At 73.0% G+C, this 56,553-nt stretch carries 52 protein-coding genes (2 of these 52 cut by a window edge); 27 read left to right on the top strand and 25 right to left on the bottom strand.

Annotation, left to right across the window (positions count from 1 at the left end; translation table 11 throughout):
* Positions 1-87: the 3' portion of a ScbR family autoregulator-binding transcription factor gene (locus AAME72_RS03015; RefSeq protein WP_348788758.1), read on the top strand. The gene continues 492 nt to the left of window position 1, outside the view; 87 of the gene's 579 nt are visible here — the last part of the coding sequence; the start codon falls outside the window, past its left edge; the stop codon is at positions 85-87.
* Between the two features lie 7 nt (positions 88-94).
* Here AAME72_RS03015 and AAME72_RS03010 read toward each other — a convergent pair whose 3' ends face one another.
* Together AAME72_RS03010 and AAME72_RS03005 are read right to left on the bottom strand one after the other, a co-directional pair.
* Positions 95-313 (bottom strand): hypothetical protein, encoded by a 219-nt coding sequence (locus tag AAME72_RS03010; protein ID WP_348788757.1) that lies wholly within the window; start codon positions 311-313, stop codon positions 95-97.
* Positions 314-673: 360 nt separating this feature from the next.
* The gene (locus AAME72_RS03005; protein WP_348788756.1) at positions 674-1,546 is read right to left on the bottom strand and encodes a LysR substrate-binding domain-containing protein; all 873 of its coding nucleotides are present in this window, start codon (positions 1,544-1,546) and stop codon (positions 674-676) included.
* Between the two features lie 209 nt (positions 1,547-1,755).
* Between AAME72_RS03005 and AAME72_RS03000 the strand changes: the two genes are divergently transcribed.
* Entirely contained in the window at positions 1,756-6,546 is a 4,791-nt protein-coding gene (locus AAME72_RS03000; RefSeq protein ID WP_348788755.1) for an ExeM/NucH family extracellular endonuclease, read from the top strand.
* A gap of 81 nt (positions 6,547-6,627) precedes the next feature.
* Here the strand turns inward: AAME72_RS03000 and AAME72_RS02995 are convergent, their stop codons facing one another.
* Complete coding sequence (locus AAME72_RS02995; protein WP_348788754.1) at positions 6,628-7,494, bottom strand: helix-turn-helix transcriptional regulator; 867 nt, start codon at positions 7,492-7,494, stop codon at positions 6,628-6,630.
* Positions 7,495-7,650: 156 nt separating this feature from the next.
* Between AAME72_RS02995 and AAME72_RS02990 the strand changes: the two genes are divergently transcribed.
* The 3 genes from AAME72_RS02990 to AAME72_RS02980 are packed head-to-tail and all read left to right on the top strand — an operon-like array spanning position 7,651 to position 9,528.
* Entirely contained in the window at positions 7,651-8,487 is an 837-nt protein-coding gene (locus tag AAME72_RS02990; protein WP_348788753.1) for an SDR family oxidoreductase, read from the top strand.
* Positions 8,484-9,251 (top strand): SDR family NAD(P)-dependent oxidoreductase, encoded by a 768-nt coding sequence (locus AAME72_RS02985; protein WP_348788752.1) that lies wholly within the window; start codon positions 8,484-8,486, stop codon positions 9,249-9,251. The genes AAME72_RS02990 and AAME72_RS02985 overlap by 4 nt, the downstream gene beginning before the upstream one ends.
* On the top strand, positions 9,232-9,528 hold the full coding sequence (locus AAME72_RS02980) for a YciI family protein (protein WP_348788751.1): 297 nt from the start codon (positions 9,232-9,234) through the stop codon (positions 9,526-9,528). Before AAME72_RS02985 ends, AAME72_RS02980 begins: the two co-directional genes overlap by 20 nt.
* Before the next feature lie 68 nt (positions 9,529-9,596).
* Here AAME72_RS02980 and AAME72_RS02975 read toward each other — a convergent pair whose 3' ends face one another.
* Positions 9,597-10,001 carry a heme-binding protein gene (locus AAME72_RS02975; RefSeq protein WP_348788750.1) on the bottom strand — a complete coding sequence of 135 codons (405 nt, stop codon included), beginning with the start codon at positions 9,999-10,001 and terminating at the stop codon, positions 9,597-9,599.
* A gap of 52 nt (positions 10,002-10,053) precedes the next feature.
* Positions 10,054-11,082, bottom strand: coding sequence for a zinc-binding alcohol dehydrogenase family protein (locus AAME72_RS02970; protein ID WP_348788749.1), 1,029 nt, complete (start codon positions 11,080-11,082; stop codon positions 10,054-10,056).
* 119 nt (positions 11,083-11,201) lie between these two features.
* Between AAME72_RS02970 and AAME72_RS02965 the strand changes: the two genes are divergently transcribed.
* Complete coding sequence (locus tag AAME72_RS02965) at positions 11,202-11,564, top strand: helix-turn-helix domain-containing protein (RefSeq protein WP_348788748.1); 363 nt, start codon at positions 11,202-11,204, stop codon at positions 11,562-11,564.
* A 20-nt stretch (positions 11,565-11,584) separates the two neighbouring features.
* Positions 11,585-12,067, top strand: coding sequence for a DUF2087 domain-containing protein (locus tag AAME72_RS02960; RefSeq protein ID WP_348788747.1), 483 nt, complete (start codon positions 11,585-11,587; stop codon positions 12,065-12,067).
* 91 nt (positions 12,068-12,158) lie between these two features.
* Here AAME72_RS02960 and AAME72_RS02955 read toward each other — a convergent pair whose 3' ends face one another.
* From AAME72_RS02955 to AAME72_RS02930, 6 genes are read right to left on the bottom strand one after another with little or no spacing between them, the layout of a single operon-like run.
* On the bottom strand, positions 12,159-12,497 hold the full coding sequence (locus tag AAME72_RS02955; protein ID WP_348788746.1) for a CHY zinc finger protein: 339 nt from the start codon (positions 12,495-12,497) through the stop codon (positions 12,159-12,161).
* Positions 12,498-12,502: 5 nt separating this feature from the next.
* Positions 12,503-13,114, bottom strand: a complete 612-nt coding sequence (locus tag AAME72_RS02950) for an energy-coupling factor transporter transmembrane component T (RefSeq protein WP_348788745.1) — start codon at positions 13,112-13,114, stop codon at positions 12,503-12,505.
* A complete protein-coding gene (locus AAME72_RS02945; RefSeq protein WP_348788744.1) occupies positions 13,108-13,803 on the bottom strand; it encodes an ABC transporter ATP-binding protein in 696 nt (231 codons plus the stop codon). Before AAME72_RS02945 ends, AAME72_RS02950 begins: the two co-directional genes overlap by 7 nt.
* Positions 13,800-14,933, bottom strand: coding sequence for a thiolase family protein (locus tag AAME72_RS02940; RefSeq protein ID WP_348788743.1), 1,134 nt, complete (start codon positions 14,931-14,933; stop codon positions 13,800-13,802). The genes AAME72_RS02945 and AAME72_RS02940 overlap by 4 nt, the downstream gene beginning before the upstream one ends.
* 1 nt (position 14,934) lies before the next feature.
* Positions 14,935-16,032, bottom strand: coding sequence for a class I adenylate-forming enzyme family protein (locus AAME72_RS02935; RefSeq protein WP_348788742.1), 1,098 nt, complete (start codon positions 16,030-16,032; stop codon positions 14,935-14,937).
* Positions 16,029-16,670 (bottom strand): biotin transporter BioY, encoded by a 642-nt coding sequence (locus AAME72_RS02930; RefSeq protein ID WP_348788741.1) that lies wholly within the window; start codon positions 16,668-16,670, stop codon positions 16,029-16,031. The genes AAME72_RS02935 and AAME72_RS02930 overlap by 4 nt, the downstream gene beginning before the upstream one ends.
* A gap of 65 nt (positions 16,671-16,735) precedes the next feature.
* Here AAME72_RS02930 and AAME72_RS02925 point away from each other — a divergent pair, with 65 nt between their 5' ends.
* A complete protein-coding gene (locus tag AAME72_RS02925; RefSeq protein ID WP_348788740.1) occupies positions 16,736-17,365 on the top strand; it encodes a TetR family transcriptional regulator in 630 nt (209 codons plus the stop codon).
* On the opposite strand, the gene AAME72_RS02920 is transcribed toward AAME72_RS02925, so the two are convergent.
* Positions 17,346-17,723 (bottom strand): DUF3566 domain-containing protein, encoded by a 378-nt coding sequence (locus tag AAME72_RS02920; protein WP_348788739.1) that lies wholly within the window; start codon positions 17,721-17,723, stop codon positions 17,346-17,348. The genes AAME72_RS02925 and AAME72_RS02920 overlap by 20 nt on opposite strands.
* 254 nt (positions 17,724-17,977) lie before the next feature.
* Entirely contained in the window at positions 17,978-18,610 is a 633-nt protein-coding gene (locus tag AAME72_RS02915; protein WP_348788738.1) for a ScbR family autoregulator-binding transcription factor, read from the bottom strand.
* Between the two features lie 103 nt (positions 18,611-18,713).
* On the opposite strand from AAME72_RS02915, the gene poxB reads away from it, so the two are divergent.
* Positions 18,714-20,447, top strand: coding sequence for a ubiquinone-dependent pyruvate dehydrogenase (gene poxB, locus AAME72_RS02910; RefSeq protein ID WP_348788737.1), 1,734 nt, complete (start codon positions 18,714-18,716; stop codon positions 20,445-20,447).
* A gap of 101 nt (positions 20,448-20,548) precedes the next feature.
* Here poxB and AAME72_RS02905 read toward each other — a convergent pair whose 3' ends face one another.
* The 3 genes from AAME72_RS02905 to AAME72_RS02895 form a co-directional block, all read right to left on the bottom strand.
* On the bottom strand, positions 20,549-22,384 hold the full coding sequence (locus tag AAME72_RS02905; protein WP_348788736.1) for an LCP family protein: 1,836 nt from the start codon (positions 22,382-22,384) through the stop codon (positions 20,549-20,551).
* A 130-nt stretch (positions 22,385-22,514) separates the two neighbouring features.
* Positions 22,515-23,024, bottom strand: a complete 510-nt coding sequence (locus AAME72_RS02900; protein WP_348788735.1) for a MarR family transcriptional regulator — start codon at positions 23,022-23,024, stop codon at positions 22,515-22,517.
* Between the two features lie 25 nt (positions 23,025-23,049).
* The gene (locus AAME72_RS02895) at positions 23,050-23,574 is read right to left on the bottom strand and encodes a hypothetical protein (RefSeq protein WP_348788734.1); all 525 of its coding nucleotides are present in this window, start codon (positions 23,572-23,574) and stop codon (positions 23,050-23,052) included.
* A gap of 95 nt (positions 23,575-23,669) precedes the next feature.
* On the opposite strand from AAME72_RS02895, the gene AAME72_RS02890 reads away from it, so the two are divergent.
* Positions 23,670-24,251, top strand: coding sequence for an NAD(P)H-dependent oxidoreductase (locus AAME72_RS02890; protein ID WP_348788733.1), 582 nt, complete (start codon positions 23,670-23,672; stop codon positions 24,249-24,251).
* Between the two features lie 58 nt (positions 24,252-24,309).
* On the opposite strand, the gene AAME72_RS02885 is transcribed toward AAME72_RS02890, so the two are convergent.
* The 3 genes from AAME72_RS02885 to AAME72_RS02875 all read right to left on the bottom strand — a co-directional run bounded on the left by AAME72_RS02885 (position 24,310) and on the right by AAME72_RS02875 (position 30,650).
* A complete protein-coding gene (locus tag AAME72_RS02885) occupies positions 24,310-25,086 on the bottom strand; it encodes a DNA-formamidopyrimidine glycosylase family protein (RefSeq protein ID WP_348788732.1) in 777 nt (258 codons plus the stop codon).
* Positions 25,087-25,115: 29 nt separating this feature from the next.
* Positions 25,116-29,828, bottom strand: a complete 4,713-nt coding sequence (locus AAME72_RS02880; RefSeq protein WP_348788731.1) for an ATP-dependent helicase — start codon at positions 29,826-29,828, stop codon at positions 25,116-25,118.
* Between the two features lie 171 nt (positions 29,829-29,999).
* Positions 30,000-30,650, bottom strand: a complete 651-nt coding sequence (locus AAME72_RS02875) for an alpha/beta hydrolase-fold protein (RefSeq protein ID WP_348790198.1) — start codon at positions 30,648-30,650, stop codon at positions 30,000-30,002.
* Between the two features lie 115 nt (positions 30,651-30,765).
* On the opposite strand from AAME72_RS02875, the gene AAME72_RS02870 reads away from it, so the two are divergent.
* From AAME72_RS02870 to AAME72_RS02860, 3 genes are all read left to right on the top strand, one after another.
* On the top strand, positions 30,766-31,344 hold the full coding sequence (locus AAME72_RS02870; RefSeq protein ID WP_348788730.1) for an NUDIX hydrolase family protein: 579 nt from the start codon (positions 30,766-30,768) through the stop codon (positions 31,342-31,344).
* Between the two features lie 161 nt (positions 31,345-31,505).
* Entirely contained in the window at positions 31,506-32,366 is an 861-nt protein-coding gene (locus AAME72_RS02865; RefSeq protein WP_348788729.1) for an alpha/beta hydrolase, read from the top strand.
* Entirely contained in the window at positions 32,359-32,949 is a 591-nt protein-coding gene (locus AAME72_RS02860) for a TetR-like C-terminal domain-containing protein (RefSeq protein ID WP_348788728.1), read from the top strand. Before AAME72_RS02865 ends, AAME72_RS02860 begins: the two co-directional genes overlap by 8 nt.
* 24 nt (positions 32,950-32,973) lie before the next feature.
* Here the strand turns inward: AAME72_RS02860 and AAME72_RS02855 are convergent, their stop codons facing one another.
* Positions 32,974-34,725 (bottom strand): DEAD/DEAH box helicase, encoded by a 1,752-nt coding sequence (locus tag AAME72_RS02855; RefSeq protein WP_348788727.1) that lies wholly within the window; start codon positions 34,723-34,725, stop codon positions 32,974-32,976.
* 203 nt (positions 34,726-34,928) lie between these two features.
* Between AAME72_RS02855 and AAME72_RS02850 the strand changes: the two genes are divergently transcribed.
* Positions 34,929-37,145 (top strand): UvrD-helicase domain-containing protein, encoded by a 2,217-nt coding sequence (locus AAME72_RS02850; protein ID WP_348788726.1) that lies wholly within the window; start codon positions 34,929-34,931, stop codon positions 37,143-37,145.
* Positions 37,146-37,258: 113 nt separating this feature from the next.
* Here AAME72_RS02850 and AAME72_RS02845 read toward each other — a convergent pair whose 3' ends face one another.
* From AAME72_RS02845 to AAME72_RS02835, 3 genes are read right to left on the bottom strand one after another with little or no spacing between them, the layout of a single operon-like run.
* Positions 37,259-37,918, bottom strand: coding sequence for a DUF1684 domain-containing protein (locus AAME72_RS02845; RefSeq protein ID WP_348788725.1), 660 nt, complete (start codon positions 37,916-37,918; stop codon positions 37,259-37,261).
* Positions 37,915-38,496, bottom strand: coding sequence for a hypothetical protein (locus AAME72_RS02840; protein ID WP_348788724.1), 582 nt, complete (start codon positions 38,494-38,496; stop codon positions 37,915-37,917). The genes AAME72_RS02845 and AAME72_RS02840 overlap by 4 nt, the downstream gene beginning before the upstream one ends.
* Before the next feature lie 40 nt (positions 38,497-38,536).
* Complete coding sequence (locus AAME72_RS02835) at positions 38,537-39,826, bottom strand: RNA polymerase sigma factor (protein ID WP_348788723.1); 1,290 nt, start codon at positions 39,824-39,826, stop codon at positions 38,537-38,539.
* A 113-nt stretch (positions 39,827-39,939) separates the two neighbouring features.
* Here AAME72_RS02835 and AAME72_RS02830 point away from each other — a divergent pair, with 113 nt between their 5' ends.
* The 7 genes from AAME72_RS02830 to AAME72_RS02800 all read left to right on the top strand — a co-directional run bounded on the left by AAME72_RS02830 (position 39,940) and on the right by AAME72_RS02800 (position 50,502).
* Positions 39,940-40,437, top strand: a complete 498-nt coding sequence (locus AAME72_RS02830) for an EVE domain-containing protein (protein ID WP_348788722.1) — start codon at positions 39,940-39,942, stop codon at positions 40,435-40,437.
* Positions 40,434-41,009 (top strand): hypothetical protein, encoded by a 576-nt coding sequence (locus tag AAME72_RS02825; protein WP_348788721.1) that lies wholly within the window; start codon positions 40,434-40,436, stop codon positions 41,007-41,009. Before AAME72_RS02830 ends, AAME72_RS02825 begins: the two co-directional genes overlap by 4 nt.
* Before the next feature lie 43 nt (positions 41,010-41,052).
* On the top strand, positions 41,053-41,355 hold the full coding sequence (locus AAME72_RS02820) for a DUF427 domain-containing protein (RefSeq protein WP_314148854.1): 303 nt from the start codon (positions 41,053-41,055) through the stop codon (positions 41,353-41,355).
* 411 nt (positions 41,356-41,766) lie between these two features.
* The gene (locus AAME72_RS02815) at positions 41,767-48,021 is read left to right on the top strand and encodes a DUF5979 domain-containing protein (protein ID WP_348788720.1); all 6,255 of its coding nucleotides are present in this window, start codon (positions 41,767-41,769) and stop codon (positions 48,019-48,021) included.
* A 68-nt stretch (positions 48,022-48,089) separates the two neighbouring features.
* Entirely contained in the window at positions 48,090-49,295 is a 1,206-nt protein-coding gene (locus tag AAME72_RS02810) for a PQQ-dependent sugar dehydrogenase (RefSeq protein ID WP_348788719.1), read from the top strand.
* A 30-nt stretch (positions 49,296-49,325) separates the two neighbouring features.
* On the top strand, positions 49,326-49,907 hold the full coding sequence (locus AAME72_RS02805; protein ID WP_348788718.1) for a hypothetical protein: 582 nt from the start codon (positions 49,326-49,328) through the stop codon (positions 49,905-49,907).
* Between the two features lie 88 nt (positions 49,908-49,995).
* Positions 49,996-50,502 carry a SprT-like domain-containing protein gene (locus AAME72_RS02800; protein ID WP_348788717.1) on the top strand — a complete coding sequence of 169 codons (507 nt, stop codon included), beginning with the start codon at positions 49,996-49,998 and terminating at the stop codon, positions 50,500-50,502.
* Positions 50,503-50,526: 24 nt separating this feature from the next.
* On the opposite strand, the gene AAME72_RS02795 is transcribed toward AAME72_RS02800, so the two are convergent.
* A complete protein-coding gene (locus AAME72_RS02795) occupies positions 50,527-51,138 on the bottom strand; it encodes a GNAT family protein (protein WP_348788716.1) in 612 nt (203 codons plus the stop codon).
* Positions 51,139-51,203: 65 nt separating this feature from the next.
* On the opposite strand from AAME72_RS02795, the gene AAME72_RS02790 reads away from it, so the two are divergent.
* Genes AAME72_RS02790 through AAME72_RS02775 form a run of 4 tightly spaced genes read left to right on the top strand, consistent with a single transcriptional unit; the run spans position 51,204 to position 54,185 of the window.
* Positions 51,204-51,848 carry a CGNR zinc finger domain-containing protein gene (locus AAME72_RS02790; RefSeq protein ID WP_348788715.1) on the top strand — a complete coding sequence of 215 codons (645 nt, stop codon included), beginning with the start codon at positions 51,204-51,206 and terminating at the stop codon, positions 51,846-51,848.
* Positions 51,849-51,883: 35 nt separating this feature from the next.
* Entirely contained in the window at positions 51,884-52,645 is a 762-nt protein-coding gene (locus tag AAME72_RS02785) for a 5-oxoprolinase subunit PxpA (RefSeq protein ID WP_348788714.1), read from the top strand.
* Positions 52,642-53,259, top strand: coding sequence for a 5-oxoprolinase subunit PxpB (pxpB, locus tag AAME72_RS02780; RefSeq protein ID WP_348788713.1), 618 nt, complete (start codon positions 52,642-52,644; stop codon positions 53,257-53,259). Before AAME72_RS02785 ends, pxpB begins: the two co-directional genes overlap by 4 nt.
* On the top strand, positions 53,256-54,185 hold the full coding sequence (locus tag AAME72_RS02775) for a biotin-dependent carboxyltransferase family protein (RefSeq protein WP_348788712.1): 930 nt from the start codon (positions 53,256-53,258) through the stop codon (positions 54,183-54,185). The genes pxpB and AAME72_RS02775 overlap by 4 nt, the downstream gene beginning before the upstream one ends.
* Positions 54,186-54,220: 35 nt before the next feature.
* On the opposite strand, the gene AAME72_RS02770 is transcribed toward AAME72_RS02775, so the two are convergent.
* Entirely contained in the window at positions 54,221-55,099 is an 879-nt protein-coding gene (locus tag AAME72_RS02770) for a fused MFS/spermidine synthase (RefSeq protein WP_348788711.1), read from the bottom strand.
* A gap of 163 nt (positions 55,100-55,262) precedes the next feature.
* Here AAME72_RS02770 and AAME72_RS02765 point away from each other — a divergent pair, with 163 nt between their 5' ends.
* Positions 55,263-55,781 carry a hypothetical protein gene (locus AAME72_RS02765; RefSeq protein WP_348788710.1) on the top strand — a complete coding sequence of 173 codons (519 nt, stop codon included), beginning with the start codon at positions 55,263-55,265 and terminating at the stop codon, positions 55,779-55,781.
* Between the two features lie 7 nt (positions 55,782-55,788).
* A protein-coding gene (locus tag AAME72_RS02760; RefSeq protein ID WP_348788709.1) for a histidine kinase crosses the window boundary here: on the top strand, positions 55,789-56,553 show its 5' portion. Its footprint extends 378 nt past the window's final position; only the first 765 of its 1,143 coding nucleotides appear in the window; the start codon lies at positions 55,789-55,791; its stop codon lies off the right edge, out of view.

The raw sequence follows: 56,553 nt of genomic DNA, 5'->3' as shown, positions 1-56,553 counted from the left end.
ATGATCGCCGACGAGCGCGGCGGCCTGGACGGACTGCAGGCGGACGTCGACCGGCTGTGGCGGGTGATCCTGCCGGTGGCCCGATAGGGGGCCGCTAGGCGTCCTGGCCGCTCCGGCGCACGAGCCGGCGCATGCGCGACCAGAGCCCACGGGTCTCCGGCGCGCAGACCGCCACCCACCTGGTCGCCTCCAGCGACGACAGGTCGTGCAGGTTGTTGCGGCCGGTGCCGTCCCAGTTGGCGAAGAGGTACCGGCCGCCCAGACCGTGCATCGTCTTGATCCGCGCGCGAACCCAGCTGTCCGGACCGGTCACGTAGGAGACGGCGCCGCGGTCGATCTCGGCGGCAGCGGTCTGCGCATCGACGGCGCCGTGGGTGGTGATCAGCGTGGTGATCGAGCCCAGGCGGTCGCGGATGACGAGTTCGACGCGGAGTTCGGTGGCGGTGGCGATGGGATGCTCCCGGGTGTGCAGGGCGGAGGGACGCCGCTGTCCGGGACCTCAAAATGGTACGCCCGCCGATTCAGCGATTCCAATCGCTGCGCTTTCTCGGCCCGATCGTCCGCATCGATCAATCCCGGCGAGGGTCGCCGCGAGCCAAGCGACTGACCCTGTTCGGTACGAGCGACACCGTTCGAGCAGGGGGCAAACGTCCCGAACGGGGACGGTCACCGCTCAGAGCGCCGTGAGCTCCTCGCGCACGAAGCGTGCGAACTGCCGTGCGGCCGCCGACTCCGACCGCCCGCGGTTGCGGGCGATGCCGATCACCCGCGTCGCCTCGTCGGCGAGAGGGACCGCGACGATGCCCGGTTCTGCTGGAGTGTCCGGGATGAGCGCGACGCCGACGCCGTCGCGCACCAACGCGCGCAGCGTCGCCAGCTCCGTCACCTCGATCACGGGCGCCATCACGACGCCGTGCGCGGAGAAGTAGGCGTCGGCGATGTGCCGGAGGCCGGAGCCGGGGCGAAGCGCGACGAGGTCGACGCCGGCGAGGTCGGCGACGGTCACGCGGTCGCGCTCCGCCAGCGGGTGCCCCACCGGCACGCCGAGCACGAGCCGCTCCGCGGTCAGCGGCTGCCAGTCGATCTCGGGATCGCGCGGGTCGGGGCTGAGGAACGCGAGGTCCGCCGCGCCCTCGCGCAGCGCATCCAGCACAGTGTCCGCCGTGCCGCCGCGCAGCACGAACCGGATGTCGGGGAACAGCCCACGGTACTCGCTGACAACGCGCGGGATGAGCCAGCCGCCGAACGAGGACACGTACGCCAGCGACACCGTCCCGGCCTTGGGATCACGCAGGGCGTCGATCCGCGCGCGCGCGTTCTCGAGCTCCGCCTCCGCGCGGGTCGCGTGGGCCAGCAGGATCTCGCCGTACTGGTTCAGCTCCAGGTGCCCCCGGCGCCGGTCGAACAGCTCGACACCGGCCTCCGCCTCGAGACGCGCGAGCGAGCGGGAGAGCGTCGACTGGGAGACGCCGAGCGCCTCGGCGGCGAGGGCCAGGTGGCCCTCGGCGGCCAGGGCCCGAAACTGGGCGATCTCGTCGATCCGCATGCCTCCCATCATGGCGCACGGGCGGACGACGCGCCGGGGCAGGCCCGCCCCGTCGCGCGTAAAGGGCTAGCCGCGCGCGTCTGCTCAAATGAGCGGTCTACCCCCGAACGAGTTTTCTGTACGTTCACACAAGAGACAGCGGGCGGTTTTCTGCGATCCATAAGGTGACCGCGGGCTCGCACGAGTTCCCCTTCCGACCGAGGAGAGAGATGTCAACCAGAACAGGCACGCTGTGGCGTGCTGTCACGGCCCTGGCCGTCGGGGCCGGGCTCGCCGCCGGGTCCCTCGCCGCGACGCCGGCGTTCGCCAGCACCGACGGCGCGGGCGTCGTCATCAACGAGGCCTACCTGTCCGGCGGCAGCGCCGGTGCGGCGTACACGAACAAGTTCGTCGAGCTCTACAACCCGGGCGACGCCGCCGTCTCGCTCAGCGGCTGGAGCGTCCAGTACCGTTCCGCCACCGGGACGGGGGCTGCCAATGGTGTCGTTCCCCTCACCGGCAGCATCGCCGCGAAGGGCTACTACCTGGTCGCCGGCGCGTCCAACGGCACCAACGGCGCGGCCCTGCCGACGCCGGACGTCGCCAGCAACGCGCTGAACCCGAGCGGGACGACCGGCACCCTCATCCTCGCGAAGAGCGCCACAGCGCTCACCCTGCCCACGGGCTCCGTCACCGGGAACGCCGGCGTCGCGGACCTGATCGGGTACGGCACCTCGAACACCTTCGAGGGCGCCAAGGCCGCCACGGCACCGACCGGCAACACGGACGTGAAGTCCCTGAACCGCACCGCGTTCAAAGACACCGACGACAACAGCGCCGACGTCTCCCTCAGCGCCACGATCTCGCCCCAGAACGCCGCGACGGCCACCGATCCCGGCGACCCGGGCGACGGCGGCACCGACCCCGGAACGGGAACCGACCCCGGTCCGCCCGGCACCGTGACGATCGCGGACATCCAGGGAACCGGTGACACCAGCCCGAAGGCGGGCCAGACCGTCACCACCGTCGGCGTCGTCACCGCGAACTACGCGACCGGCGGCTTCAACGGCTTCTACATCCAGACGCCGGGCACCGGCGGGGCCGTCGACCTCGCGACGCACACGGCCTCCGACGCCGTCTTCGTGTACGGATCCTCGTACGCCGCGAAGGTGAAGGCCGGCGACTACGTGCAGGTCACCGGAGCGGTGAGCGAGTACAACGGGCTCACCGAGGTCACCGCGACGAAGGTCGACGCGCTCGACGCGAGCAGCGTCACCGCTCCCACCCCGGCCACCGTCGCGCTGCCGGCCACCGCCGCCCAGCGCGAGAGCCTCGAGGGGATGCTGATCGCACCGCAGGGCGCGTTCACCGTCACCGACGTCTACTCCGCCAACCAGTACGGCGAAATCGGGCTCGCGGCGGGCGACAAGCCGCTCGTGCAGCCGACCGAGACCGCACGCCCCGGCACCGCCGAGTACACCGCCGCGGTCGCAGCGAACGCAGCCCGCGCGGTCACGCTCGACGACGGCGCCTCCACCAACTTCCTCAGCGCAGCCAACAAGTCCAAGCCGCTGCCGTACCTCTCGCTGAGCAACCCCGTCCGCGTCGGCGCCCCCGTCACGTTCACCAAGCCGGTCGTGCTCGACTACCGCAACGACGCCTGGAAGTTCCAGCCGACCGCCGAGCTGACCCCGGCGAACGCCGCGACGGTCCAGCCGGTCGGCTTCGGCAACACCCGCACCGCCGCCCCGGAGAACGTGGGAGGCGACCTGCGCCTTGCCACGTTCAACGTGCTGAACTACTTCACCACTACGGGCGACCAGCTGTCGGGATGCACGTTCTACACCGACCGCGACGGCAACAAGATCACGGTCAACAGCGGCTGCGACGCCCGTGGCGCCGCCGACGCGACCAACCTGAAGCGGCAGCAGGACAAGATCGTCGCCGCGATCAACGCCCTCACCGCCGACGTGGTCTCGCTGGAGGAGATCGAGAACTCGGCGCGCTTCGGCCTCGACCGCGACGACGCGCTGAAGACCCTGGTCTCGGCGCTCAACGCGGCCGCGGGCAGCGAGGTCTGGGCATACGTGCCCTCGCCCGGGTCCGTGCCGTCCACCGAGGACGTCATCCGCACGGCCTTCATCTACAAGAAGGCCGCCGCGGTCCCGGTCGGCGAGTCGCGCATCCTGCAGGACGCCGCGTTCTCGAACGCCCGGCAGCCGCTCGCGCAGGCCTTCAAGAGGGTCGGCAGCGCGGACTCGTCGGCGTTCATCGCGATCGTGAACCACTTCAAGTCGAAGGGCTCCGGCACCGGTGAGGACGCGGACCAGGGCGACGGTCAGGGAGCATCCAACGCCTCGCGCGTGAAGCAGGCGCACGCGCTGGTCGCGTTCGCGGACGAGCGCAAGGCGACGCTGGGGCTCGACAAGGTGCTGCTGATCGGCGACTTCAACGCGTACCTGAACGAGGACCCGATCAAGGTCCTCACCGACGCCGGCTACGTGGACCAGGTCAGCACTCGCACCGCGAAGGCGACCTACTCCTTCGGCGGCACGGTCGGCTCGCTCGACCACGTGCTCGCGTCCCCCGCCGCGAACACGGCGATCACGGGCGCCGACGTGTGGAACATCAACTCCGTCGAGTCCGTCGCGCTGGAGTACAGCCGCTACAACTACAACGTCACCAACTTCTACGAGGCGGGACCGTATCGCTCCAGCGACCACGACCCGATCGTGATCGGGCTCGGCCTCAAGGCCGCGCCGGTGACGCTGAACCTGCTGAACATCAACGACTTCCACGGTCGCATCGACAGCAACACGGTGAAGTTCGCGGGCACGATCGAGAAGCTCAAGGCCGAGGGCGGCGAGGGCAACACCCTCTTCCTCTCCGCGGGCGACAACATCGGTGCCTCCCTGTTCGCCTCGGCCTCGGCCGGCGACATCCCCACCCTGGACGTGCTGAACGCGCTGGGCCTGAAGACGAGCGCCGTGGGCAACCACGAGTTCGACAAGGGCTTCAGCGACCTCACCGGTCGCGTGAAGGACGCCGCCGACTTCGGCTACCTGGGCGCGAACGTCTACGAGAAGGGCACCAAGACCCCGGCGCTGCCGGAGTACGCGGTGTTCACCGTGAACGGCGTGAAGGTCGGCGTCGTCGGCGCAGTCACGCAGGAGACCCCGACCCTGGTCTCCCCGGGCGGCGTCTCGACGCTCGACTTCGGCGATCCGGTGGAGGCGGTCAACCGCGTCGCCGGTCAGCTGACGGACGGCGACCCCGGCAACGGCGAGGCCGACGTGATCGTGGCCGAGTACCACGAGGGCGCCGGCTTCGGTCAGCCCGAGGGCGCGACGCTGGAGCAGGAGGTCGCGGCCGGCGGAGCGTTCGCCGACATCGTCACCAAGACCAGCGCGAAGGTCTCCGCGATCTTCACCGGTCACACCCACAAGCAGTACGCGTGGGAGGGCCCCGTGCCCGGTGTCGACGGCGCCACCCGTCCGATCGTGCAGACCGGCAGCTACGGCGAGAACATCGGCCAGATCACGCTGACGGTGGACGGCGACACCAAGAAGGTCACCGGACACACCGACCGCAACGTCGCCCGCACCACGGACAGCGACGCCTCCCTCGTCGCGGCCTACCCGCGGGTCGCGCAGGTGAAGACGATCGTCGACAAGGCGCTCGCCGCGGCCGATGTGATCGGCAGCCAGAAGGTCGGCTCCGTCACCGCGGACATCACGACCGCGTACCTGAACGGTGCGCGCGACGACCGGATGAGCGAGTCCACCCTGGGCAACCTCGTCGCCGACTCGCTGCTGTCGACCCTCTCACCGTCCGACAAGGGCGGCGCGGAGATCGGCGTGGTCAATCCCGGCGGTCTGCGGTCCGAGCTGCTGTACGGCACCGACGGCACGGTCACCTACGCGCAGGCGAACGCCGTCCTGCCGTTCGTGAACAACCTCTGGACGACCACCCTCACCGGTGCGCAGTTCAAGGAGGCGCTCGAGCAGCAGTGGCAGCGGAACGCGGACGGCACCGTGCCGAGCCGGCCGTTCCTCAACCTCGGCCTGTCGAAGAACGTCAGCTACACGTACGACGTGACCCGCGCCGAGGGCGACCGCATCACGAGCATCCTCGTGAACGGAGCGCCCATCGACCCGGCGAAGTCGTACCGGATCGGCTCGTTCAGCTTCCTGCTGCAGGGCGGGGACAACTTCCGCGCCTTCGCCGCCGGAAAGGACACCCGCGACTCCGGCCTCATCGACCGGGACGCGTGGATCGGCTACATCTCCGCGCACAGCCCGCTGTCGCCGAGCTTCGAGCGCCGCGGCGTCTCCGTCACCGGGGTGCCGACCACGACGCTGAAGCAGGGCCAGCAGGTGAGCTTCGGTGTGCAGAAGCTCAACCTGACCAGCCTCGGCAGCCCGGCCAACACGTCCCTGGAGCTGAGCTGGGGCGGCTCCGCCGTCATCGGCACGGTGCCGGTGGACGCGACCGGTTCGGCGACCGTGAGCTTCACGGTCCCGGCGAACGCTGCCGGCGCGAGCACGCTCGTGCTGACGGCGAAGGAGTCGGGAACGACGGTGCGCATCCCGCTCACCGTCGCGGACGCTCCGACCGGCGGCAAGCCGACGTCCGACCCGGTCGCCCAGGCCGAGTCGAAGCTGACCAAGGCCCTCCAGGGCAAGGTCGGCTTCAAGGACAAGGCGTACCACGCGGGCGACCCGATCGACATCACGGTCGGCAAGCAGCGCGCGGGCCAGTGGGTCTCGGTGTGGGTGTACTCCACCCCGCAGAGCGTCGGCAACGGCTGGGTGCAGGTGCCGGCGGACGGCGTCCTCCACCTGACGCTGCCGAAGCCGCTCGCCAAGGGAGACCACAAGCTCGACGTTCAGGACAGCGCCAACACCGTCATCGGCTGGGACACGCTGAAGGTGGCGAACGGCAACGCCAACGGCCACTGGGTGTGGGAGCTGGTCTGGAACTGGCTGCTCGGCTGGATCGGGCAGTGGCTGCTGAAGTAACCAGCTGACACCAACGCAGTAGGGAGGATCCCCGGGACGCTCGCGCCCCGGGGATCCTCCCTTTTCGCGCGAGTCGTCCTCTCACTCCCGCCCGGGGCGCGTGCGTTCGGTGGCATCCGGGATCGGCGATGGCGCGGAGAGGGATGCGAGCATCGCGAGGCGTTCCGCCGACACCGATCCCGGCTCGGCGTGATACGCGACGAAGGTCAGCCGGTCTGCACCGACGATGCTGAACTTCTGCCGGAGGAGGGTCAGCTCGCCCACGACGGGATGGTCGATCAGCCCGCTCGGGGACCCGTTCACCTTGACGTCGTGGCGGGCCCACAGCTGGCGGAACCGCTCGCTCTTCATGGAGAGTTCGCCGACGAGCGACTGGAAGCGAGGGTCGTCGTCATCGGCGCCGATGTCGGCGCGAAGCTGCGCGACGACGCTCGCGGTGTTCTGGCTCCAGTCCGGGTGGTAGGCGCGCACCTGAGGATCGGTGAAGAGCGAGAGGATCCGGTTGGCTCCGACGTGGAGCGACGGCTCCAGGGCGACGGCGAGCGGGTTGGACGCCACGACGTCGCGGTACCGGTTCATCACGAACGCGGGCACGTTGATGGACTCGAGGAGCAGCCGGGTGCCGACGGGAACCCGTTCCGTGGGGCGGGCGGCGGGTCTGGTCGGCCCGGTCCGCGAGCGGGCGAGGGTGAGCGCGTAGGTGAGTCCCTCATGGTCGAGCTGGAGGGCGCGCGCCAGCGCTTCGACGACCTGCTCCGATGGGTGCTTGTCGCGTCCCTGTTCGAGCCGGAGGTAGTACTCGGCGCTGATGCCGGCCAGCATGGCGACTTCTTCCCTGCGCAGGCCGAGCACGCGCCGGCGTGGGCCGACGGTGAGGCCGACATCCTCGGGCTGGACGAGTTCTCGGCGCGCGCGGAGGAAGTCGCCGAGCAGGTTGCGGGACTCCATGCAGATCAGCGTAGGCCGGGGAACCCGGTCGGAGGGAACGCGAGCCTGTCCCTCCGACTACCAGTGTCGGGCCGGTCTTCCTGCGGTTTCGGCGGCCGCCGAGCATGGATCCCGACGCCGGCCGATGGGGCCGGCACACGGAAGGGAAACACACACATGGCTCAGCGCACGTGGTTCATCACCGGTTCGAACAGCGGATTCGGCCGGCTGATGACCGAACAACTGCTCGAGCGTGGCGATCGCGTAGCGGCGACCGCACGCGACACGGCCGCCCTGGACGATCTGGTCGAGCGCTACGGAGACCGCATCTGGACCGCCCAGCTGGACGTGACCGACACGACGCAGATCCGGTCCGTGGTCGAGCGCGCCTTCGCGGAGCTCGGCACGATCGACGTGATCGTGAACAACGCAGGCTACGGCCTCTTCGGCGCCGCCGAGGAGCTGACGGATGAGCAGATCGAGCACCAGCTCGGCACGAACCTGGTCGGGCCGATCCAGATCCTCCGGTCCGCGGTGCCACACCTTCGGGAGCAGGGCGGTGGCCGGATCATCCAGCTCTCCACCTACGGCGGTCAGGCCACGAACCCGGGTGCATCGCTCTACCACGCGAGCAAGTGGGGTGTCGAAGGGTTCATGGAGGCGAATGCGAAGGACCTCGCCCCGTTCGGGATCGGTGTCACGATCGTGGAGCCGGGAAGCGCGGCGACGGGTTTCCGCGTCGGCGGGTCCCGCCTGCCGGAGCCCATGGCGGCCTATGACGGGACGCCCGCGGCGATGAGCCGCGGCATCCAGAACCCCGCACTGCCCTCGGTGAGTGACCCGGCGAAGGTGGCGGCGGCCATCATCGCCACGGTCGACCAGTCGCCGGCGCCGCTGCGCCTGATCACCGGCAGCGACTCGTTCCGCATCGTCCGGGATGCGCTCCGCGAGCGGCTCGCCGACATCGAGGCCCAGGAGGCGTCCGCTGCGACAACCAATTCCGCTCGGGCATGACGATCCACGAGGAGGGTCCCGTCGCCGCCGTCACCGGCGGGACCCAGGGCATCGGATTCGCCATCGCGTCCACCCTCGCGGGGCAGGGCTGGCGGGTGGCCGTGATGGGCCGCTCGGCGGAGACCGGGAGGGCGGCCGCCGACAGGCTCGGAGCACCGCACCGGTTCGTGCAGTGCGATGTGAGCGACGAGCTGCGCATCCCGGAAGCCGTCGCCGAGGTGGAGGCGGCCCTCGGGCCGGTCGCCGCCCTCGTGAACAACGCGGGCGTCGGACGCCCGGCCACGGTGGAGACCCTCGAATCCTCGGACTGGGACGCACTGATGGCCGTCGACCTGAAGGCCGCGTGGCTCATGACCAGGGCTGCCCTCCCCGGGATGCGGTCCACCGGACGCGGAGCCGTGGTGAACATCGCGTCCATCCACGCCCGCCTGACCCGTCGCGGGCTCTTCCCGTACGCTGCGGCGAAGGCGGGCATGCTGGGGTTGACCCGGTCCATGGCGCTGGAACTCGCCCCGGACGGGATCCGCGTGAACGCGGTGTGCCCCGGCTACATCGAGACACCGCCGATGGTGCAGCAGTATCGGGACCGGCCCGATGCCGACGCGGCGTGGCAGCACCTTCAGGACATCCACCCGCTCGGTCGGATCGGGCGGCCGGAGGAGGTCGCTGCCGTCGCAGCCTTCCTCGTCTCACCGGAGGCGGGGTTCGTCACCGGTGCGAGTTGGGACGTCGATGGGGGACTCGGTGCCCGGTTCGCATCCTGAGCCGGAGAGGCGCGACCTCTGGGTCGTCGCGTACGGCTGGAGGCCGGAGGATACGGAACTGGTGGTGAAGGCGTACGGCGCTCACCGGGCGAACACCGACCGGATGGGAGCGGACGGGCGGCTGCTGATGATCGGGACCACCGATGCCAGCCACGCCATGGCTGTGTTCGCGGATGAGGATGCGGCCGCAGGCTTCGTCTCGAACGACCCGCTCGTCGGGTCCGACCTTGTCAGGTCCGTGTCCGTCACGCGATGGTCGGCGCTGCGGTACCACTGAGAGGCCGTCGATGGCGCACGAGGATGGGGCACCCGCTCAGCGCGGGTGCCCCATCCTCGTGCGGTGGATCAGAGCGCGGCGAGCGCCGCCGTCGCGATCTCGAGGTCCTGCTCGGGGGTGCCGCCGCCGGAGCCGATGGCGCCGATGAGGGTCCCCGTCGCGTCCACGAGGGGAATGCCGCCAGCGATGAATGCGAGGTGCTCGACACTGGCGTCGGCGAGCGTGTAGAGCGGCGCGCCGGGCTGGATGGCGGGCGCCAGATCCCCGGACGCCGCGCCGCCGAAGAAGATCGAGGTGCGGGCCTTGGCGAAGCTCGACTCGATCGAGATCAGCGGGGCTCCGTCCTGGCGGATCGAGGCGACCATTCGGGCGCCGCTGTCGAGGACCGTGATCGAGGACGGGACACCGAGTTCGGTGGCCTTGGCGTCCGCGGCCGCGATGATGCGCTGAGCGTGGGCGAGGGTGATGGACATGGTGTTTCCTTTCGTGTGCCCGGCCGGTGCCGGAGTTCGGGGGATGCTGGTGTCAGACGGCCGGCTCGTCGGTGACGACGACCTTTCCGATGACGTGTCCGCTCTCGACGAGGGCGTGCGCCTCGCGGAGGGTCGCCGCGTCGATCGGTCGAAGGACGGTGGTCGCGGTGGTGCGCACCTCGCCGGCATCGACCAGCCGGGCGACGGAGGCGAGGATCTCGTGCTGGCGGATCATGTCCCGCGCGCCGTGGAGCGAGCGAGCGAACATGAACTCCCAGTGCCAGCTGAGCGCCTTGGCCTTGAGCGCGACCACGTCGACGTGGTCGGGGTCGTCGATGGCGACGATCTGCCCGAACGGGCGGAGGATCGCTTCGTAGACCGGCAGCTGTCCCGCCGAGTTGGTGGTCAGGATCCAATCGATCCCGTCGGGAGCGATGTCCGTGACCTGGGCGGCCAGATCGCCGCGATGGTCGACGACGTCGTGCGCACCGAGCCGCCGAACCCAGGCCTCGCTCTCGAGCCGCGACGCGGTGGCGATCACCCGCACGCCGGGCCGGAGGACGCGCGCCAGCTGAATCGCCATCGAGCCGACGCCGCCGGCGCCGCCGACGATGAGCAGGGTGCCTGTCGCCTCCTCCTCGATGCGCAGCTTGTCGAACAGACTCTCCCACGCGGTCAAAGCGGTGAGGGGAAGGGCGGCGGCGTCGGTCATCGACAGCGTCGCGGGCTTTCGGGCGACGATCCGCTCGTCGACCACCTGAACGGCGGCGTTGCTTCCCGGGCGGTCGATCGCCCCGGCGTAGTACACGGCTTCGCCCGGTTGGAAGAGTGTCACATCGTCACCGATCGCGCGCACGACCCCGGCCGCATCGAAACCCAGGATGCGCACGCCGCCGTCGGGCTCGGCGCCGCCGCGCAGCTTCACATCCACCGGGTTGACGGACACCGCGGCGACCTCGACCACGACATCACGGGGGCCCGGGACGGGAGCGGGGATCGTGGTGGCCACCAGGCTGCGTGAGTTCGTGATCGGCAACGCGGCGATCTGGCCGACCGCCCTGACGTCCTTCTTCTCTGTCATGACGGCAGGATGCACGAGGGGACGTGGTTACCCGCAAGGGCACCAAGTTACCTCGCGGTAACCATGAAAATGCAGGTCAGAGCCGATACCCTTCGGATATCGGCGGCTAGGATGACTCCATGACGCTCCTTGCCGAACAGTTTGCGACGGACGCATGCGACCGCAACGACGTGTACGCGGCCGCGTGTCCATGCCGGGAGATGCTGGACGTGCTCGCCAACAAGTGGTCCGCCCTCGCCATCGGGCTCCTCGAGGACGGCCCACTGCGCTTCGGCGAGCTCCGGCGGGGCCTGCAGGGGATCAGCCCTAAGGTTCTGTCTGCCACGTTGAAGAAGCTCGAAGACGCCGGTCTCGTCGACCGGGAGGTCTTTCCGGAGGTTCCGCCGCGTGTCCAGTACTCGCTCACCGCACTCGGCGTGAGTGCGGCCGCGCCCCTCGGGATGCTGCGGGACTGGGTGGATCGGAACGTCACCCGGCATTGATCCGCGGCTAGGGTGACGGGATGGCCGACAACGACTGGCGGCGGATGCTCGCCGCCCTCGCCAACCAGGAGGCGCGCACCGCGTTCGCGCGCATAACGCTCGGACTGCCGCTCGGGGAGGGCGCCCGCGAGCGGCGCGCTCTCGAGACGCTGCTGGCGGCGGGGCTCGTCTCCGACGCGGGGGACGGCCCGGCGGTCTCCGAGTCGGGGATCCGCGCCGCGCTCGCCGCGGGCGGCCGGTCACGACCGACCGGCGTGCAGCGCTTCCTCGACGCCGACGGCCGCATCGACCGCTACCCCTCCTCGGCCGCCGACCGCGACGAGCTGCTGCGCTGGGTGGCCGAGCGCACGCTGCGCCCGGCCGAGGTGCTGGGCGAGCGCGAGCTGACCGGGCGCCTGGCCGGCCTCACCGGCGACCCCGCGGCGTTGCGGCGCCGCCTGGTGGATGCGGGTCTCGTCGAGCGCACCCGCTCCGGCTCCGAGTACGCCCTCCCGGCTCCGTGAGATCGCGCGCGAAGCGACGATGTGCGCCAACTCGCGGCTCTCACGCCGCGTCAGTCACGATGTGCGCCACATCGTGCAGCGCCGGCGCGGCTCACACCTCGAAGTAGAGGTGCGCGTGGAGCGCGCAGCCCGGGTTGAACGGCACGGCGCAGGCGGGGCAGCCGTCCGCGTCCAGGTACTCGGCGATCGTCAGCAGGTGCCCGCAGACGCCGCACAGGATGGCGCGCTCGCCGCGCTCCGACACCGGCCACTGCTGCGCGGGATGCCCGGCCGCCTCCGCGTGGCAGAGGTGGCACGGGTAGAACTCGCGGCAGCACGCGAACTCGATCGCGACCACGTCGAGCGGCGTCCGGTAGTGGATGCAGCGCGTCTCGTCGTCGACCGTCGGGCCGAGGACGGCGGGGCGGCCGGGTCCGGCGGTCTCGGGCATCCCGTTCACCGTACGCCCCGCGCCGTGAGGGCGTCGCCGAGCTCGTCTGCGTGCTTGAGCGCCACCACCAGGAACGGCACGGCGAAGGTTCGCAGGCCCCCGCGGGCGCCCCGGGCGCGTTGCGCCTCGCGCACGTCGCGGGCGAGGCGCGCGAGCACCGAAACCGTATTCAGCGTCACGGTGAGCAGCAGCGCCGCGCGCTGCGGGTCGAGCCGCAACACCCTCAGCGGCGACAGGCCGCGCTCGACCGCGTCGAGCAGGTCGGTCACGCGGGTCGTGAGCACCAGAAGCCCGGCGAGCACGATCGCGGCGGTCACCCGCGTCGTGTTGGCGACGGCCGGCTCCGGCCCCAGGAAGATCAGCTGCCCGAGCACCGTGATCAGCACCACCCAGCGCACCGCGAAGACCTGCCGGCCGAGCTCGCGCATCCCGAGCATCCCGTCACGGAGTACTGCGGCGGCGTACGCGGCGACGCACACCGCGGCGGCGACTGCCGCCGCCCACCACGCCGGCGGCAGCAGCGACACCGCGAGGACGAGGGCGAGGAGCAGCATCGTCTTGGGGCCCGCGGGCATCCGGTGCAGTGGCCCGCTGCCCGGCCGGTAGAGGCTCAGCACCGCAGCAGCTCCTCGTACTCGGCGATCACGGCCGCGGGCGAGCCCAGGGCGACGACCCGGCCGCCGGCGAACAGCACCGCCGCGTCGCAGCGCTCCGCCAGCGCGAGGTCGTGCGTCACCAGCACCAGCCGGTGGTCGGCGTCCTCGAACAGGTGGTGCGCGATCCGGCGGGCGTTGCGCGCGTCGAGGTAGGCGGTCGGCTCGTCGGCGATCACCAGTTCGGGACGGCGGACGAACGCGCCGCACAGCGCCAGGAGCTGCTTCTGGCCTCCGGAGAGGTCGTGCGAGGGCCGGTCCGCGAGCGCGGCGAGCCCGAACCGGTCAAGCGCAGCCGCGACGCGGGCGTCCACCTCGGCCGGGCGCAGTCGCTCCGGTCGCAGCGAGAACGCGACGTCCTCGGCCACGGTCGGCATGACGATCTGCGCGTCCGGGTTGCTGAAGACCAGGGCGGTGCGCCGGCGCAGCTCGGACGCCTGCCGGGCCGGATCGAACCCGAGCACGCTCAGCTCGCCCGCGGTGCGCGGGACGAGTCCGCCGAGCAGCCGGGCGAACGTCGACTTGCCGGAGCCGTTCTCGCCGACCACCGCGACCGTGCGCGCATCCAGCTCGAGCGAGACGCCGTTCAGGATGTCGGCGTCGCCCAGCCGCACGCGCACGTCCCGCAGTCGCAGCCCCGCACCGCCGCTCACCGGACGACCTCGAGCACCGCCGCGACGCCCATCCCGCCACCCACCGAGGCCGCAGCGACGCCGAGCGTGCCGGCCGGGGCGCCCGCGCGCACCAGCCGGCTGAACAGCCGGACCACCGACACCGCCCCGCTCGCGCCCCACGGGTGGCCGAGGGCGAGCGCCCCGCCGTCCGCGCACACCCGGGCGTCGTCGTCCGCGATACCGAGCCGGTCCAGCACCGCGAGGCTCTGGGCGGCGAAGGCCTCGACGATCTCGAAGGCGGCGACATCGCCGATGCCGACGCCCGCCCGTTCCAGGGCAGCGAGCACGGCCGGCGCGGCCCCGATGCCGGGGAGCGCGGGGTCGCAGCCGACGACGGCGGAGGCGCGGAGGGCGAGGCCCGGCGCGCGCGCCGCACCGGCCGTGCCCGCCGGGACGACGAGAACCGCCGCCGCGCCGTCGCCGATACGGGTCGCCGTCCCCGCGGTCAGCGTGCCATCGGGGAACAGCGCGGGCAGCCGGGCGAGGTGCGGCTCGGCGCCGCCGATCGCGTCGTCGGCGCGCAGCGTCCCGACGGGCACGAGCTCCGCCGCGAACCGGCCGGCGGCGAGGGCCGCCCGTGCCCTCGCGTGACTGCGCGCCGCGTGCGCGTCCTGCCGCGAACGGGGGATGCCGTCGGCCACGGCCAGGTCCTCCGCCGCGCGGGTCATGTCGGGGTCGGCGAACCCGGCCGGCGCGAACGGCGCCCGCTCGTACGGCACGCCGTCGATCGAGCGGACCGGCGCCGTGGATGCGCTCTCGACGCCCCCGGCCACGCGCGGGCGTTCGTCCCCCGCGGCGATGGCGGCCGCGGCGTCCAGGACGGCGGCGAGGCCGCTCCCGCACTGCCGATCGACGGTGGCGCCGGGCACACCGACGCCGAGCCCGGCGGCGAGGCCGGCGATCCTGGCCGGGTTGCCGCCTGGCCCCATGCAGTTGCCGAGCACCACGTCGGCGACGTCGACGGGGAGGCTCAGCGCGTCCTCAGCGTCGGCGATCGCGGCCCGGACGACGGGCGCGGCCAGCGCAGCGACATCGAGGGACGCCAGCGCCCGCCCGCGCGTTCCGATCGGAGTGCGGCGGGCGGCCACGATCACGGGAGCGCTGCGCACGTCAGGAGCCGACACGGTCCACCTGCCCGTCGGTCGCGAGCCGTGCGGCCTCCGCCCGGGCCGGCTTGCCCGAGGAGGTGCGCGGCAGCGGTCCGGCGTACCACCGTCGCGGCCGGTGCGCTGGCGACAGCCGTGCGGCGGCGGCGGCGCGGAGCTCCGGGAGCGGGACCACGCCGTCCGCCTCGACGAGCGCGGCGACCAGCGCGCCGACCGGTTCGCGCGGCAGCCCGAACACCAGGACGTCGCGCACGCCGGGTACGGCGCGCAGCACCGCCTCCACCTCCTCGGGCACGATGGTCGCCGACGCGCTCAGGATGGCGTCGTCCGCTCGCCCGAGCAGCCGGAGGCGTCCGCCGTCGAGGGCGGCGCGGTCGCCGACCGACGCCCATTCGCCGTCCCGGCGGAGCGGCCCGGAGCCGTCGCCCCTCGCGTATCCGGCGGCGATGTACGGGGAGCGCACCCAGAGCACGCCGTCGTGGATGCGGAGCTCGACTCCGGGGAACGCGCGCAGCCCGTCGCCCTCGTCCACCGCGACGAACGACAGCTCCGCCGCGCCGTAGTAGGAGGTCACGCGGATGCCGGCGGCGTCCGCGTGGGCGCGGAGGGCACCATCGAGGTGCGAACCGCCGACCAGAGCGGACCGCAGCCCGCAGGGGACGCCGCGATCGAGGACGGCGCGCAGCGCCTGCGGTGTCCCGTGCAGGCAGGTGGCGGCGTCGTCCACCGCGCCGAGCAGCGGCCGGGGGCCGCCGCCGAGAGCGTGCGCGAGCGAGAACAGCGTCAGAGAGGACGCGGGCGGTGCGGGCAGCGCGACCGTGCCGCCGGCGGCCGCACGAAGGTAGCCGGAAACCGCGTGGTACGACGCGGCCCACGACTCCTCGGTGCGCAGCACCATCCGCGGGGATCCGCTGCTCCCCGAGGTCAGCGTCGCCCAGCCGATGTCGTGCCCGGGACGCGCGGCCGCGGCGGTCGCGCGGACCGCGTCCCACTGCGCGGCCGGCCAGCGCGGGTCGCCGACGAGGGGTGCGTCCCCGGCGGCTCTGACCGCCCGCAGCCGCTCCAGCAGGCCCCCCTCGGCGGGGTCGATGACGACGATCACGGCACGGGCGCGGCGTCCCGCGCCGGCACCTCGGCCGGCCGAACCGCCCAGACCCGGCGGAAGGCCCGCGGGTAGGCGCGCACGAGCGTCGTGACGATCGCGGTGGCGATGACTGCCTTCACGATGTCGCCCGGCACGAAGACCAGGCTGCTGAGCGCGGTCGGGCCGAGCGGCAGGCGGGTGACGAGGCTCTGCACCGGGATGCCGACGGCGTAGATCACCAGGATGCCGCCGACGGCGATGCCCAGCGCGGTCCGCCAGGGCGCGGGCTTGCGTCCGCCGGCGTGCACGATCAGCCCGATGACGAGCGCGCCGACGATCCAGCCGAGCGCGTAGCCTGCCGAGGGGCCGACGAACACGCCGATGCCCCCGCGGCCGCCGGCCAGCAGCGGCAGCCCGACCGCGACGAGCGCGAGCAGGACCGTCATCGACAGCGCGCCGAGCCAGGGCCCGAGGATCGCGCCCGCCAGCATCACACCCAGCGTCTGAGCGGTGATGGGCACCGAGCCGAAGACGGTGAAACCGCCGGGGAGGCCGAGCACCGCGACGACTGCGGCGAAGACCGCCACGCGCGCGAGGTCGGTGGCGTCCAGTCGCCGGAGGCGCGTGCGGCCGGCGGGAGCGGGGGAGGTGGTCATCGGGATTCCTTCGTCGGTTACACCTGAACACTGTTCACCTGAACGGTGTTCACTATAGTGATGACGTGACGGGAAACGAAAGCGGCCGCAGGCACACCCGCGACGATGTCGCGCTGACGGCCCTGCGCATCCTCGACGATTACGGTCTCCCCGACTTGACGATGCGCCGGCTCGCCGCCGCGCTCGACGTGCAGCCGAGCGCGCTGTACTGGCACTTCCCCAACAAGCAGACGCTGCTCGCCGAGCTGGCCGACCGGATCGTCGCGCAGGCCGCCGTGCGCCGCGTCGCCGCACCCGCGGACAGCGCCGCTGCCGTTCCGGGCGACGGGATGTCCGGCGTGCGTGCCGAGGCCGCGGCGCTGCGGGATGCGCTGCTCGCCTACCGCGACGGCGCCGAGGTCGTTGCCAGTACGCTCGCGCTCGGCCTCGGCTCGACGCTCGCGCACGACCGGCTCGCCGCCGCCGTCGCCGCGGGCGGGTTCGACGACGCGACCTCGGGCCGCGCCGCCACCGCGCTCCTGCACTTCGTGCTCGGCCACGTCTCGCACGAGCAGCAGCGGATGCAGTACGACTCGATCGGTGTGCTCTCCGATGCGGGCGCTGCGCCGGCCGAGGACGACGACCCCGCGGCCGAGTTCGCGTTCGGTGTCGGCCTGTTCGTCGGTGGGCTGGAGCTCAGTCGCTCCCGAAGGTGACCTTCCAGCCGCCCACGGCGGTGGTCGCGAGGTTGAACAGGGCGGCGAAGATGGCGCCGAGCGCGGAGACGACGAACACCTCCAGCAGCGCGACGACGAGCGTGAATGTCATCACGTTCGGGAACGTCAGGCCGGAGACGAGCGATGTGCCCTGGTCGCCGGCGATGCTCTCCAGCAGGTCGCTGACGGTCTTGACGACGCCGAGGCGGTCGAGCGCCTCCCAGAACAGGAGCGCGAGGACGACGGTGATCACGGCGAGCACGAGGCTGACCAGGAACGACATCTTCAGCGCCGACCAGAAGTCGATGTAGACCAGGCGCATGGTCGCCCGCTTGGTCTGCTTCTTCTTCGCCGACATGGCGGCCTCCCCAGGATGGTGCTCGTGTCACGTCCGTCGTACGCCGGATCCCCTCGCGCAAGTGTACCGGCCGCGCGGCGGGTGTCCCGCACGCCCTGCCCCGCGAAACAAACCGATCGACCGGTTACCGTGTATGCTGGACGCGCGGGGGACGCCCGACCGACGTCGTGACGGGAGCCGGCCTTGCCGGTGCAGTCGATGGGGGGACGGCGGTCGGGCGTACTTCTCCGCGGGGATCGCGCTCACGCGCGACCTCACTCCGTGACGAGGTCCGCCAGACCGCGCAACGCGTCCAGGCGCTCGGCCCGGACGATCCCGGGCAAGAGCACGATCCAGAGCTCGCGCACGCGCCGCAGCAGATCGGCGCGGCCGGTGAGCGTCTCCGAGACCAGCTGCACGCCGGTGTACGCGGGCGACAGGAAGTGCCCGAGCATCGCCGGGTCGACGGTCGGAGCGACGTCGCCCTCCTCGATCCCGCGACGGAACAGTTCCTCGCCGGTGCGGAACCAGTCCTCGTACGGTTCGACGACGGGCTCGGCCGACGTGGACACGTCCGTGGTGAGCCGGATGCCCGCCTGCACGACGGGATCCTCCAGCAACTGGTGCGCGAGGCTGCGGCTGAGCAGCACCATCGTCTCCAGTGCGGGCCTGCCCTCCGCGACGATCTCGGCGGACGCGGCCATCGTGCGCTGGTGCTGCTCGTGGATGACGGCGCGGGCCAGCTCGTCCTTCGACGCGAAGTGGAAGTAGAGCGCGCCCTTGGTCATGCCCGCCGCCGAGGCGATGTCGGCGATGGACGCGAGCCCGTATCCGCGGTCGCGGAAGACCTCGGCGGCGCCACGGACGATGGCGTCACGGGTGACGAGAGCACGCGACTGCTTGACCATGACGCCTACACGTTAACCCGCCGTTGCTATGTGCGGGATGTGCGAGTTCCTCTCTCAGCGTAGGTTTGGCGGTATCCAGCATCCGAGCGAGGGGAGCACCCGCATGCCGACCGTTGCCGACACCATCGTGGAGATCATCAGGGACGCGGGGGTGAAACGCGTCTACGGAATCCCCGGTGACTCCCTCAACGGCTTCACCGACGCGCTCCGGCGCGCCGGGGACGTGACCTGGGAGCACGTGCGGCACGAGGAGGCGGCGGCGTTCGCCGCGGCGGCGGAGGCCGCGCTCACCGGTGAGCTGGCGGTCTGCGCCGGCAGCTGCGGGCCGGGCAACCTGCACCTCATCAACGGGCTGTTCGACGCCAACCGAAGCCGCGTGCCCGTGCTCGCGATCGCCGCGCAGATCCCCGGCGCCGAGATCGGCAGCACCTACTTCCAGGAGACGCACCCGCAGGATCTCTTCCGCGAGGCCTCCGTGTACAGCGAGATCGTCAGCATGCCGGAGCAGCTGCCGCGCATCCTGGAGATCGCGATGCGCACGGCGGTGGAGCGGCGCGGTGTGGCCGTCGTCGTGATCCCGGGCGAGATCTTCCTCGCCGACGCGGCCGGCCGCCGCAAGTCCGCGCCCATCACGTACTCGCCGCGGGTGACGCGGCCGAGCGACGCCGAGCTGGACGCGGCCGCCGCGGTCCTGAACGGCGCGAAGAAGGTCACGATCCTCGCCGGCGCCGGAGCGGAGGGCGCGCACGCGCAGCTGATCGACATCGCCGCGGCGCTGAAGGCCCCGGTCGTGCACGCGCTGCGCGGCAAGGAGTTCGTCGAGTACGACAATCCGTACGACGTGGGGATGACCGGCCTGCTCGGCTTCTCGTCCGGCTACCGGGCGATGGAGAGCTGTGACGCCCTGCTGATGCTCGGCACCGACTTCCCGTATCAGCAGTTCTATCCGTCCAAGGCGACGATCATCCAGGTGGACATCCGGGGCGAGAACCTCGGACGCAGGACGCCGGTCGACCTCGGACTCGTCGGCAGCGTGAAGGACACGATCGAGGCACTGCTGCCGCGGCTGACGAAGCGCTCGGACGCCAAGCACCTCGAGTCATCGCGCGCGCACTACGCCAAGGCGCGCAAGAGCCTGGACGACCTCGCGGTCAACGACAGGAATCGCACGCCCATCCACCCGCAGTACGTCGCGCGGCTGATCAGCGAACTGTCCGCGGAGGATGCGGTGTTCATCCCGGACGTCGGCTCGCCGGTCGTGTGGGCCGCCCGGTACCTGCGGATGAATGGATCGCGCCGGCTCATCGGCTCGTTCAACCACGGCACGATGGCGAACGCCCTGCCGCAGGCGATCGGCGCGCAGACGGCGTTCCCCGAGCGCCAGGTGGTCGCGCTCGCCGGGGACGGCGGCCTCGCGATGCTGATGGGGGAGCTGCTGACCCTGGTCCAGAACAGACTGCCGGTGAAGATCGTGGTGTTCAACAACTCGTCGCTGAACTTCGTCGAGGTGGAGATGAAGGCGGCGGGCTTCGTGACCTACGGCACGGGGCTCGAGAACCCGGACTTCGCCCGCGTGGCGCAGGCGGTCGGCATCCACGGGCAGCGGGTGGAGAAGCCGGACGAGCTGGAGAGCGCGCTGCGCACAGCGTTCGCCCACGACGGCCCGGCGCTCGTGGATGTGGTCACGGCGCGTCAGGAGCTGAGCATCCCGCCGGCGATCACCGCCAAGCAGGTCGGCGGCTTCACCCTCTACGCGCTGCGGACGATCATGTCGGGCCGCGGCGACGAGCTCATCGACCTCGCCGACACGAACGTCTTCCGCCGCCTCTTCGACTGACCCGCGCCCGTCCCGCAGGCAAGCTACCGACTACGCAGAAAGCCGGCCCGAAACGGCCGAGTACGCGGATTGTCTGCGTACTCGGCGGTTTCGGGGCGGGGTCAGTTGATGCAGACCGTGTCGGAGTAGTTCGTGGCGGGGCCGGTGGGAGTCGGGGCCGGCTTGGGGGCGGTGGAGCCTCCCGAGCCGCCGGAGCCGGAGCCGCCTGACCCGCCGCCGGAGCCGCCCGTCGAGCCGCCCGCGGTCGGCGCCGCGGGCATCTTTCCGTCGTCGCCGAGCACGAGCGTCACGCCGCTGACGGACGACGTCTCCTGCACGCCGGCGCCCGCGACGTAGGCGGCGACCGCCTTCGCCTGCGCCTCCTGGCCCTTCGGGTACTTGATGATCGTGGTCGTCTGGGTGTCCGCGTCGCCCGGCGTCCCGGTCTTGAAGCCCGCGGAGGCGAGCGTCTGCGTGGCCTGCGTCGCCGCGCCGTTCGCGCTGCCGCCGTTCAGTACGGTGACCGTGGTGTCGGCCGGCTTGGCGGCCTTCGCGTCGTCGTATGCGCTCGGGGTGCCCATCAGTCCCTGGATGAACGCGGGCATCGCGGCGGTGTCGACCTCCACGATCGAGAGGTCCTCGCCGTCCACCGTGATGGTCGGGGTGCCGCTGATCGGGATGGTCGCCGACTGGATCTTGCCGCCGGTGAGGCCCTGCAGCTGCGCGGCGAGCTGCAGGAAGTTGAGTCCGGGGTCGGTCTCCAGGGATCCGCTGACCGCATCCAGCACGTTCGTGAGCTTGCCGGGGTTCAGCAGGGTGCCCGCGGAGAGGAACTTGTGCGCCTCCACGGAGAGGAAGTACTGCTGGCGCACGACGCGGTCGAGATCGCCGCGCGGCAGGCCGTGGCGCTGGCGGACGAAGGAGAGCGCCTGCTTGGCGTCCAGCGTCGAGACGCCGGCCGGGAACTTCGCCCCCGAGTACGGGTCGTCGACCGCATTGTTGAGGCAGACCTGCACCGGCCCGAGCGCCTGGGCGATCGTGTAGAAGCCGAGGAGCGAGACCCGCACGTAGTGGTCGATCGTGAGCCCGGTCAGGTTCTGCACGGTCTGGATGAGCAGCTTGGCGCCGCTGGTCGGGTCGCTGCCTCCGCCGCCGAGGGAGAACGCGGAGTTGAGCTTGTTCATCCCGTGGCCGGGCACCTCCACCCACGAGTCGCGCGGCAGCGAGATGAGCGTCGCCGACTTCCCGTTCGCCGGGATGTGCAGCACCATCATCGTGTCGGTGTTGGTGCCGCCGCCGTCCTCGGTGGTGCTCAGCTGGTCCAGCTGAGCCTGGGTCGCGCCGTCCGGCCGGTGATCGTCGCCGACAAGCAGGATGTTCTGGTCCTGGCCGTCGACATCGTTCTTGGGCTTGTTCGCGTCGTCGATGACGTTGACGTGCGTCACGCCGCCGACGAAGCGGAAGTAGCTGTAGGCGGCGTAGCCGCCGAGGACCACGAGCAGCACGGCGAGGGCGCCCGCCGTCCACGCGATGATGCGCTTGGCCCGCGTGCGCTTGCGGGTGCGCTTGCCACGACCGCCGCGACCGCCGCGGTCGCCCGGTCCGCCGCCGCTGCCGTCATCGCCGGAGCCGCCGTCGTGCCCGCCGCCTCCGTAGCCGCCGTCCCCGTACCCGCCGGACCCGCCGTCGCCGCGTCCGCCGCCGAGCCCGAAGGGGTCGAAGCCGTCCGCGCTCGCCACACCACCGGCTCCCGCCGCACCGGCCGCTCCCGCGCCACCGGCCGCTCCCGCGCCGCCACGGCGACCGGACGGGACGCCGGAGGCCGGACGCGTCGCCCGCACCGGACGGCGCGGATCGGCGGACGGCGCGCTGTCGAAGACGCGGGTCGGCGGCTCCTCGCGGTCGCGGGAGCCGTCGGCGCCGGAGTCGCCGGCTGCGGGGATGTTCGGACGTCGCACAGCAGAACGCTAGAGGTCCGACGCTGCGAACCCCCTGGTTTCCCGCGGTGTTCCCGAGGAATCACCAGCTTTTCCGCGCCGGGCTCTCAGCGACGCCGCGGCCTGCCTGACGGTCAGCCTGCGAGAACCCTCACGCGCCGGCGGCCGCGTCGCGGGATCCTCCGGCCTCCTCGTCCATCGCGTCCGTCATCCGCTGCGCGATGGCGAGCAGCTCGTCCTGCTGCTCGGCCGTCAGGGCGTCGTACAGGATGCGGCGGATGGTCTTGGTGTGCCCGGGCAGCGCGCGAACCACCACGCGACGGCCATCGCCGGTGAGCGCGATCCAGGTGGCCCGCCTGTCCTCGGCGCAGTCCTGGCGCTCGACGAGGCCGCGCGCCTCCATCCTCGTCACCTGGTGCGAGATCCGGCTCTTCTCCCAGCCCGTCAGCTCGACCAGGTCGCGCACCCGCAGGCGGCGTCCCGGCGATCGGACCAGCGCCATCAGCACCTCGAGCTCCGAGATCGAGATGCCGTCATCGCGCTGCAGCTGCGCATCGAGCGTCCGGTCGAATCCCCTGCGCATCAGGTAGAACGCGTGGAAGAGCTCCTCCTCCTCGGCCGTCAGCTTGCGCGGATCGGGCCGTGTGCGCGCGGTGGGCATACGCCATCCTCGCACGGCGGGGCGCTCAGTGGGCCAGCTGCTCCAGGAAGACGACGAGCACGCCGAGCGCGACGAGCACGGCCAGCACGACGAGCTGCTTCCAGCCGGCGATGCCCGCGCGCGAGACGGCGATCCGAGCCACCACGGCGAGCGACGCGATGAGCGCGACGATCGCCACGACCATCGCCGTGCGCACCTGCACGACGCCGAACAGCGCGAGCAGCAGCATCACCGCGGGCACCACGAGCACGCCGAGCGCGCGGGATGCGACGGCCAGCATGTGCCGGAACTCGCGGGCGGAGGGCAGCGTGTTGTGCGCGATCATGTGCGAGACGAGGTCGGAGGCGAGGCCCGCCAGCAGCACACCGACGACCGAGATCAGCAGCGTCCAGAGCACGGTTCCGGGATCGAGGTGCTCGCCGTGGGCGTTCAGCGCCATCAGGATCGCCAGCGCGGTGAATGTGACGTAGATGCGCTCACGGAGCCGGTCGCCCGCCTCCCTGCGCTCCTCTTCCGTGGCGTCCGCTGGGAGTCGCGCGTCGTCAGACATGCGGCGAGCCTAGGGCATGCCCGGCGACGGGAATAGTCGGCGCCGGGCCGAGGTTCGCGGAAGGTGACGCATCAACTATTCAGGAGGTTTCCCCTATGACCAGGATCGCGATCATCATCGGCAGCACGCGCCCGGGCCGCAACGGTGAGTCCGTCGCCCGCTGGGTTCTCGAGCACGCGCAGCAGCGGGACGGCGTCGAGTACGAGCTCGTCGACCTCGCCGACTGGAACCTGCCCCACCTCGACGAGCCGATGCCCGCCGCGGCCGGCCAGTACGCGAACGACCACACCAAGGCGTGGGCGGCGAAGATCGCCGAGTTCGACGGGTATCTGTTCGTCACCCCGGAGTACAACCACAGCACCTCGGGCGCGCTCAAGAACGCGATCGATTTCGTCGGGGCCGAGTGGTACAACAAGGCGGCCGGCTTCGTAAGCTACGGCGTCTTCGGCGGCGCCCGCGCCGTCGAGCACCTGCGCCTCGTGCTCTCGCAGCTGCAGGTCGCGACCGTGAGCGCCTTCGTCGGTCTCAGCCTCGCGCACGACTTCGAGAACTGGCAGCTGAAGCCGGGCGCGGACAAGGTCGCCGGCCTCACCCCGCTCTTCGACCAGCTCGAGTCGTGGTCCGCCGCCCTCGCCACCGTGCGTCAGGGCGAGCAGGAGGAGGACGCGGCCGCCTGAGCCGCTCGCCGCAACCGCGTCGGGGCCGGTCCGACCCGGCGCGTCCGACCCGGCGCGCTCAGCTTTGGCAGACCGGGCAGAAGTAGCTGACCCGCTCCTCCAGCTCGGTCCTGCCGAGGCTCGACCGTTGGATGAGCGTTCCGCAGCGCCGGCAAGGCTGACCCTCGCGGCCGTACACCCAGGTGTTGCGGCCGCGGCGGGTGTCGCCGGTGGTGACCCGGACGGTCCTGTCACGGTTCGCCACCAGCATCCGGTGGGCGAGGTCGACGGTCGCAGGGACGTCGGCCTCTCCCACCGGGCGGGTGGGCAGCATCCCGCGGACGAAGCAGATCTCGTTGGCGAACACGTTCCCAACTCCGGCGAGGTTGCGCTGGTCGAGCAACGCGACCGCGACCGGCGCCTCCGGATGCGCGGACAGCCGGGCGACCGCCTCCGCGGCGTCCCAGTCCGGTCCGAGCAGGTCGGGGCCGAGATGCCCGACCGCCTCCTGCTCGCGGTCGCGCGGCAGCACCTCCAGCACGCCGAGCAGGAAGCCGACGACGTCGTTGTCCTCGGTCTTCAGCACGGCGCGAGCCTGGTGGCCGGGATGCCGCCAGCGGCCGCCGCGCGGGTACACCTCCCACGAGCCCTCCATCTTGAGGTGGCTGTGGATGGTGACGTCGCCGACCCGCATCAGCAGGTGCTTCCCGCGGCTCAGCACCTCCTCCACGCGCCGGCCGGAGAGGTCGACCGTCGCGTACGCGGGCACCCGGAAGTCGGTGGCCGTCAGCGTGCGTCCGGCGAGGGCCGCGCGCAGGCGCTTCGCAACCTGGTAGACGGTGTCGCCCTCAGGCACCGGCCGCTCCGTCGCTCCGTGTCACCCCGTCATCCTCGCAGCCGCAGCCCGCGCGGTGTCGGGAGGAAGCCGGCCTGACCGAGCGCGTCGCCGAGCGGCGTGCCGAGCACGAACGCGCCGTTCACGGTCTCCACGGCCAGCTTGTCCACGCGGCGCGCGGTCACCAGCCCGGCGAGGGCACGGGATGCGGCATCGAGCGCCGGGCGCGCCTCGGCGTCCTGCTGATCGGCGAAGCAGAGCAGGCTCTTGCCGCCGCGCTCGACGTACAGGACGAGGTCGCCGTCGACGAGCACGACGAGCGCCCCGGCCTTCCGACCCGGCCGGTGCCCGGTGCCGCCCTCCGTCCCTCCCTCGGCCTGCGGCACAGCGGGCCAGGGGAGCGCGGCGCCGTACGCGTTCGCCGGGTCGGTCGCCGCGAGCGCCACGGCCTCGTAGGGCCGCGGCTGGGTGTGGTCGCGGGCGAAGCCGCGCAGCCGGTCGACGGTCGGCCCGCTCGCGAACTGCGCGCCTCCCAGCGTCTCCACGAAGTAGCCGCGGCGCGCGCGCCCGGTCTCCTCGAAACCGCTCAGCACCTTGTAGGCGAGTGCGAACCCGCCCGGCGTGCCCTCGTTCATCACGGAGCCGCGTGTGACGACACCGTACCGGTCGAGCAGCGTCTCTGCCTGCCCGTGCGCGCGCACGGTCGAGTCCAGGTCGCGCTCGGGAAGCAGCGACCAGCGTCCCGCGACCGTCGGCGGCCCCATCCTGGTCACCATCGCGGAGCGCGTCGCGACCCGGCCGCGGTACATCCGGGAACGCGTCGGCTGGCGGGGCCGCTTGTGGGCGGCGGAGCCGCTGCCGGTCAGCGTGCGCAGCGGCGCGAGCGTGTCGTTGGTGACGAGGCCGGCCCAGACCAGGTCCCACAGCGCGGTCACCAGCACGTCGTCGTCGATGGTCTGGCCCACCTCGGCGCCGAGCGTGTCCGAGAGCTGCCGGAAGAAGTATCCGCCGCCCCTGGACAGCGCGGCGAGCACGCCGCGCTGCAGCTCGTCCGGCTCGTCGTCGGCGGGCGGGGCGAGGGTGAGCGGCGCCGCGTCGGCGAGGTGGAGGCTGATCCAGCCGTCGTTGCCCGGCAGGGTGCCGTCGCCGGCCCAGATCACCTCGCCGGTGGCGGTCAGCTCGTCGAGCATCGCCGGGCTGTAGTCGGAGACCCGGCTCGGCAACACCAGCGACTCCCACGCGGACGCCGGGATGCGCGCCCCGGCGAGCTGCTCGATGACGGAGGCGACCGCATCCACTCCGCGCAGGGTCGACCCGACGTGCTGCCAGTCCGGGAGGAAGCGCGCCAGCGTCGGCGTGTCCACCGGCTCCACCTCGTGCCGGAGCGCCGCGAGCGACATCCGGCGGAGCCTGCGCAGCACCTCGGCGTCGCTCCACTCGCTGCCGTGCGCGTGCGGACGGAACTCGCCCTCCACGACCCGGCCGTCGTGGCCGAGGCGGCGAAGCGCGTCGTGGATGATCGCCGGTCCGAGCCCGTAGCGGGCGGCGATGTCGCCGGTCTCGAAGGGGCCGTGGGTGCGGGCGTAGCGGCTGACGAGGTCGCCGAGCGGGTCGTCGACGGGCTCGATGAACGCGACGGGGACGCCGATCGGCAGCGGCACGCCGAGCGCGTCCCGGAGCCGGGAGGCGTCCTCGATGGCGGCGTAGCGCTCGTGACCGGCGATCGTCACGCGCAGGGCGCGCTTGGCGCCGACCAGAGAGGCGAGGTGCTCCTCCGCGGTGGCGACGGTGGCGGCGGGCGGGGCGGCCGCCGCGTCGGCCTCGAGCTCGGCATCCGCCGCGGAATCTTCGGTGGGCCGCGCGTCGGCTGCCTCGGCGTCGCCCTGCAGCCGGGCCGCGACCTCCTCCGCGCTCAGCGGCCCGAGCAGCCGGAGCAGGTCGGCGACGCCCTCGAGCCCGCGCACCCGGCGCTCGGGATCGAGGCGCTGCAGCTGCCGCTCCACCCGCTCGATGACCGCCGGGTCGAGCAGCTCCCTCAGCTCCGCACGACCGAGCAGCTCGGCCAGCAGACCGGCGTCCAGCGACAGGGCGGCGGCCCGGCGCTCGGCGAGCGGGCTGTCGCCCTCGTACATGAACGCGGCGACGTAGCCGAACAGCAGCGACCGCGCGAACGGCGACGCCGACTCCGTGCTGGTCTCGACAAGCCGGATGCGGCGCTGCGCGATCTCCTGGGTCACGGCGTCCAGCGCCGGCAGGTCGTAGACGTCCTGCAGGCACTCGCGCACCGTCTCCAGGATGATCGGGAAGCTCGGGTACTTGCGCGCGACGTCCAGCAGCTGCGATGCCTTCTGGCGCTGCTGCCAGAGCGGCGATCGCTTGCCGGGGTTGTACTTGGGGAGCAGCAGCGCGCGAGCCGCGCACTCCCGGAACCGGGAGGCGAACAGCGCCGATCCGCCGACCTCCAGCGTCACCAGCTCGTCGAGCTCGGCCGGCTCGAACACGAACAGCTCGCCGCCCGGGGGAGTGGATTCCGTGTCGGGAATGCGCACGATGATGCCGTCGTCGGCGGCCATCGCCCCAGCGTCGATCCCGTAACGCTCGCGCACCCGCGCCTGCACCGCCAGGGCCCACGGGGAGTGCACCTGCATGCCGTACGGGGAATGCAGCACGACGCGCCAGTCGCCCAGCTCGTCGCGGAAGCGTTCGACCACCAGCGTGCGGTCCGTCGGGACGTGTCCGGTCGCCTCCTTCTGCTCGGTCAGGAAGGCGAGCAGGTTGGTGGTCGCGTTGCCGTCCAGGCCCGCTTCGACACAACGCAGCTCGGCGTCCGCCGGGGACGCCGTGCTCAGCTCCCGCACGAACGCGCCCACCGCCGCGCCGAGCTCGGCTGGCCGGCCGATGCCGTCGCCCTTCCAGAACGGCAGGCGCCCCGGCTCGCCGAACGCGGGCGTGACGAGCACCCGGTCGTGGGTGATCTCCTGGATGCGCCAGCTCGTCGAGCCCAGCGCGAAGACGTCGCCGACCCGGGACTCGTAGACCATCTCCTCGTCGAGCTCGCCGACGCGGCTCGCCTTCTCGCCGACCATGTAGACGCCGAACAGCCCACGGTCCGGGATCGTGCCGCCACTGGTGACGGCGAGCCGCTGCGCCCCGGGCCGTCCGGTGAGGGTGCCCGCGTCCCTGTCCCAGACGATGCGCGGCCGCAGCTCGGCGAACTCGTCGGACGGGTAACGGCCGGCGAGCAGGTCGAGCGTCGCGTCGTAGGCGCTCCGCGGCAGCGTGGCGAACGGGGCGCTGCGGCGGACGGTGTCGAACCACTCGTCCGCGTCGATCGGTTCGAGGGCCGTGGCCGCCACCGTCTGCTGGGCGAGGATGTCCAGCGGGTTCGCCGGCACCCGCAGCGTCTCGATGAGCCCGCCGACCATCCGCTCGGTCGCGACCGCCGAGTGGATGAGGTCGGCGCGGTGCTTGGGGAAGACCACGCCGCGCGACACCTCGCCCACCTGGTGGCCGGCCCGGCCGACGCGCTGCAGCCCGCTCGCGACCGAGGGCGGGGCCTCCACCTGCACCACCAGATCCACAGCGCCCATGTCGATGCCGAGCTCGAGGCTGGAGGTGGCGACGACGCAGCGCAGCCGGCCCGTCTTCAGATCGTCCTCGATGAGGGCGCGCTGCTCCTTGCTCACGGAGCCGTGGTGGGCGCGCGCGAGCACCAGGGACTCCGCATCGTCGGCGACGGCCTGCGATCCTTGGGTCTGCCCGGAGCCGCCCATCAGCTCGGCCGGCGCGCGCCTGCCCGCCGCCGCATCCGGTCGGCCGGGGGCCTCCGCCTCGCCGCCGAGGACACGTTCCTCGTAGATCTCGTTGAGCCGGGCCGTCAGCCGCTCGGCCAGCCGCCGGGAGTTCGCGAACACGATGGACGACCGGTGCTCGAGCACCCGGTCCACGATCGCCTCCTCGACGTGCGGCCAGATCGATCCGGCCTGCGGCGCCGAGCCGTCGTCGTTGTCGCTCGCGAACGTGGAGGTGCCGAGCTCGCTCATGTCCTCCACCGGCACGACCACGCGCAGGTCGAACCGCTTGCCGGCGGGCGGGGCGACGACCTCCACCGGGGAGCGGCCGCCGAGGAAGCGCGCCACCTCCTCCGGCGGGCGGACGGTCGCGGACAGCCCGATGCGCTGTGCGGGCTTCTCGAGCAGCGCATCCAGGCGTTCGAGGGAGAGGGCGAGGTGGGCTCCGCGCTTGGTCGAGGCGACGGCGTGCACCTCGTCGACGATGACGGTCTCGACGGTGGCGAGCGTCTCGCGCGCCTGCGAGGTGAGCATCAGGAACAGCGACTCGGGGGTCGTGATGAGGATGTCGGGCGGGTTCGCCACGAGCGCCCTGCGGTCGGAGGACGGCGTGTCGCCGGAGCGGACGCCGACGCTCACGTGCGGCGGCTCGGCGCCGAGGCGCTTGGCCGTCTGCGTGACGCCGACGAGCGGTGCGCGGAGGTTCCGTTCGACGTCGACGCCGAGCGCCTTGAGCGGCGAGATGTAGAGGACGCGGGTGCCGGGCTTCGTGCGCTCCTCGGAGGACAGCCGGTCGATCGCCCAGAGGAAGGAGGCGAGCGTCTTGCCGGAGCCGGTCGGCGCGATGACGAGTGCGTGCCGGCCGCGCGAGATCGCATCCCACGCTCCCTCCTGCGCGGGTGTCGGCGCGGCGAACGCCCCGCGGAACCAGTCGCGGGTCGCGGGGGAGAACCGGTCGAGCACGTCGCTCATCCCTCTATCCTCCACCCGCCCACCGACAGCGCGATGGGCGGGAGCCGTCGTCGACGTTGTGCTCGGATCGTTTTGTCACGAATGGGCGCGATTCGTCACGAACGGCGCGCATTCGTGACGAATCGCCGGTGGAAGGGCGCGGACGGCGAGGGTGAACCCCGACGGCGGCGGTCAGCGGGGGAGGTGCGTGCGGATGAACGAGGAGATGTCGCCGAGCTCCAGCGGCGAGATCCCGTGGCCGAGGCCCTCGTAGATGCGGGCGTCGAGCGCGCTGTGCTCCGGGAGCCACTGCGACGTGCGGTCGACGGAGACGGCCGGGATCGTGTCGTCGCCGGTGCCGCGGCCCCAGAACACCGGGACGCGGCGCTCGGCGAGGGTCGCGTCCCCTTCGTGACGGCCCTGAACGACGAAGCCGGAGAGGTTCACCGCGTACGCGAAGCGTTCGGGCGCGAGGCGCAGCAGCTGCAGCGCGAGCGCGCCGCCCTGCGAGAAGCCGAGCAGTCCCGTCGGCGCAGGCGGCTGGTCGTCCAGCCAGTCGAGGACGGCGCGGGCGGCGGCGTCGGCGTTGCCGGCGAGCGGATCGCCCGGCACGTTGATGAACCGGGAGAACCAGGCGAAGCCCGGGCCTTCCGGGATGGGCGCGCGGAGGGACGCGATCACCGGCTCCAGCGGGAGGTACGCCGCGATCCCGAACAGGTCCGCCTCGTCGGACGCGTAGCCGTGCAGCAGCACCAGCCGCGGCCGGTCGGCCCGGTCGCGTTCACCGGCGGACCAGAGCACGGCATCACGGTCGATATGGAGGTCGGGGGTGGGGAACGGCACCCTCCATTGTGCGCTCACGTGGATGCTCCTCCACAGCCCCCGAGCGAGTGGCCCTCATGCACAGATCGACCTGGCCCCCGTGTCGCGGGCGGTGGTGCTTCCGTAGGATCGACCCATGAGCGTGCGCACTCCGGACCCGGACCCCACCCCCGACCTGCCCGGCGACGGCGTCCAGCCGGGCCCGGCCTGGCTGAGCGACATCGAGCTGGAGCAGGTGCGCAGGCGCCTGCCCCTGCTCTATGTGGAGGCGGTCCCGGTGCGGGTGGACGGCCTCGGTCAGGTCTCCGAGGTCGGCGTCCTGCTGCGCGCGAACGCCGTCGGCGAGATCACCCGCACGCTGGTCTCCGGGCGCGTGATGTACGGCGAGACGCTCCGGGAGGCCCTGTTCCGTCACCTGGAGAAGGACCTCGGCCCGATGGCGTTCCCGCTCCTGCCGGCGAGCCCCGTCCCCTTCCAGGTCGCCGAGTACTTCCCGATGCCCGGGGTTTCGCCGTTCACCGACGAGCGTCAGCACGCCGTCTCGCTGGCCTACGTCGTCCCCGTCACCGGCACGTGCGAGCCCCGGCAGGATGCTCTCGAGATCACTTGGATGACGCCGGAGGAGGCGGTCTCCCCGACCGTCTGCGAGGAGCTCGAGGGCGGCCGCGGCGCCCTCGTCAAGGCCGCCATGGCCTCCGTCGGCCGGGTCTCCTGAGCGCGGCGCCCCCGCGCCGCCCCGTCACCCCCTCCACCCACCCGCCCCGCGCGCTCGCGGTCCCCCGAGGGGCACCTCGTTGTCACTTTTCGCGCCCGAAAGCGACAAACGTGCCCCTCACGACGTCCCTCTTGCGCTCAAAAGCTAATAGTATTAGCTTTATGGCTATGAACACTTCCATCGCCGAGCAGGTCCACTACCTGCAGCGCCCAGAGGGACGCATCAGCTACACCGTCGAGGGCTCCGGTCCGCTCGTCGTCGCCGTCCCCGGGATGGGCGATCTCCGTTCCAGCTACCGGGAGCTCGTCCGCCCCCTCCTCGACGCCGGCTACCGCGTGGCCGTCACCGACCTGCGGGCGCACGGCCAGTCGGACACGACCTTCACCGAGTTCGGCGACATCGCCACCGGCGGCGACCTCCTCGCGCTGATCGACGAGCTCGGCGGTCCCGCCGTGGTGCTCGGCAACTCGATGGGTGCAGCCGCTGCGGCCTGGGCGGCCGCCGAACGACCCGACGCCATCGCCGGTCTCGCCCTCTACGGCCCGCTGCTGCGCGACCCCGCGATGGGTCGTGCGACCGTCGCCGCCCTCCACGGGATGTACCGCGTGCTCTTCGCCCGCCCCTGGGGAGCGCGGGCCTGGGCCGCCTACTACCGTTCCACGCTGAACAAGGGACGCACGGCTCCGTGGCTCGGCGAGCACGTCGCTGCGCTCCGCGCGAGCCTGTCCGAACCCGGCCGGCTGCGCTCGTTCCGGCGCCTCACGCTGCAGCTGACGCACTCGGTCGTCGAGCCGCGCCTGCCGGAGGTGTCCGCCCCGATGCTCGCCTTCGTCGGCGAGCTAGACCCGGACTACAAGGACCCTGCCGCCGAGGCGGCGTGGATCGAGTCGCTCGGTGCCGAGGTCGTCCGCGTGCCGGAGGCTGCGCACTACCCGCACGCCCAGCGCCCCGACGTGGTGCTGCCGGCGACGCTCGACTTCCTCCGGCGCCGGCGCGAGGACGGCTGGGGCGCGCGTGCCTAGGGTCGGTCTCACCCGCGCCGCCGTCACCTCCGTCGCCCTCGACCTGGTGGACGAGGGGGGCGCGGGCGGGTTCGACCGGCTGACCCTCGCCGCCGTCGCCGCCCGCGCGGGCGTCGCGGTGCCCAGCCTCTACAAGCACGTCGCCTCGCTCGACGACCTGCGCCGTCTCGTCGCGACCGCATCCGTCGAGGAGCTGACCCGGGTGCTGGCGGCGGCGACGATCGGACGCTCCGGCCCCGACGCGCTGCACTCAGCGGCGGACGCGATGCGCGACTACGCCGGGCGGCATCCCGGGCGGTACGCGTCGACGCAGGTGGCGCCGGACCTGTCCGACGATGCGGACGCCGACCTCGCGTCGGCCGCGGCGCGCACCATAGCGGTGCTCGCCGCGGCGCTGCGCGGATTCGGGCTGCCGGAGGACTCGATGATCGACGCGATCAGGATGCTGCGCAGCGCCGTCCACGGCTTCGTCATCCTCGAGCTGACGGGAGGGTTCGGCCTCCCGGAGGACCTGGACCGCAGCTACCGGCTGCTCATCGACGGGATCGTGGTGGGCGTGGCCGCGCTCGCCGAGGCCGGCTGACGCCGACGACGGCTGCTGCGACGATCAGCCGCGGGCGCGCCGGGTGCCCCGGCCGCGGGTGGTGCCCGCGTTGACGAGGTCGCCGACGCGCATGCCGCCGGAGCGCTGACCACCCTCGCCGGAGCCGCCGTTCCTGCGACGGTTCCCGGTGGGCGCAGCCGCGTCGCCTCCGCGGGCGCCGTGCCCGCCGGAGCCCGACTGACCGCCCCTGCCGGCGTGCGAGGAGCCCTGGGCGCCACCGTGACCGCCGGCCTGGGCGTTGCCGCCCTGGCCGCCGCGGCCGCGACGTCGCCTGCCGCCGCCGGCGCCCGCGTCGGACCGGCCGCCGCGCTCGGCGGCTCCGTTCCCGCGCTCGGCCTCGCCGCCACGGCGTCCCTCGGCCTCGGCTCCGCGGCCGCGACCGGCAGCGGAGCCGCCCTCGCCGCCGCGACCTCCGGCGTTGCCGCCTCGCCCGCGTCCGCCGCCGCCGTTGCCGCCTCGCCCGCGTCCGCCGCCGCCGTTGCCACCGCGACCGCGTCCACCGCCGCCGTTGCCGCCCCGGCCGCCGCCACCGCCGCCCGCGGGCGCCGAGACGGGTGCCGGCGCAACGTGCGGCGCCGGGTCGCCGACCAGATCGACGACCGCCGTCGAGGCCGCCGTGACCTTCTGCGGCTTCGCTGCGATCGCGGCGGCGCGCAGCAGCGCCTTCACGTCGCCGTGCTGCTCGGGGAGCATGACGGTCGCGACGTCACCGGCGCTGCCGGCGCGCGCGGTGCGGCCGGAGCGGTGCAGGTACGCCTTGTGCTCCGCGGGCGGATCCACGTGCACGACCAGCTCGACGTCGTCGACGTGCACGCCGCGCGCGGCGACATCCGTCGCGACGAGCACGCGGACCGAGCCGTCGCCGAACGCCGCGAGGTTGCGGTCGCGCGCGCCCTGGCTGAGGTTGCCGTGCAGGTCCACGGCCGGGATGCCCGCGGAGGTCAGCTGCTTGGCGAGCCGCTTCGCCTGGTGCTTGGTGCGGGTGAACAGGATGCGGCGGCCGCGGCCCGAGGCGAGCGCCTGCACGAGGTGCTTCTTCTCGTCCTGGTCGGCCACCTCGAACACGTGGTGCGTCATCGCCTCGACGTGGCTGGTCGCCTCGTCCACCGAGTGCAGCACCTCGTTCGTGAGGAAGCGCTTGACGAGCTTGTCCACGCCGTTGTCGAGCGTCGCCGAGAACAGCAGGCGCTGGCCGTCCGCCGGCGTCTTGTCCAGGATGCGCGTCACGGTGGGCAGGAATCCGAGGTCGGCCATGTGGTCGGCCTCATCGAGCACCGTCAGCTCGACCTGGTCGAGCGAGACGAAGCCCTGCTTCATCAGGTCGTCGAGGCGGCCGGGGCAGGCGACCACGATGTCCACGCCGCCCTGCAGCGCCGTCACCTGACGGCTCTGCGAGACGCCGCCGAAGATGGTCGTCGTGCGCAGGCCAAGCGCCTCCGCCAGCGGCTTGAGGGTCGCGTCGATCTGGGTGGCGAGCTCGCGGGTCGGGGCGAGCACCAGGCCGCGGGGCCGGCGGGCGACCCGGCGCGGACGCGAGCCGTCGGCGCGCGGCGCACCGAGCCGAGCGGCGAGCGGCAGGGCGAACGCGATGGTCTTGCCGGAGCCGGTCTTGCCGCGGCCGAGCACGTCGCGTCCGGCGAGCGTGTCGGGCAGGGTGTCGGCCTGGATGGGGAACGGCTCGGTCTTGCCGTCGGCCGCGAGGACGTCGAGAAGGGGTGCGGGCACGCCGAGGTCGGCGAAGGTAGGGAGAGTCACAGGGTGCCTTTCGGGCATCGAAGATGGGCGCGGCGGCGCGATGCGCAGCCGTTCGCCGGAGAGATGAGGTGCGCGGCGGGGCCCCGCCCGGCGCTCGCGCTGGTCAGCAGTGCTGAAGCACCCATCCTATCGGGTCTGGCTGGGAGCCTCTTCGCGGCCGGAGGTCGTAGACTGTCGGCCCGGAATCGGAAGGTGGTTCGCGCGTGCAGGAATCGGAACTCGATCGGGAACGCGCCGTCGTCGCCGGCCTGTACGAGCGCCTTGATGCGCTGCGGGTCGAGACGGCGGAGAGACTCACGCGCGTGCGCCGGGAGAGCGTCGGCGGAAACCACCAGGCGCGCAGCGAGCGCGACGCGTTCGCGCAGCTCTACGAAGACCAGCTCGTGCAGCTCCGGGAGGTGGATGCGCGGCTCGTGTTCGGCCGACTGCTGCTGGAGGAGGTCGTCGACGGCACCGACCACCGCTACATCGGCCGCATCGGTCTGCGCGACGACGACCAGCGCTCCCTGCTCGTGGACTGGCGCGCCCAGCAGGCCAGCGCGTTCTATCAGGCGACCGCGAGCGAGCGGATGGGCGTGCGTGCGCGGCGACACCTCACGATGAGCGGACGTCAGGTGCAGCGCATCGACGACGAGGTGTTCGACGAGGCGCTGCTCGACGGCGCCGACGCGGGGGAGCACGTCCAGGGCGAGGGCGCACTGCTCGCCGCCCTGACCGCGCAGCGCACCGGCCGGATGCACGACATCGTCGCGACCATCCAGGCCGAGCAGGACAGGATCATCCGCTCCGACATCCGCGGCGCGCTCGTCGTGCAGGGCGGTCCCGGCACGGGCAAGACGGCGGTGGCGCTGCACCGCGCCGCTTACCTGCTGTACGCCAACCGGCAGCGGCTCAGCTCCTCCGGGGTGCTCGTCGTCGGGCCGTCGAACGCGTTCCTGCGCTACATCGAAGCCGTGCTGCCCTCGCTCGGCGAGACCGGCGTCGTGATGCAGAGCCTCGGCGAGCTGTTCCCCGGCGTCGAGGCGACCGCGGTGGACGACGCCGAGGCGGCGCGGCTCAAGGGCGACGCGTCGATGGCGCGGCTGCTCTCCCGCGCGGTCAGGTCGCGGCAGAAGGCTCCCGCCGAGGAGCAGACCATCGTCGTCGACAACGAGCGGCTCGTCGTCCAGCCCGAGCTCGTCCAGCGCGCGATCGCCAAGGCGCAGCGCACCGGCAAGCCGCACAACGTCGCTCGGGTCACCTTCGTCAAGCACGCCCTCGCCGAGCTGACCGACCAGCTGGCGGCGCAGCTCCGGGCGGCCGGCTCCACCATCGACGACGCCGACCTGAAGGTGCTGCGCGAGGATCTGCGCACGTCCTACGACGTCCGCGTGCTGCTGAACACGGCCTGGCTGCCACTCACCCCGCAGAAGCTGCTGCAGGACCTGTACGCCCGCCCGGCGTGGCTGGCGGAGCTGACCCCGCGCTGGACGGACGGGCAGCGGGGGGCGCTGCAGCGCGACCGCACCGCGCCGTTCACCGTCTCCGACGTCCCGCTGCTCGACGAGGCGGCGGAGCTGCTCGGCGACTTCCCCGGGCGTCCGGACCCCGCCGATCGCGAGCGCGAGCGGCAGCGCAAGCGCGACCTGGAGAACGCCCGCGCCGCCATCGCCAACATGGGGGTCAAGGGCCTGGTGAGCGCCGAGCAGCTGGCCGACGGCTTCGCAGAGCGGGTGGACCGCGGCACCACCGCCGAGCGCGCTGCCGCCGACCGGTCCTGGACATACGGGCACGTGGTCGTGGACGAGGCCCAGGAGCTCTCGCCGATGCAGTGGCGGGTGCTGCTGCGCCGCTGCCCGATGAAGTCGTTCACGATCGTGGGCGACATCGCCCAGGTCGCCTCGGCCGCCGGTGCGACCAGCTGGGACGCGGCCCTGCGTCCGGTGTTCAAGGACGCCTGGCGCCTCGAGAAGCTGACCGTCAACTACCGCACGCCCGCCCAGATCACCCGCGAGGCCGAGCGCATCGCGGTGGCCGCCGGGCTGCCGATCACCCCGACGCGCGCCGTGCGCGAAGGCGACTGGCCGATCCGCCGGGTGCCTGCCGGCGGCGACCTCGCCGGAGCCGTCACGGCGGCGGTCGAGCACGACAGGATGGTGGATGCGCAGGGCACCCTCGCCGTCATCGCGCCCGAGGCCGCCGTCGCCGAGGTGGAGGCGGCGGTGCGCGAGCGCTTCGGCGCCGATGCCGCCCGCGGCGCCGCGGGCCTGACCCGGCCGATCGCCGTGCTGACCGGCTACGAGGCGAAGGGACTGGAGTTCGACGCGGTCGTCCTCGCCGACCCGGCGGCGCTCGCCGCGGAGAGCAGCCGCGGCGCCGCATCCCTCTACGTGGCCATGACCCGCCCGACCCAGCGCCTCACGCTCGTCGAGGTGCCCTAGCCCCGCAGCCCCTCCACACATTTGCCCCAAATCGTGCTTCTGAACGCGTCAAGGCCACGATTTGGCGCAAATGTCGGCCCGGGTCCCGGGTCCCGGGTCCCGGGCCCCGGTGTTCAGGCGCCGGCGTAGCGCTCGCCGACGGGGACCTCGACCGGGAGGGTGTTCCCTGCCTGCGCGAGCGGGCACGCCCAGGCAGGGTCGTACGCGCACGACGGGTTGTACGCGAAGTTGAAGTCGAGCACCAGGGTCGCCTCCCCGTCCACCGCGTCCGCGCCGAGGTCGGCGCCCTTGATGGTGTCGATGAGGTAGCGGCCGCCGCCGTAGGTGCCGCCCTTCCGCCCGGCCAGGGCGTCCTTGACCGGCACGAACAGGCCGCCGCCGTAGGAGGCAAGGCGCCAGACGTCCAGGCTCCCGGCGAGCGGGACACGCACCGTGCCGAGCAGCTCGAACGGCACGACGCCGTCCGTGCCGGTCTCCACATCCATGCGCCGGGACTCCGTCGCCGGCACGATCGTGAGCTCGAACCGCCAGTCCGGGTCGTATGCGACCACCGGCAACCCGGCGAACTGCGCGCGGTCCTCGTCGAGGAGGGGGGAGGCCGGGTGCGAGGAGAACAGATCGTTGCGGCAGGAGATCCAGTGGGCGTGCGCCTCCGCTGGGTCGGTCGCGGCCATCCTGCGCACCGTGGCGTAGAGCGCGAACACGCGGCGCCGCCAGTCGGCGGTCTGCACCGCAGTCACCGAACGGGTCGAAGCGGTCGTGGCGTCGGTCATCGTTCCTCCTCGGGGGCCGGCTGCGCGGCGGGGACGCGCTCCGGGTCGCTTTCCGGATCGTAGGCCCAGGTGGGCGCCAGGGCACGCAGGCGCACGCCGCGCCACTGCCAGAACGCCCAGAGGGTGTACCAGGCGATCGGGGTGAGGACGCCGGCGCGCACGATCAGCCGATCACGGTAGAGGGTGCGCAGGCGGCCGTTCTCGTCCGGCCCCGCCGGGTCGGGCGCGATGGCCATCCGGTGGTCCAGCCGCGGCAGCGCGCCGAGCATGCCGCTGGTGCCGCCCCCGCTGTCCCGCAGGATGCGCGTCGCGCTCTCCCGCGGATCGGCCGACCGCAGGGTGTCCAGCCGGATCGCCTGCGTTCCGACGGTGAACGCGCCGAGCGCCTTCACCGTCACCCGGTGCTCGCCGCCGCCCCAGGTCGTCGGGAACCCGCCGGCCTCGCCGGAGCGGAAGTCCAGCCACGGCAGAGCGACCTCGCGGAACGCGGTCGGACTCTGCAGCGCGCGCCAGGCGGCGTCCGGATCGCAGTCCAGGATGAGTTTCAGCAGGACCTTCACCGGACCAGTGTCGCTCATCCCGGGTGGATGCGGGCTGTCGATCGTGCCATCGCAGCCCTCACTCCCCGCACTCCGCCGCCCGCGCCAGCAGCAGGTCGCGCTCCCGCGCGTTCCCTGTCATCGCGGCGGCGCGCTCGAACTCGGTCCGCGCCTCGGGCAGGCGGCCCAGCCGGAACATCAGGTCTGCGCGCACCGATGGCAGCAGGTGGTACGACGAGAGTGCGCCGTCGATGACCAGCCGGTCGACGACGTCGAGGGCCGCCTCCGGGCCGTAGGCCATGGAGAGGGCGACGGCCCGGTTGAGCTCGATCACGGCGGAGGGGCGCAGCTCGGCGAGGGCGCCGTAGAGCGCGACGATCTCCTCCCAGTCGGTGCGGTCGGCGCTCGGCGCGGTCGCGTGGCAGGCGGCGATGGCGGCCTGCAGGGCGTACGGCCCACGTCCCGTGCCCGCCACGAGCCGGTCGGCGCGTTCGAGCGCCGCGACGCCGCGGCCGATCAGGAGCCGGTCCCAGCGGGTCCTGTCCTGGTCCTGCAGCAGGATGGGCTCGCCGTCCCTGGTCGTGCGGGCGCCGATACGGGACGCCTGGAACTCCATCAGCGCGACCAGGCCGTGCACCTCCGGCTCGCGCGGCGTCAGCTCGGCGAGCACGCGGCCGAGCCGGAGCGCCTCGCGGCAGAGGTCGGGGCGCATCCAGTCGTCGCCGGCGGTCGCGGAGTAGCCCTCGTTGAAGATCAGGTAGACGACCTCGAGCACCGAGGACAGCCGTTCCGGGTACTCGGAGCGGGCCGGCACCGCGAACGGCACCTTCGCGGCGCTCAGCGTGCGCTTGGCGCGCACGATGCGCTGGGCGATCGTGGACGTCGGCACCAGGAACGCGCGGGCGATCTCCTCGGTGGTGAGGCCGCCGAGCAGCTTCAGCGTGAGCGCGACCCTGCCGCCCTGGGCGAGGACGGGGTGGCACGCAACGAACACGAGCCGCAGCAGGTCGTCGTCGATCTCCTCCTCGACCGCGACGGCCGGATCGTCGGAGCCCTGCTCGTCGGCGAGGTCGCGGGCGAGCGCGGCGTAGCGCTCGTCCAGCCGTTCCCTGCGCCGCCAGCCGTCGATCGCGCGGCGCTTGGCGACCGCGGTGAGCCAGGCGCCGGCGTTGCGCGGCACGCCCTCGGCCGGCCACTGCTCGAGGGCGGCGACCAGGGCGTCCTGCGCCAGCTCCTCGGCCAGGCCGACGTCCCCGGTCCACCGGGCGAGCCCGGCGACGAGCCGGCCGGACTCGATGCGCCAGACGGCCTCCACCGTGCGCCGGGCGTCGTCTCGGGCGTCCGTGGACGCGTCGGCCCTGTGCGGCATGACGTCCTCCTCTCGTCCCCGCGTCGAACGGGACGCGCCGGTTTCGACACCAGTATCCCGGGCGGGCGCCGTCGCGGGCGGTGCATGACGGGGGTATGCGCTACAACGGGACCATGGCGATCCGATACTGGCTGGGCGTGGTGCAGCGCGACCACGTGCTGCGCGGGGTCGCCGGCGGCTACGCGCAGGTCAGCCACGGCGCCCGCGCGCCGCTGGCCGGGATGGGCTCGGCTGACGGCTTCGTGTACTACTCGCCGCGCACGGCCCTCACCGACGGCGAGCCGCTGAAGGCGTTCACCGCCGTCGGCAGGATCGCCGACGACGAGGTGTTCCAGGCGACGCAAGGGCCGCAGATGCGCGGACCCGCCGGCGACTTCCTCCCGTGGCGGCGCCGCGTCGAGTGGGATCACGACGCCGTGGAGACGCCGATCCGCCCCCTGCTTCAGGCGCTCGACTTCAGCAGGGACAACCGCGACTGGGGCTATCAGCTTCGGCGCGGGCTGATCGAGATCAGCCGCCACGACTTCGAGCTCATCCGCCACCAGATGCGGCCGTCACCCGGCGAAACACAGCGGGGGAGCCGCGGCGCCCGCATTACGATGGCCCGGTGAGCCCGACCGCGACCATCCCCGACGCCCACCGCCAGACCAAGTACCAGGTCCGTTTCGACTGGGCCGCCGAGGGCGCGGCCGCGGTCGCCGCGGACGCGGACGTCGTGGTGTGGGTGGATGCGCTCGAGCCCGACGGCGCCGGCGCCACCGTGCCGGAGATCCCGGGCACGGGAGCTGTCCTCCGCGCCGGCCTCACCGATCCCTCCGCGGTCGCCCAGTGGATCCTCGACGAGCAGGTGCGCCTCGGCCGCCGGGCGATGGTCGCCGTGGTCGCCGCGGGCGGCAGCACGGCCGCCGGGGCGACCCGGTTCGCGGTGGAGGACCTGCTCGCCGCCGGTGCCGTCGTCGACGCGCTCGCCGTCCGTGGCATCGACTACAGCTCCCCGGAGGCGGCGGCCGCGTGTGCCGCGTTCACCGGCCTCCGCCGCGCGGTCGCGCACCTGCTCACGGCGTCGGTCTCCGCGCAGGAACTCGCCGCTGCGGGTGTCGCCACCGCCGAGATCGCCGCGCTCGGTCGGCTCGATTGGTCGCAGGATGTGACCGTCCTGCGAAGCGGCTCCACGCCGGAATGATCGGCGCGGCGCCCGTGTTGGGCGCAGCAAGGAGGTTGCATCCATGAAAGCTGTGCTGAACGACACCGTCATCGCCGAGGCTCCCGAGGAGGAGCTCATCCGGATCGAGGGCAACTGGTACTTCCCGCCGAAGAGCGTCAAGTCCGAGTACCTCGTCGAGAGCGACACCCCGTACACCTGTCCCTGGAAGGGCGAGTGCCAGTACTTCTCCGTGAAGGACGGCGACACGCTGCTGCAGGACCGGGCGTGGAGCTACCCGACGCCGTACCCGAGCTCCTTCGACCGCGTCGGCAAGGACTACAGCGACTACGTCGCGTTCTGGAAGGACGTCCGCGTCGTCGACTGACGCGAACCCGGCCGGACCCGTGTGAAGGGCGCCCCACGGGGCGCCCTTCGTCGTACCCCGGAGTCCTCACTTTGGAGGACTGGCCCCCGAAAACGGGGTACAAATGTACTTCCGACCGTACGGTCGGAATCGGTATACAGGTAGTGCGGCGGTACTTCCGGAACCCGAACCGGAAGGCGCGCGCGCCGGCTTACCCGAATTCGCCGGCGTTCGGCGCGTACCCGAACCTCCGCGAACCCGGAGCCCGAGACCTTGCTTCGTCGCGCCCTTCAGCATGCCCGAAACACATTCCACAGCACACAGCGCCAGTCCGGCAGCGGCCGGCACCGGGCCGCACCAGCCGTCGCACCACGGCTGAGGCGGCTCGGTCCGGTCGCCGTCGCGACCGTGCTCGCCCTCGTCGGAGGGGGGATGGTCGCGGCACCGGCACTCGCGGCGGGCGACACCGGCCCCGGCAGCCTCGCGGCCTCCGGCGGCCTCGCCTCGCTCTCGGTCTCGAAGACCGTCGGCGACGGCAAGAAGGCACTGACCGTGAAGAACGGGACGGAGTTCACCTACACGATCGCCGTCGGCTGCGACGACAACGACTGCGTCGACGCCGCGGTCACCGACACCCTCCCGGCCGAGTTCGCCGGCTTCCCGATCGTGGAGTCGTCCGTCACCCCGAGCTCCGGATCGTTCGACAAAACGTTCACCGGCTGCACCACCGAGGTCACCGGCGCGTGCGAGCTGCGCGTCGCCTTCACCGACGCCCTCGCCGGCGGCGGGAAGGGCCTCGCCGCGGGCCGCGCGTACACGATCAGCGTGACGCTGCGGGCGCCGCAGACGCTCACCCCTGCCTGGCAGTATGCGGGCGAAGCGGTGACGAACACCGCCGTCGGAACCTCCAGCACGATCGCGGGGCCGGTCTCCAGCAGCGCGGACGTCACGGTCGACATCCCGGCCTCGGTGGATGTCTCGGTGGGCAAGACCTGGAACCCCGCCAGCCAGCAGTTCCGCCCCGGCGACACCTCCACGGTGTCGCTGAGCGCGCGGAACACCTCGAACATCCCCGCGACCTCGCTCGCGCTGCAGGACCCGGCGGTCGCGGCCGACGGCAGCTCCGCCCTGGACGCTGCGAACCCGTTCGCGATCGTCGACTTCGCCGGCTTCGGCGGCGTCGTCCTCCCGCAGGGCGCGACCACCGTCCAGGTCGACGCGTACGTCCGCGACTCCGCGACGGGGAAGTGGGCGTGGACCACCGGGCCGCCCGCCGACCCCGCCGCCATCGCCCTCCCCGCCGGTGTCGCCGCCGGTGACGTCGCCGGCCTCCGCTTCACGTTCGCCGGCGCGGACGGCACCGCGCTCGCCGCGGGCGGATCCGCCGGGTCGGTCGGTGTGCTGGTCGCGCAGCGCAGCGCAGACCGCCAGAGCGGTGCCGCCCTCGTCACCGGTGCGAAGGTCACCAACCAGGTCGCGGGCACGGTCACCGCGCCGAACCAGTCGCCCGTGACGAAGAACGCGAGCGCACCGTTCGCCATCGGCGGTCTCACCGTCGCCGTCACCCCGGGCAAGACCATCGCGCCGGCGCGCATCCCTGCCGGGACCACCGCCACCGCGACCATCTCCGGCAAGAACGCCTCCAACGGGACGCTGGACACGCTCACTCTGAGCGACCTCGACTACTTCACCGACACCCTGACCTTCGGCGGGTTCGCCGCGGGGATCTCGTACCCCGCAGGTGCGACCGCCGGGACGGTCACCTGGCACTTCTCCGACGGCACGACGCAGGCCACGCCGTTCGCCTCCGGCGCCACGCCGACCGCCCCCGCCGTCAGCGGCGCCCACCTGACCGGCATCGAGGTCGGCTTCACCGGCGCCATCGCCGCGGGCACCGTTGCGACGGCGCAGTTCCGGATCGCGCCGACGACCGACGCGGCCGTCGAGGGGACGCCCCTCGACGCCACGAACACGCTCACGGTCACCGGCACGAACTCCGCCGGCACGGCCACGAAGACCGCCAGCGCGCCGCTGCTGGTGTTCTACCCGGACATCGCGCTGACGCTGAAGAAGACCATCCAGCCGAGCGCCCCGGTCTCGCCCGGGTCCACCGTCACGGTGACGCTGCCCGCGACCACCTCCAGCGACTCCGCGTTCGTCTCCCCGAACCGGATCGTGGTCGAGGACGTCTGGCGGGATGCGACGGCGAACGACTTCTTCAACGCGTTCGACCCGATCGCCGTCGCCCCGACCCAGGTTCTGAAGGGTTCGCGGCTGACGGTCGAGTACACGACGGACGGCGGCACGAGCTGGCATGAGCTCGGGACCGCGGACGCGACGAGCGCAGCCACGACCTACCGGGCGCCGTCGCTCCCGGCAGGCACGGACGGCCTGCGGTTCGTCTTCGAGAACGCCGCGGGCTTCGCCCAGGGCACGCCGGTGACGCCGGGGATCACCGCCCGGGCGCGCGCCGAGCTGCGCGACGGCACCGGCTCCACGTCCACGCCGGGCGGCAGCGCGAAGACCTACACGAACCACGGCGTTGCATCCACGACCGGGAGCGTCGCGGGCAAGACCGTCACCGGCGCTCAGGTGACGGCCGACGCGACGGCCAAGATCCAGTCCACGACCGGATCCGGCAGCCTCGGCATCTCGAAGAAGTGGACGAAGCCCGACCTCACGGGGGACGTCTCCGACCTGCCGTCGCAGTCCGGCCAGCAGGCGGGCACGCTGCTCGGCTGGGGCGTCACCGACACCGGCTACAGCCAGGTCGTGATCACCGACCCCGCCACCGATCCGGACGACCCGGCGTCGAGCGTGTTCCAGTCGTTCGACCTGGCGAAGGTCTCCGCCATCCCGTTCACGTCCGACCCGCTGCTGAAGTGGGACACCGTGACGGACGTCCAGCTGCGCATCGGCGGCGCATGGGTCTCCGCGAAGGCGCCGAACACCGGCTGGATGACCACCAGCGGCTTCGCCGGGTACACGCTGACCCCGCAGGAGTCGGCGGCCGCGACCGGCGTGCGACTGGTGATCGTCCCGAATGACACGGCGCGCCAGAACGCGACGGACGCCACGGCACCGCCCGTCGGCTCCGGCATCGCCACCGTGGCCTTCGGCGGCTCCCGCCCGATCGGCCTGGTCTGGACGCTGCGCAACGTGCAGCGCGTCCCGGCCGACCCGGCGCACCCCTGGGTGACCGCGGGCACGATCGGCTCGGTCACCAACACCGCGTCCGCCTCCGGCACCCAGAACGGCTCCCCGCGCGGTCCCGTCACCGGCAGCGACACCGTTGCCCTGCTCGACCAGCCGCCCGCGGTGGACCTGACGAAGACGAGCGAGAAGTCCACCGTCGTCGTTCCGCACATCGGTGACGTCGACCCGGCCGGCTACCCGACGAACCGCTTCACGCTGACGGCGGAGAACACGGCGACCTCGCGCGCCTCGTACATCCGGGTCACCGACCCGTCGCCGTGCGGCGCCGCGAGCGCCACCGCGTGCCTCTCGGCCGCGGACGGCTGGGAGGCCGACCCGTTCGCCGGCGCCGAGTACACCGCCACCAACCCGTTCGAGCGCCTCGACGTGACACGGATCGGCTACACGGTCCCGACCGGACAGGTGGATGCGACCGCGACGCGCGTCACGCTCTGGCAGCGGGCCGCGGACGGCACGCTGTCGACGAGGGTCGTGTCGCTCTACGAGGCGGCGGGCCTCGGGGCCGCCGCCCTCGGGAACGTCGTCGGGGTGAGCGTCGTCTACCAGGGCACGTCCCCCGAGACCACGGGAGGCACGATCGCCTCCGGGCAGAAGCTCACGCTGACGCTCGACACCCGCGTCCGGGCCACCGCGCGCACCTCCGGCGACCCGGTCACCGCGTTCCGGATCGACAACGGCGCGTTCGCCCAGGGTTACGACCCCGTGCTGTTCCCCTCCGGCGACCAGTCGCGTCCCTACTCGGCCAAGACCGCATCGCTGACGCTGTCCACCGGCGTCCTCGGGATCACGGCGGCCAAGTCGATCGCGCCGGCCACCCTCCTGGAGCGCGACCGTACCGCCCCGGTCGCCGTCACGCTGACCGCGACGCCGGGTGCCGCCACGGCCGCCACCCACCAGGTCACGATCACGGACGACGACGCCGGCTTCTGGAACAGCTTCGCGCTGACCGGGCTGAGCGCAGGCGACGTCACGCTGCCGAGCGGCGCCGACCGTGTCCGTGTGGACGTGAAGACCGACGGCTCGCCGACCTGGATCGCCGGCACGCCAGCGGCGACGGCGGCGCTGCCGACCACCGACCTGGCGTCCGTCACCGGCATCCGCTTCACCTTCCTGCGCGCCGACGGAGCCCTGCTCAGCCGGGCGGCGGTGCCGGAGGGCTTCACAGCGAAGGCTGTTCTGCACGTCCAGCTGCGGGACACGGCACGGGACGGGTCCGCCATTGCGTTCCCGTCGACGGTGACCGACTCGGTGGAGACCGCCTCGCACCGCACCGACGACCCGATCGTCTACGCGGACGCGACCGACTCCGCGAACGCGGGGATCGCGCTGAACCCCGGCACGCACAGCCTCGACGTCGCCAAGACGCCGCAGGGCAACCTGCACACGGTGACGGTGGGCGACACCGTGCCGTGGACCCTGACGTTCGCCAACACCGGAACCGGCTTCCTGGATGTGGCGGGGCTGACCGACACCCTGCCCGCCTCCCTCGCCTGGGACGGCGAGAAGCCGGTCGCGTCGACCTCGGCCGGCGGAACACTGAGCACGGCGCCCACGGTGGCCTTCGACTCCACCGCGGGCACCATCGGGTTCACCTGGCCGAAGGGCGGGGCGCGCATGTCGCCCGGTGAGCGGTTCACCGTCGTGCTGGGACTCATCCTGAAGCCCGGGCTGAAGGCGGGCGACCGGGCGACGAACAGCATGGTCGTCGAGACGGCGCAGACCCTCACGGCCTGCACCAACACCTCGGGCAACGGCCAGGGCACCCTCACGGGCCTGGACGCCACCGAGTGCGGCACGACGAACTACGTGCAGCCGATCTCCGGCCCGTCGCTCTACACGACCAAGGGCGTGAAGGGGGATGTCGTCGACCGCACCGTGTCCGGTGCGATCAATCCGTCCGACCCCTCGGCGGTCTGCCGGCCGGACGCGGACGGCTACTACGTGCAGCCCTGCGCGGCGAACACCGTCGTCGGCGGCACGGACGAGTGGCGCCTGAACGCGGTCAACAGCGGCACCGTCGACTACGACTCGCTGGTCTTCGTCGAGCCGCTGCCGACCCCGGCCGACCGGATGCTCGCCACCGGCGGCCCGCGCGGCTCCACCTTCCGGCCCGCGTTCGACGCGGACTACGGCGTGAAGGTCGCGGGGGCGCCGGACGGCACGGCGCTGAGCTGGCAGGTCACCACCTCGCCCGACGTCTGCGTCGGCACAGGCGCTGTCTCGGCCTGGCCGACCGACCCGACGTGCGACACGCACCCGGCGGACTGGACGGACTCCGCGGCGTTCGCCGGCGACTGGACGGCCGTCACCGGCATCCGGGTCACGCTCGACTTCCGCGGCGTCGCCGGCGGGACGCTCACCGGCGGCCAGGGCGCGACCGTGACCTACCGCACGATCGACCTCCCGGCGACGGCGACGAGGACGGACGGCGCACCCGTCTCGGCCTCCGCGCCGAAGGCCTACGCCTGGAACCAGTTCGGTGCGGTCGCGAACCTCACCGGCGGGGGCAGCATCCGCCGCGCCCCGGTCAAGGCGGGCGTGACGATCGCCACCGGACCCCTGCGGATCGACAAGGTGGTGACCGGCGCCGCGGCATCGGCCGCGCCCGACGAGTTCACCGCGGACGTCGTCTGCACCGTCGCCGGGGCCCCGGTCGACCTCGGCTCCGCCGCGCACACCGTGCTCGCGCGCAGCGCCGGGTTCACCGCGCGCGTCGACGGCATCCCGGTCGGCGCTGACTGCACCGTGGCCGAGGCGGGCGACGCCGGAAGCTACGGCGAGGCGGCGCGCAGCATCGACAACGCGAACATCCACATCGCCGGCGGCGCGGTGGACGGCGCGGTCCCCGCCGCGCAGACCGTCACCATCACGAACACGTTCGAGTACGGCCGGCTCGCGATCTCGAAGACGGCGGCGAAGGCCATCGTCGGCATCGAGGAGAAGGTGGAGTACACGATCGCCGTGTCGAACATCGGCGCACTGGATGCGACCGGGTTCGCGGTCACCGACACCCTCCCGGCCGGTGCGGAGTTCGTCTCCGCCGACCAGGGTGGCGCGGAGAAGGACGGCATCGTCACCTGGCCGATCGCGAGCCTCGCGAAGAACGCCACGGTGGAGCTGCACGTCGTCGTCCGCTACAGCGCGCCGGGTCAGCCCGTGAACCGGGCGACGGTCACCACGCCGCCGGTGGGGCCGTGGCAGCCGCCGGAGGTCGAGGGCGCGTGCACCGACGACCCGGCCGCCTCGTGCGCCCCTGTCGTCGTCGACCCGCCCGTCGACCCGAACACGGGCGGAGGGAACCCGGGCGGCGGGAACCCGGACGGTTCGGAGTCCGACCCTGCGGCGGGTGGACCGCACGGCGGCCTCGCCGCCACCGGCAGCGCGGGGGACGTCCTGCTGGTCGGCATCTGGGCGGGCATCCTCGCCCTGGCCGGCGCTGCTCTGCTCGTCCGCCGCCGGCGCCGGGCCTGAGCCCGGCGCCGGGCCTGAGCCCGGCGGCGGCCGACGTGTCCAGACGCACGACGGGTCGGGGGTTTAGCATGACCCCCGACCCGTCCGTCGTCCGGGGAGGTGGTGCGGTGTCCCGGTCTCCGTCCGCCGTCGTGCTGGCGCTCGCCGCGGCCGTCGCGCTCGCCGGCTGCAGCGCCCCCGCGCCGACCCCGACCGCCACGGCGACGCACACCGCGAGGCCGACGCCGCGTCCCACCGCCACGTCGCCGGCGGTCGCGGCCATCCCGTGGCAGCCGAGCGGCGAGACGACCGTGCTGGAGACCGGCCTCGACGCGCCCTGGTCCGTCGTCCCGCTGCCCAGCGGCTCGGCGCTGATCAGCCTGCGCGACGACGGCCGGGTGCTCGAACGCCTCCCGCAGGGCGGCACGCGTGAGGCGGGCACGGTGCCGGGCGTGGAGCACACGGGGGAGGGCGGCCTGCTCGGACTCGCCGTCCAGCCGGTGGCCTCGCCGCCGTACCTCTACGCGTACGAGACCACCGCCGACGACAACCGCGTCGTGCGGATGCGGCTCACCGGCGTCCCCGGCAGCTACGCGCTCGGCGCCCCCGAGCCGGTGCTCGCCGGCATCCCGCGCGCATCCAATCACGACGGCGGACGGATCGCGTTCGGGCCGGACGGGATGCTGTACATCACGGCGGGTGACGCGTCCGAGCGCTCGAACGCCCAGGACCTCGAGTCGCTCGGCGGCAAGATCCTCCGCGTCACTCCCGAGGGGAAGATCCCGGCCGGCAACCCGTTCCCCCGCTCGCCGGTGTGGTCGTACGGCCACCGCAACCCGCAGGGCATCGGCTGGGACTCGCACGGCACGATGTGGGCGAGCGAGTTCGGCCAGGACACCTGGGACGAGCTGAACATCATCGAGCCGGGCGCGAACTACGGGTGGCCGGAGGTGGAGGGCGTCGCGAACGACCCCGCGTACCGGGATCCCGTGGCGCAGTGGCCGACCGACGAGGCCAGCCCCAGCGGGCTCGCGGTCGTCGGCGACACGATCTTCCTCGCCGCGCTGCGGGGCCAGCGGCTGTGGACCGCCTGGTCGACGGGCGGGGCGGCGCCGGTCACGGTGCGGCCCTTCTTCGTCGACGAGTTCGGCCGCCTGCGCGACGTGGTCGGGCGCGGCGACCGGCTCTGGCTGCTGACCAACAACACCGACGGCCGCGGCGATCCGCGCGACGGCGACGACAGGCTCATCGAGGCGCCGCTCGTCCCCGCGCAGGACACCCGGTCCCCCGGCTGACCCGGTCGGGGCTCCGCTCGGGCTAGTCTGGTGGGTGCCGGCACGACACGGGAGAAGACCCTGAGCATCATCCTCGGATACGATCCGACCACCCTGCGCGAGCGCGTCGACCTGCGCGCCGCGGGCGATCGGCTGGACGAGCTCGGCAGTCTGCGGAGCCTGAGCGCGCTGAACGAGAAGACCGTGCTGCTGCGGCTCGTCGGCCGGCTCGACGAGGCCATGGAGGTCGGCAACGAGGCGGTGCGTCAGGCACGGTTCACGGGCGACAGGGAGCAGCTGATCGGCGCCCGCGTCCGCCGGGCGCAGGTGCTGCAGTACCAGGGCAAGGTGGACGAGGCGATCGTCGAGCTCACCTCCTGCGTCGACGAGGCCCGTGGCCGGGAGTGGACGCCGCTGGAGGCGTTCGCGGTGCAGACCAGGGGCAAGGTCTACTTCGACATGCAGGACTACGAGAACGCGCTCGCCGACATGAAGGCGGCGGTGTTCCTGCGCGAGAAGCTGGGCGCATCCCCGGCGGAGATCGAGGGCGCGCTGACGGCGGTCGCCGTCGTGCAGCGGCTCGCGGAGGCCGACCGCGGACCGGAGGCTCCGCCCCGCGAGGGCGACGACTGAGCGCTCGCGAAGCGGGCGCAGGACGCTGGAACACGTCCGCGGCCCCGCGTAGGATGCCTGGCATGGGTCGACCCGGAGACGCACGCTGATGGCGGAGCTCGACCGCGTGCGGCGGTGGGCGGAGGCCCTCATCGCGTTGCATCTGGACCCGGCGGTGTGGTCGTTCGACTTCGACAACGCCAAGACCAGGGCGGGGCTGTGCAACTACACCGCCAAGCGCATCACGGTGTCGCGGTACCTTGCGGCGCGGTACGAGGACGACGACATCCACCAGATCCTGCTGCACGAGGTCGCGCACGCGCTCGCGGGATCCCGTGCAGGCCATGGGCCGCGCTGGCGGGCGATCGCCCTCGACCTCGGCTACGAGGGCAAGCGGCTGCACGGCGGCGCCATCGCCGACGACCTCGCGCCGTGGGTCGGCACCTGCCCGAACGGGCACACGCACTACCGCTACCGCAAGCCGGCGCGCGCGCTCGCGTGCGGAGCGTGCAGCAGGCGCTTCGACTCGGCGAACCTCATCGCGTGGGTGCACCGCGAGGTCTCGCCCGCGCAGCGCCGCCTCGCCGCCGCCGCGGCACGCGAGGCCGAGCAGTAGCGTCGCGCGATACGCGCAGCCGGGTCAGGCCGAGGCGGCCGCGAGGCGCTCGTCCAGGGCGTCCCGCACCGCCGGCCACTCCTCGCGCAGGATGGAGTACACCGCCGTGTCCCGCCAGCTGCCGTCGGCGCGCGGCTGGGTGTGCCGCAGCACGCCCTCGAATCTCGCGCCGAGCCGGAGGATGGCCGCGCGCGACCGCTCGTTGAGCACGTCCGCCTGCAGCTTCACCCGCTCGAAGCCGTTGTCGAACGCGGCGCCGAGGAGCAGGCGCTTCGTCTCCGCGTTCACGCGCGTCCCCCACACCTCGGGCGCGTAGGCGGTCCAGCCGATGTGCGCAGAGCCGTTCGCAAGGTCGAAGTCGCCGAGCGTGGTGGTGCCGACGAGGCGGTCGCCGTCGCGCAGCAGCACCGCTGTCACGTTGCCGGTCTTCCAGGCGAGGTAGCGCAGGATGAACGCGTGCCACTCCTCGTAGGTGTCGCGGTAGGCGGCGGGGCCGCCTCCCCAGCCGCCGGCGAAGACCTCGGGGTGACCGATCGCGTCGAACAGATCGGGCAGGTCGTCCCTGGTGAGGGCGCGCAGGCGCACCGTCGCGCCTTCGAGGACGGCGTCGGGGGAGAGGCGGACGGCGGCGGTCATCCGCTCAGTATGGCAGCCCGTGCCCGGCGCCCCGCGGCCGGGCGTCCGGTAGTCTTGACGTCGCCATGCCGACCGACTCCATCCTTCCCCGCAGCTCCGGCCAGTGGATGGACTCGGGTGATGGACAGCGCTGGTGGTTCGATTCCGGCGCCCTCTCCCTCGACTTCGCGTATACCGGCGGCCTCGACGAGCCCGAGCACCTCGAGGCGCACACGGTCCGGGATGCGGAGCAGCTGAACGACTGGCTCGTCGAGCGCTTCCCCGAGGTCGCGCCGACCGCCGGCGAGCGCGAGTTCCGCGACGCCGTGACGCTCCGCAGCGCGATCGGCCGGCTCGCCCGCCAGGCGAGCGACGGCGTGGCCCTGTCGCCCTCGGACATCGACGTGGTCAACCTGTTCGCCGCGACGCCGGACATCCCGCCCGTCCTCGCCGGGGGCGCCCGCCAGGCCGGACGCGCGAACGCGCGCCCGCACCAGGCGCTCGGCAGCATCGCGCGGGACGCCGTCCGGCTGTTCGGGCCGGAGGTGGACGGCCGCATCCGCGAGTGCTCGGCCGAGGACTGCTCCCTCGTCTACCTGGACACCTCCCGCAGCGGCACCCGGCGCTGGTGCTCGATGCAGCGCTGCGGCAACCGGGCGAAGGTCCGCGCCCACCGCGCCCGCGCCGCGCGCGCCGGCGCCGGCGCCGCCACCCCGACCCGCGGCGAGTAGCCGCTCTCTCCCCGCGAGCCGGGCAGAATGGGGCCATGGAGCGTTCCGTCGACCTCAACAGCGACCTCGGCGAGTCCTTCGGGGCCTGGGGGATGGGCGACGACGACGCCATGCTCCGGCTGGTGACGAGTGCCAACGTGGCGTGCGGGTTCCACGCCGGCGACCCGTCGACGATGCTCCGCACCTGCCGCACCGCGGCGGAGAACGGCGTGAGCGTCGGCGCGCACGTCTCCTACCGCGACCTCGCCGGGTTCGGCCGCAGGGCGATGGACGTCCCGGCTGCCGAGCTGCGCGACGAAGTGCTCTATCAGCTGGCCGCCCTGGCGGGGATCGCCCGGGTCGCGGGCACACCGGTCCGCTACGTCAAGCCGCACGGCGCGCTCTACAACCGCATCGTCGCCGACGAGGAGCAGGCCGGCGCCGTGGTGGATGCGATCGCCGCCTTCGATCCGGGACTCGCCGTCCTCGGGCTGTCGGGCTCCGCCGTCGAGCGCGCCGCGCGCTCCGCGGGACTCCGGTTCGTGCGCGAGGCGTTCGTCGATCGCGGCTACCGCGCCGACGGGGCGCTGGTGCCGCGCTCTCAGCCCGGCGCCGTGCTCTCCGACGTGGAGGCGATCGCCGAGCGCGCCGTGCGGATGGTCGCCGAGGGCCGTGTGACGGCGGCGGACGGCGTCGACATCCCGGTCGAGGTCGACTCCCTCTGCGTCCATGGCGACACCCCGGGCGCCGTCGCGATGGCGGCCGCGGTGCGGCGCCGGCTGGACGCGGAGGGGCTGCGCGTGGAGGCGTTCGCGTGAGCCGCCGCATCCTGCCCTCCGGCGACCGCGCGCTCGTGGTGGAGCTCGACGGCCTAGACGAGGTGCTCGCGCTCTACCGCGCCCTCGACGCCTCCCGACCACCGGGCGTCGTCGACCTCGTGCCCGCGGCGCGCACGATCGGTGTCACCGTCGATCCGCGGGTGCTTCCGCTCAGCGCCGCGCACGGCTGGCTGGAGCGGACGGAGCCGGCGGGCGGGGCCGAGCAGGCAGCCGAGGTCGTGACCGTCCCCGTCCGGTACGACGGCGACGACCTGGCGGAGGTGGCCACCCTGCTCGGCGTCGGTCCTCGCGAGGTCGTCGCCCTGCACACCGGCTCGCTCTGGCGGGTCGCGTTCGGCGGGTTCGCGCCCGGCTTCGCCTACCTGGTCACCGATCACGACCGGTTGCGGGTGCCGCGGCGGGCGACGCCGCGCACACGGGTGCCGGCGGGGTCCGTCGGGCTCGCCGGCGAGTTCAGCGGCGTCTACCCGCGGTCGAGTCCGGGCGGCTGGCAGCTCATCGGCCGGACGGAGGCTGTGCTGTGGGATGCCGCGGCCGACCCGCCCGCGCTGCTGCGCCCGGGCATGGCCGTCCGGTTCGAGGAGCAGCGGTGAGCCGGCACGCGCGCCTCCGCATCGTCCAGCCCGGTCCGCTCGCGCTGGTCGAGGACCTGGGCCGTCCCGGTCTCGCCGCCGTCGGCGTCGGCGTCTCCGGTGCCCTCGACCGCGGCGCCCTCCGGCTCGCGAACCGGCTGGTCGGCAACGACGAGGACCTCGCCGGGCTCGAGCTGCTCGTCGGCGGCTTCGAGGCGAGGCTGGACGGAGACGCCCCGGTCTGGTTCGCCGTGACCGGAGCGCCGGGCGCCGTGCTGCTCGATGGCCGTCCGGTGGACGCGTTCGCGGCCGTCCGTGCGGAACCCGGCCAGACCATCCTGATCGCCCCCGCGGTGTCCGGGGTGCGCCGCGTCCTCGCCGTCCGCGGCGGCATCGACGTGGATGCGGTGCTCGGCTCCCGCTCCCGCGACACCCTCTCCGGCATCGGGCCGGAACCGCTCTCCGCCGGCGACGTGCTGCCGGTCGGGCCGGCGCCCGTCACCGGCGTCCCCGCGCTCGACTTCCTGCCGGTGGTCGCCGCGCCGGACGGCTCAGGCGGCCCCGTCGAGGTCCGCGCCCACCGCGGGCCGCGCGCCGACTGGTTCACGGACACGGCGCTGGAGGTCTTCTTCGCCGTCCCGTGGCGGGTGAGCGCGCAGACGGACCGCGTCGGCGCCCGGCTCGACCCGCCGCGCATCCCCGCCCACGCCGCCGGCGTTCACCCGCACGCGACGCCCCTGCTGGAGCGCGCCGTGACCGCCGAACTCCCGAGCGAGCCGATGGTGGCGGGGTCGGTGCAGGTGTCGCCGGACGGGCGTCCGACCGTGCTGCTCGCCGACCATCCCGTGACCGGCGGTTATCCGGTGATCGCGGTCGTCGCCGACGCCGACCTCGACCGGTTCGCGCAGCTCCGCCCGGGGGACGCGGTGCTCTTCCGGCACGCCTGAGCCGGCGCGGCGAGCCCCTCGCCACGTGACGCCGATCAGTCCCTGCGCGTCCCCGACTGGAAGATGCTGCGCGCGGGCGGCGGCGACGGCACGCTCGTCGCATCCGTGACGATCGGCGCACCCGCCGCGAACGTGCGCAGCTCGGCGCCAGCGACCGCCTTGGCGGGATGCGGTCCGCTCGCGAGCAGGCGCGGCAGCCACTCCAGCGGCAGCGGCGAGTCGGAGCCGACCAGGACGACGTTGCCGAACCGGCGTCCCTTCAGCACCTGGGTCTCCGCCAGCGCGGCGACGTTCCCGACGACGGCGCCGAGCGTCGACACCTGGCTGCGGGCGAACGACAGCGGAGGGCCGTCCGCCACGTTGACCAGCACGATCCCGTCCGGTTTCAGCAGCGACACCGCGGACCGGTAGAACTCGACGCTCGTCACGTGCGCGGGGGTGCGCGACCCGCTGAAGATGTCGATCACCAGCAGGTCGACCGCGCCGCGCAGTCCCGTCGGGAGCTTGCCGACCACCTCGCGGGCGTCGCCGTGCCGCACGCGGATCTGCGCGTACCGGGGGAGCGGCAGCTCCTCGCGCACCAGGTCCACGAGCCTGCTCTCCAGCTCGACGACCTGCTGGCGCGAACCCGGCCGGGTGTATGCGACGTAGCGGGGGAGCGTGAGCGCGCCCGCCCCGAGGTGCACCGCGGTGATGGGCTGACCCGGCTCGCCGATCAGGTCGATCACGTTGCCCATCCGCTGCACGTACTCGAAGAACAGCTGGGACGGGTCGTCCGGGTTCACGTGCGACTGGGGGGTGCCGTCCACGATCAGCTGGTAGGCGCCCGGTACGAAACGATCCGGCTCGATCGACGCCGTGTACCCGCTCTCGGAGAGGACGACGGAGGGGACGTTCGAGGGGGTGGCCGGCACGCACGCCAGCCTAGTCGCCAACCCGATCTCCCCACCCGGTCGTCCCACCCGGTCGTTCAACCCGATCTCCACCCGCGTCTCCACCCGGGGATGGTCCCGGCCGGCGGCGCGGTCCGCGACGCTGAAGGGGTGGCAGGGAAGGGCCCGGCCGCGGGAGGTTCTCATGTCCGTTCAGACGCTCGGCAACGCCATCCTCATCGTCCTGGCGATCGGCTGGATCGGCTACCGGCAGATGACCTGGCGGCCGGTGTCGATCGCGAAGATGTGGCGGCTGCCCGCCATCGCCGCTGTCGTCGGCGTCGTGCTGCTCGTTCAGCAGGTGAAGCCGTCGTCGCTGACCCCGCTCGACTTCGTCGTCGTCGTCGTCGAACTCGTCATCTCGCTCGGGGTCGGCGCGTGGATGGGCGCCATCGCGCACTTCCGCCCGCTCGCTCAGCCGGTGCGGCTCGGCAAGGACGATCGCTACACGGCGACGTACGAGTCGCGCACCGGCGTGCTCGGCCTCGTGCTCTGGGTGGTCGTGATCGCGGTCCGCGTCGGCGTCGATGTCCTCGCCGGCGTGGCCGGCTCGCACCTGGCCGCGTCGACCGGCGTCATCGTGCTCGTGCTCGCGGCGAACCGCGTCGCCCGCACCGCCGTCTTCGCGGCGCGGCTCGATCGGCACGCCGCGCTCGCCGCATGATGGTCTCGTGGACTCTCTGAACCGGCCGGGCGCCCTCGGCCTCGCGCTGAACCTCGTCGGCGCCGTGGTCGTCGCCTGGTCGTTGGTGAGCACCCACACCGCGCATCGCCCGGTGTGGGTGCTCGTCGTCTCCCTGGCCGCGGTCGTCGCGTGGGCGGCGCGCGGCGTGTGCGCGATCGCCGGTCTGCTCAGGACGGGAACCGCCCTGGCCCTCGTGGCCGCTCTCGGCGGCAGCCTGACCGCCGCGGGAACCGACGGCATCGCGGTGGTCCCCGCGGCGATCGCCGTCCTCATCCTGTTGGGCGACGTCGCCTTCCCGCTCGGGGCGGGCGCGGGCGTCGTGATCGTCTCCGTCGCCCTCATCCCGATCGGCGCGGTCCCGTTCGGGACCAGCGCGCCCGCGCTGCTGGCGGAGATGGGCGGCATCGTCCTCGGCGGGTTCGCCGGCCTCAGCCGGCGGCAGTTCCGCCGGGCGGAGGCGCAGGCCGCGCAATTGCGGGAGAGGGAGGCGGCCATCCGGGAGGAGGCGGCGCGCATCGCCATCGCCCGCGACCTCCACGACGTGCTCGCGCACAGCCTCGGCGGCCTGGTCATCCAGCTGGACGCGGTGGATGCGCTGCTCGAGGCGGGAGACACGGGCGCGGCCCGGGAGCGCGTCGTCGCCGCGCGCGGACTCGCGGCGGGCGGCCTCTCCGAGGCGCGCCGCGCGGTGGCCGCGCTCCGGGAGCCCAACGCAGGCGGGGCGGCCGTCGATCCTCCCGCGTTCACCGCG

It is taken from the genome of Leifsonia sp. NPDC080035 (genome assembly GCF_040050925.1).
Lineage (GTDB): Bacteria > Actinomycetota > Actinomycetes > Actinomycetales > Microbacteriaceae > Leifsonia.
The sequence above is the reverse complement of the archived record's forward strand: the minus strand, read 5'-3'. Positions and strand labels throughout refer to the sequence as shown.

Bases quoted from the DNA above. Each gene is read 5' to 3' on its own strand.
- AAME72_RS03005 (WP_348788756.1), bottom strand. From the start codon at position 1,546: ATGCGGATCGACGAGATCGCCCAGTTTCGGGCCCTGGCCGCCGAGGGC.
- AAME72_RS03000 (WP_348788755.1), top strand. From the start codon at position 1,756: ATGTCAACCAGAACAGGCACGCTGTGGCGTGCTGTCACGGCCCTGGCC.
- AAME72_RS02995 (WP_348788754.1), bottom strand. From the start codon at position 7,494: ATGGAGTCCCGCAACCTGCTCGGCGACTTCCTCCGCGCGCGCCGAGAA.
- AAME72_RS02990 (WP_348788753.1), top strand. From the start codon at position 7,651: ATGGCTCAGCGCACGTGGTTCATCACCGGTTCGAACAGCGGATTCGGC.
- AAME72_RS02985 (WP_348788752.1), top strand. From the start codon at position 8,484: ATGACGATCCACGAGGAGGGTCCCGTCGCCGCCGTCACCGGCGGGACC.
- AAME72_RS02975 (WP_348788750.1), bottom strand. From the start codon at position 10,001: ATGTCCATCACCCTCGCCCACGCTCAGCGCATCATCGCGGCCGCGGAC.
- AAME72_RS02970 (WP_348788749.1), bottom strand. From the start codon at position 11,082: ATGACAGAGAAGAAGGACGTCAGGGCGGTCGGCCAGATCGCCGCGTTG.
- AAME72_RS02965 (WP_348788748.1), top strand. From the start codon at position 11,202: ATGACGCTCCTTGCCGAACAGTTTGCGACGGACGCATGCGACCGCAAC.
- AAME72_RS02960 (WP_348788747.1), top strand. From the start codon at position 11,585: ATGGCCGACAACGACTGGCGGCGGATGCTCGCCGCCCTCGCCAACCAG.
- AAME72_RS02955 (WP_348788746.1), bottom strand. From the start codon at position 12,497: ATGCCCGAGACCGCCGGACCCGGCCGCCCCGCCGTCCTCGGCCCGACG.
- AAME72_RS02930 (WP_348788741.1), bottom strand. From the start codon at position 16,670: ATGACCACCTCCCCCGCTCCCGCCGGCCGCACGCGCCTCCGGCGACTG.
- AAME72_RS02920 (WP_348788739.1), bottom strand. From the start codon at position 17,723: ATGTCGGCGAAGAAGAAGCAGACCAAGCGGGCGACCATGCGCCTGGTC.
- AAME72_RS02915 (WP_348788738.1), bottom strand. From the start codon at position 18,610: ATGGTCAAGCAGTCGCGTGCTCTCGTCACCCGTGACGCCATCGTCCGT.
- poxB (WP_348788737.1), top strand. From the start codon at position 18,714: ATGCCGACCGTTGCCGACACCATCGTGGAGATCATCAGGGACGCGGGG.
- AAME72_RS02900 (WP_348788735.1), bottom strand. From the start codon at position 23,024: ATGCCCACCGCGCGCACACGGCCCGATCCGCGCAAGCTGACGGCCGAG.
- AAME72_RS02895 (WP_348788734.1), bottom strand. From the start codon at position 23,574: ATGTCTGACGACGCGCGACTCCCAGCGGACGCCACGGAAGAGGAGCGC.
- AAME72_RS02890 (WP_348788733.1), top strand. From the start codon at position 23,670: ATGACCAGGATCGCGATCATCATCGGCAGCACGCGCCCGGGCCGCAAC.
- AAME72_RS02880 (WP_348788731.1), bottom strand. From the start codon at position 29,828: ATGAGCGACGTGCTCGACCGGTTCTCCCCCGCGACCCGCGACTGGTTC.
- AAME72_RS02870 (WP_348788730.1), top strand. From the start codon at position 30,766: ATGAGCGTGCGCACTCCGGACCCGGACCCCACCCCCGACCTGCCCGGC.
- AAME72_RS02865 (WP_348788729.1), top strand. From the start codon at position 31,506: ATGGCTATGAACACTTCCATCGCCGAGCAGGTCCACTACCTGCAGCGC.
- AAME72_RS02845 (WP_348788725.1), bottom strand. From the start codon at position 37,918: ATGACCGACGCCACGACCGCTTCGACCCGTTCGGTGACTGCGGTGCAG.
- AAME72_RS02840 (WP_348788724.1), bottom strand. From the start codon at position 38,496: ATGAGCGACACTGGTCCGGTGAAGGTCCTGCTGAAACTCATCCTGGAC.
- AAME72_RS02835 (WP_348788723.1), bottom strand. From the start codon at position 39,826: ATGCCGCACAGGGCCGACGCGTCCACGGACGCCCGAGACGACGCCCGG.
- AAME72_RS02830 (WP_348788722.1), top strand. From the start codon at position 39,940: ATGGCGATCCGATACTGGCTGGGCGTGGTGCAGCGCGACCACGTGCTG.
- AAME72_RS02820 (WP_314148854.1), top strand. From the start codon at position 41,053: ATGAAAGCTGTGCTGAACGACACCGTCATCGCCGAGGCTCCCGAGGAG.
- AAME72_RS02815 (WP_348788720.1), top strand. From the start codon at position 41,767: ATGGTCGCGGCACCGGCACTCGCGGCGGGCGACACCGGCCCCGGCAGC.
- AAME72_RS02810 (WP_348788719.1), top strand. From the start codon at position 48,090: ATGACCCCCGACCCGTCCGTCGTCCGGGGAGGTGGTGCGGTGTCCCGG.
- AAME72_RS02800 (WP_348788717.1), top strand. From the start codon at position 49,996: ATGGCGGAGCTCGACCGCGTGCGGCGGTGGGCGGAGGCCCTCATCGCG.
- AAME72_RS02795 (WP_348788716.1), bottom strand. From the start codon at position 51,138: ATGACCGCCGCCGTCCGCCTCTCCCCCGACGCCGTCCTCGAAGGCGCG.
- AAME72_RS02790 (WP_348788715.1), top strand. From the start codon at position 51,204: ATGCCGACCGACTCCATCCTTCCCCGCAGCTCCGGCCAGTGGATGGAC.
- AAME72_RS02785 (WP_348788714.1), top strand. From the start codon at position 51,884: ATGGAGCGTTCCGTCGACCTCAACAGCGACCTCGGCGAGTCCTTCGGG.
- AAME72_RS02765 (WP_348788710.1), top strand. From the start codon at position 55,263: ATGTCCGTTCAGACGCTCGGCAACGCCATCCTCATCGTCCTGGCGATC.